Genomic DNA, 56,572 nt, shown 5'->3' with positions numbered 1-56,572 from the left:
GGCGCAGGTCGACGCCCAGCTCGGCGGCGCGGGCACCGAGCAGCCGCTCCAGGGCCTCCTGCGGCACGAGGCCGACCTCGGCGGCGGGGCCGAGGCCGTCGAAGTCCGGGTCGGACCCGTCCAGCAGATCGCCGCGCAGCATGATGCCCGCGAAATGCCCGGCGAACTTCGGCGGCTGCCGCACCGAGGAGGCCCCGGCGGCCTGCCGCTGCCGCAGGAACGCGCTGAACTTCTCCAGGGCCGCGCGCTGCGCCTCCACCAGGCCGGGCAGCATCCCGCGCCGGTAAAACGCCTCCGAGCTGGGGGAGTTGATGGCCCCCGCCTTGATCTTCGTGTCCACTTCGGTCAGCCGCTCCAGGACGACCACCGGGACCCCCGCCAGTGCGAGTTCGCAGGCGAGCATCAGCCCCACCGGGCCGCCCCCTGCCACCACTACGTCTGCGTCATGCGTCATGCACAGGAGTGTAGTGACTAAAAATTTGTTGCGAATAAAAGATGGCAAAATTCTGGCCATGGCGGATGAGGAACGGCCCGGTGGTGAGCGGGTGGCGGACGGTATGCGGCAAGGGGGCCGGCAGCCGGAGACCGGGTTCGGAGTGGAGGAGGGGCGGCTGACGCTCCGCGAGCGCAAGAAGCTGCGCACCCGGCAGCGGATCTCCGGAGAGGCCACGCTGCTGTTCATCCAGCGCGGCTTCGACAACGTCACCGTCGCCGAGGTGGCCCGCGCCGCCGAGGTGTCGACGATGACGGTCTTCAACTACTTCCCGCGCAAGGAGGACCTCTTCCTCGACCGGATTCCCGAGGCCCGGGAGCTGATCGCCCGCGCCGTACGGGAGCGCGGCGCCGATGAGCCGCCGCTCGCCGCGCTGCGCCGGCTCGTGCTCGGCCTGCTGGCGGAGCGGCATCCGCTGGGCGCGGTGGGGGAGGGGTTCGAGCACTTCTGGCGCACGGTGCTGGACTCGCCGGCCCTGCGCGCGCGGGGGCGGGAGGCGGTCGAGGAGATGGAGCACACGCTCGCCGCGACGCTCGCCGAGGCCACCGGCGGCGACGCCGAGCGCCCCGGCCATGACGCCCGGCTGGGCGCGGCGCTGATCGTCGCGGCGATCAGGGTGGCGTACGTCGAGGCCGCGGCCCGGCAGCTCGGGGGTGACCCGGTGGACGAGGTGGCCGTGGGGCAGTCGGAGGTGCTGCGGCGTACGTTCGATGCGCTGGAGCGGGCGCTGCCCGGCTTCGCTTGACGGGGGCGTTTCCGCAGCGTACGGGCGTGCGGCGGGGCGGGAAGATTGTGCGGCCGCCACACGTTCGGGTGAACAGGGCTTGCGAGTCCGCTAAATCGAATGTGCGTGCTATAAGCTCGTGAGTGGCATCCCACAGACAGTGCCGCGGCGGGCCCATACCCTGGGGCGGGGGCTCCGCTCCGCTTCGCCGCCTCTGCTCATTCACCGGGCGGCGGACGCAGAGCCGCGGCTCCCGCCCCCTTCCAAGAAAGGTGCCGACCGGCGTGGCCGACCGTCTCATCGTCCGTGGCGCTCGCGAGCACAACCTCAAGAACGTCTCGCTCGACCTCCCCCGCGACTCCCTCATCGTCTTCACGGGGCTCTCCGGGTCGGGCAAGTCCTCGCTCGCCTTCGACACGATCTTCGCCGAGGGGCAGCGGCGCTATGTCGAGTCGCTCTCCTCCTATGCCCGGCAGTTCCTCGGGCAGATGGACAAGCCCGATGTGGACTTCATCGAGGGCCTGTCCCCCGCGGTATCGATCGACCAGAAGTCGACCTCGCGCAACCCGCGCTCGACGGTCGGCACGATCACTGAGGTCTATGACTACCTCCGGCTGCTCTTCGCCCGGATCGGCAAGCCGCACTGTCCCGAGTGCGGACGGCCGATCGCCCGGCAGTCGCCGCAGGCCATCGTCGACAAGGTGCTCGAACTCCCCGAGGGCAGCCGCTTCCAGGTGCTCTCCCCGCTGGTGCGCGAGCGCAAGGGCGAGTTCGTCGATCTCTTCTCCGACCTCCAGACCAAGGGCTACAGCCGGGCGCGGGTGGACGGGGAGACGATCCATCTCGCCGAGCCGCCGAAGCTGAAGAAGCAGGAGAAGCACACCATCGAGGTGGTCGTCGACCGCCTCACCGTCAAGGACAGCGCCAAGCGGCGGCTGACCGACTCCGTCGAGACCGCCCTCGGGCTCTCCGGCGGCATGGTCATCCTCGACTTCGTCGACCTGGACCAGGACGACCCGCAGCGCGAGCGGATGTACTCGGAGCATCTGTACTGCGCCTACGACGACCTCTCCTTCGAGGAGCTGGAGCCCCGCTCCTTCTCCTTCAACTCGCCCTTCGGCGCCTGCCCGGACTGCACCGGCATCGGCACCCGCATGGAGGTCGACCCCGAGCTGATCGTCCCCGACGAGGACCGCTCCCTCGACGAGGGCGCGATCCACCCCTGGTCGCACGGCCACACCAAGGACTACTTCGGCCGCCTGGTCGGCGCCCTGGCCGACGCCCTCGGATTCCGTACGGACCTCCCCTGGGCCGGGCTGCCGGCCCGCGCCAAGAAGGCCCTGCTGCACGGCCACAAGACCCAGATCGAGGTGCGCTACCGCAACCGGTACGGTCGCGAGCGGGCCTACACCACCCCCTTCGAGGGCGCGGTGCCGTTCGTCAAGCGGCGGCACTCCGAAGCGGAGAGCGACAGCAGCCGGGAGCGCTTCGAGGGCTATATGCGCGAGGTGCCCTGCCCGACCTGTGAGGGGACGCGGCTCAAGCCGATCGTGCTCGCCGTCACGGTCCAGCAGAAGTCGATCGCCGAGGTCGCGGCCATGTCGATCAGCGACTGCGCCGAATTCCTGCGGGAGATGAAGCTCACCGCGCGCGAGAAGAAGATCGCCGAGCGGGTCCTCAAGGAGGTCAACGAGCGGCTGAAGTTCCTGGTCGACGTCGGCCTGGACTACCTCTCGCTGAACCGCGCGGCCGGCACCCTCTCCGGCGGCGAGGCCCAGCGCATCCGCCTCGCCACCCAGATCGGCTCCGGCCTGGTGGGCGTGCTCTACGTCCTGGACGAGCCGTCCATCGGTCTGCACCAGCGCGACAACCACCGGCTGATCGAAACCCTGGTCCGGCTGCGCGACATGGGCAACACCCTGATCGTCGTCGAGCACGACGAGGACACCATCAAGGTCGCCGACTGGGTGGTGGACATCGGTCCGGGCGCCGGTGAGCACGGCGGCAAGGTCGTGCACAGCGGCCCCATGAAGCAGCTGCTGACCAACAAGGATTCGATCACCGGCCACTACCTGTCCGGCAAGAAGGCCATCGCCACCCCGGATATCCGGCGGCCCGCCGACCCGGCGCGGCAGCTGACGGTGCACGGCGCGAAGGAGAACAACCTCCGCGACATCGACGTCTCCTTCCCGCTCGGGGTGTTCTCCGCCGTCACCGGAGTCTCCGGCTCCGGCAAGTCGACGCTGGTCAACGACATCCTCTACACCCACCTCGCGCGCGAGCTGAACGGCGCCAAGTCGGTGCCGGGCCGGCACACCCGGGTCGCCGGTGACGATCTGGTGGACAAGGTCGTGCATGTCGACCAGTCGCCGATCGGCCGCACCCCGCGCTCCAACCCGGCCACCTACACCGGCGTCTTCGACCACGTCCGCAAGCTTTTCGCGGAGACGATGGAGGCCAAGGTCCGCGGCTATCTGCCGGGCCGCTTCTCCTTCAACGTCAAGGGCGGCCGCTGCGAGAACTGCTCCGGCGACGGCACCATCAAGATCGAGATGAACTTCCTGCCGGACGTCTACGTGCCGTGCGAGGTCTGCCACGGGGCGCGCTACAACCGCGAGACGCTGGAGGTCCACTACAAGGGCAAGTCCATCGCCGAGGTGCTGGACATGCCCATCGAGGAGGCCCTGAGCTTCTTCGAGGCGGTGCCGACCATCGCCCGGCATCTCAAGACGCTCCACGAGGTCGGCCTCGGCTATGTCCGGCTCGGGCAGTCCGCGCCGACGCTCTCCGGTGGTGAGGCGCAGCGCGTCAAGCTGGCCAGCGAGCTCCAGAAGCGCTCGACGGGCAGCACGGTCTATGTCCTCGACGAGCCGACCACCGGTCTGCACTTCGACGACATCAGCAAGCTGATCAATGTGCTGTCCGGCCTGGTCGACAAGGGCAACACGGTGATCGTCATCGAGCACAACCTCGATGTGATCAAGACGGCGGACTGGGTCATCGACATGGGCCCCGAGGGCGGAAACGGCGGCGGCCTGGTCGTCGCCGAAGGCACCCCCGAGGACATCGCGTCCATCCCGGCCAGCCACACCGGCAAGTTCCTGCGGGAGATCCTCGGCGACCGCGTCAGCGATGCCGCGCCGGTGAAGGCCTCCGCCAGGAAGCCGGCGGCCAAGAAGACCGCAGCGAAGAAGACCGCGGCCAAGAAGACGACGGCAGGGACCCGCCGGACCTCCTGACGCCGATCGGGCCGTTGCCACCGGGCCGTCACCGCAGCTCCGTACGACGGTGCGGTGGCGGCCCGTGGTGTGAGACGGCGGGGCGTGGCGGGCCGCCGTCTGACCACCGGCCGTAGGCCTGCGCCGCAGACCACCGGCCCGTACTCCGCGAGCGGAGCGCGCCCGCCCGCACCCGCCGCCGACGGCCCTTCGCGTCTACGCCGCCAACTCCCCGGCGAACGGCGGCTCCGCGCCCGCCCGTGAGCAGGTGACGGCGGCCGCGCGGGCGGCGAAGCGCAGGATGTCGTGCCAGTCCTCGTCGCCGAGGGCGGCGACGGCGGTGCGTGAGAGGGCGTCATGGGCGTCCAGCCGGTGCAGCAGCGCGGCATTGACCGTGTCGCCGGCACCGATGGTGTCGACGACGGTGACCCGCTCGCCGGGCACCGTCAGCTCCCCGCCGCCCGCCGTCAGCACCGTCAGCCCGTCCCCGCCGTGGGTGAGGACGATCGCCGCGGGCCCCGCTGCCAGCCACTCCTTCGCCGCCGCCAGGACCGCGTCGCGGCCCACGGCGTCACCCGGCCCCCCGTCGGCGCCCGCCAGCCACAGGGCGTCCTCCTCGGAGAGCTTCAGCAGGGCGAGGTCGGGGAGCCAGGAACGGAAGCGGGCCCGGTAGGCGTCCGGATCGGGGATCAGACCGGGCCGGACGTTGGGGTCGAGCGCCGTGAACACACCCCGTCCGGCCTCCCGGCGCAGCAGGGCCTCGTACGCACTCGCGCCCGGTTCCAGGACGAGCGAGCAGGTGCCCAGGGAGAGCGCCCGCGCCGCGGCGGGCAGCGCCGCCGGCAGGGCGAAGAGCCGGTCGGCGGTGCCCTCGGCATAGAAGCCGTAGCCCGCCGACCCGTCCGGGCTGATGTCCGCCACGGCCAGCGTGGTCGGCTCCCCGCCGCGCTGCACCAGAGAGGTGTCCACCCCGCCGCCGCGCAGCCCGTCCAGCAGCGCTTCGCCGAAGGCATCGGTGGAGATCCGGGAGCAGAACGCGGCGGGCGAGCCCAGCCGCCCCAGCGCGACCGCGGTGTTGTACGGGCCGCCACCGCGCTGTGGCAACAACGCCGGCAACGGGGTGCCCGGGGCGGGGGCGCCGTCCCGGACGGGGGCGGGCGCAACGGGCTTCTGGCTGGGGACGAGGTCGATCAGCGCCTCGCCGGCGACGACGATCACGGGGTGCGGTTCCTTTCCTGAGCGGCCTGGGGTGCGGCCGGGCGCATGGCCTGGGCGGGTTCGGCGCAGCCGCACGACGTACGGTGCGCAAAGGCGCAGGGGAGGCGGAGGGTGCGCGGGGGCCGATCGGGCTCCTCCAGACGCTCCAGCAACAGCCGCACCGCCGCCGCCCCGATCTCCTTGCTGGGCTGGGCGATCGCGGTCAGCCGGGGCGTGAACAGGTCCGCCCACGAGAAGTCGTCGAAGCAGGCCAGCGCGGTGTCACGAGGCACCTCCCGGCCCAGTTCGCGCAGCGCCCGCAGCGCGCCGATGGTCATCGCGTTGTTCGCGGTGACGAGCGCGGTGGGCGGTTTCGCCGCGGCGAGCAGCTGCCGGGTGGCGGCCTGGGCGCCCGCCGCCTCGGAGTTGCCGCCGGCGAGAAGTCCGGGCTCGAAAGGCAGTCCGCGGGCGCGCAGCCCCTCGCGGTAGCCCGCGACCCGCTCGGTCGTGGTGCTCAGCCCGGGGAGACCGGCCACCAGGCCGATCCGGGTGTGCCCCAAGTCGGCCAGATGCCCGACGAGTTGATGCACCGGACCGGTGTTCTCGGCGCACACCTGATCATGGCCGTCGCCGGCCAGCCGGTCCAGGAAGACCGCCGGCACCTTGCGCCGGGTCAGATAGTCCACCATCTCCCCGGGCTCCGCGCTGGGCGCGACGATCACGCCGTCCACCCGTCGCTCGTGCAGCAGCTGGACGACCGTGCGCTCGTGCCGCGGGTCGTCGTGCGGGTCGGCGATCAGCAGGCTGTAACCGGCCTCCAGGGCACCGGCCTCGACGCCCTGCAGAATCTCGGTGAAATACGGGTTGCTGATCGCGGAGACCGCCAGGCCGATCGAGCGGGTGCGGGAAGTGACCAGGGAGCGGGCCAGGGTGTTGTGGGTGTAGCCGAGCTCGTCGATGGCGCCGAGCACCGCGGCGCGGGTGCCGGGGCGCACCGGCCGCGTCTCGTTCAGCACATGCGACACGGTGGCGACCGAGACCCCCGCCCGCCGCGCCACATCCACCATCGTCGTCATCCGGCCCTTCCTCCCATGCGTGCCGCCTCATGGCGCTGCCCCGGCACCGGGGCTCCGTCCCGCGGAAGCCACCACACTACGAGCACCCGACGGTACACGTAAACGCTTACGCAATCGTTTACGCCCTGAGCGCTCCGTGCTCCGTGGAGCCCGCAAAGCGGTCGCCCGGGTCCTCGGCCCCGGTGACAGGACGCGGCCATTGATCAAGCAGCGACGGATCGAACGGGGGCGGATCACGCGGGCAGGGATCGGGCGGGCACGGATCGAGCCGGTCAGGATCGGGCAGAGGTGCTGCTCGTCGGGGGGCGCCCCCGGCCCGGCCGGAAGCGGAGCGATCTGTGCCGGTATCGTCGGGAGCCGGTCAGCGCCCGCCGCCTCCATACCTCCCTCCCCCCGACCCCTGGAGCAGCCATGAGCCAGTCCCCCGACCGCCGAACCGTGCTGCGGGGGGCCGCGCTCGCCGGGGCCGCCGGCTTCGGGCTGGCGGCCTGCTCACCGGGGGACTCGGGCGCGAACGCCTCGGCGGTGCCCGAGAAGCCGGTGGAACTCGGGGCCGCGGCCGACGTGCCGGTCGGCGGCGCCAAGCTCTACCGCGAGGACCGGCTCGTCGTGTCGCAGCCCGCGAAGGGCACCTACAAGTGCTTCAGCGCCAAGTGCACCCACGCCGGCTGCATCCTGTCCGACGTCGAGAAGAAGGAGGGCAGCTGCCCCTGCCACGGCAGCCGCTTCGACGTCACCACCGGCAAGGTCCTCCAGGGCCCGGCGTCCGAGCCGCTGCCCGAGGTCCCGGTCAAGTCCAAGGACGGCAAGCTGATCGCGGGCTGAGGCGCCGGCCGGCCCGCACCGTACGGAATCTCCGGCCCGCCCGCACCGTACGGACTCACCCCCAGTCCCAGGCGATGCCCAGTATCCCGGGGCGTACCCCCTGCTCCACGAGGTGCACGGCGCGGTGCCGCCCGCTGAGCGTCAGCTCCTGCTGGCCGCTGCGCGGGGCGCCCGCGGAGGTCTGGGCGAAGCGGCGGCAGCGCACCGGCAGCGCCGCCTCGTCGAACCGCACCTGAAGGACGTACTGCCCGCCGGAGAAGGTGAAGCCGCGCAGATACTCGCTGCTCGGACCGCCGCTGCCGTCCTCGAAGGCGTAGCCGAAGACATGGGTGTCACCGGCCCGCAGCCGGGCGTCGAAGAGCAGCTCGGCGACCACCACCCCGGTCTCGGCGTGCCCGCGGACCCGGCCCAGCCGGCAGTTCTCCGCGGCCCGCACCCGCACCCGGGACGTCTCGCAGCCCGCCTCGCCCCGGTGGATGGCGACATAGCGGTCCACGCCGTCCCGGTGCGCCCGGACCACCTGGAGCGATTCGCGGGCGAGGAGCTGACGGCCGGACCCGATGGCGACCCGTTCGTGGTGGCCCACGGTGTGCAGCCCGCCGTCCATGGGGGACTCCAGCTCGGCGAACAGCTGCTGGAGCGCGGCGGACGGTGCTATCAGGGAGCGGTACGAGCGGGCGAGCGGCGGCCGCTCGGCCTCCGGGCGGGTGGCGCCCTCCGGCACCAGCAGCCGGTGCAGCGAGTGCGCGGGCAGGTCCAGGACCTCTTCCAGGGCCCGCACCGCGCGCAGCGACTCGGGGCGCTGCGGCCGCCGGGCGCCCTGCTGCCAGTAGCTCAGACTGGTCACGCCGATGGTGATGCCACGCTGGGCGAGCTTGTGCTGGACGCGGGTGAGGGCGAGCCCGCGCACGGTGAGCGCGGAGCGCAGCGCGAGATGGAACGGGCCGGTCTGCAGAAGCTGTGCCAGCTCGGCCGACTGTGGGGTCTTCTGTGCCATTGACTCATTCCTCCGGCGCGCGGGTGAACGTTCACAACCGGATCGCGCGCTGCACACGCTGCCTGTCTGTTCACTGCAGTACGCCGGGCACCGGCCGTTCACATCCGGGCCCGTCCGTCCACACCCCCATGTCCTCCGGCATTGAAGCGTGTTGACCTGCCTGCGACAACACCTGATGCTCCTCAGCAGCATCCGGATGCGCTCCTCTCCCTCCTCACCCCCCATGTCAGGGAGGAACGCCATGACCCGTGCACCCCACGCACGCCGTTCCCGCCGCAGAGAGCTGTCGGCCGCAGCGCTCGTCACCGCAGCACTGACCCTGTTCAGCGGCGCGGCCGTCGCCTCGGCCGCGCCCCGTACGCCCCCGGCGCACGCTGCTGCCGCCACGGAAGCGGCCGCCGTGCCCCGCCTCGCTGCCAACCGCCTCGACATCGCCATGCAGGCCCAGGAGAACACCAACTGGTGCTGGGCCGCCTCCGGCAACACCATCGCGACCTGGTACGGCAGGAACTACAGCCAGAACCAGTTCTGCAACGCCGCCTTCAACCGCCGGCAGGGCAGCACCTGCCCCAACGACCAGGCCACCCTCGGCAATGTGCAGACCGCCCTCAACTGGATGGGCATCAACGCGGGCTCCTATGTGTCCGGCGCGCTCCCATACGGCACCGTGCAGGGCGAGATCGACGCCAACCGGCCCGTCGAGACCCGCATCCAGTGGTCCTCCGGCGGTGGCCATATGCACGTGGTCTATGGCTATGACACAGATCGAAACTGGATTTACTGGGGTGATCCCTGGGCGACCAACTCCCGCTACAACTGGGGCGATTTCGATTACTACATGAACGGAAGCTCCTTCTCCTGGACGCACTCCCTCTACCGGATAGGAGCCTGAGGGCATGACGAAGCGCACCGCCGTCCGCACCACCCGCCGCGCCGTCGCCACCGGAGTGTTCGCGACCACCCTCCTCGGCCTCGCCCCGCATGCCGCACTGGCCGCACCCGCACCCGTGCCCGCACCGCAGGCCCCGGCCGCCGCGAGCGTCGCGGCCGCCCGCGCGGCGGCCACCGCCCCCGCGACACGGGACACCCTCGCCCGTTTCTTCGCCGCCGACCGCCGCCGCGCCGGTACACAGGCCATGGCCCCCGGCGCCGCGCACGGGGCCCCACGCATCGAGGGCAGCACCGTCCCGGTCTACGTCCTGTCGCCGGACTTCGTACGCGGCAGAAGTGCGGCCCCGGTCGCCCGGCTGGAGTTCCTCGCCAGCAAGGCGGTCGCCGCCGACGGCCGCACGGCCTCCGTATGGACCGTGCGGAAAGGCCCCGCCTGGAAGATCGTCAACATCGCCGACGGCGACGACGAGACCCGCTACACCGCGGCCGGGACCGCGCGGGCGAAGGGCGGCACCGTCTTCCACGAGCCGCAGATCGACGCCTGGTACGTGCAGCGCGGTGACCGGATCGAGCCGCTGGACGCCGATGCCCGCAAGGCCGTCGGGGCGGACGGCACCACCGTCGCCGCCTACCGGAAGCGGGTGGCGAAGGCCTACGGGGACAAGCTGCCGGGCTCCGCGTACGACCGGCGCGGCGAGGCCGGCGGCTACGGGCCGGCGGCGGCCGGCGCCGACGAACACCTGGCCCGGCCGGCGCCGCCCCAGCGGCCGGTCACGGCGGGCGCGTTCACGGACGACAGCCTGCCGGTGACCGCGGCCACGACCCTGGCGGGCGCCGCCTCCGTACTGGCCCTGGCGCTCTCCGCCGCGGTGGCGGTGCGCCGGCGCCGCAGCGGCTGAAGGGAGCACGGCAGGCCGTCCCCGCCCCGCCCCCTCCTCCCCCTTCGGGAGGAGGGGGCGGGGGTGGATTCGGGGTGGGGGAAGGAGGGCTGCCTCGCGAGCCCACCGCCGGGCCGCCCCGCCCACCGCCGCCCCCCTGCCGCCCGCCTCTGTCGCCCACTCGACCCACCCCGCCCGCCCGCCAGCCGGACCGGTCCGCGGGCCGTGCTTGTCAGTGGCGGTCAGTAGGGTGGTGGGCATGGCAGACCCCAGCAGCTATCGACCCAAGCCGGGACAGATCCCCGACTCGCCGGGGGTCTATAAGTTCCGCGACGAACACGGCCGGGTCATCTACGTCGGCAAGGCCAAGAGCCTGCGCCAGCGGCTGGCCAGCTACTTCCAGGACCTGGCCGGCCTCCATCCGCGTACCCGCACGATGGTCACCACCGCCGCCTCCGTGGAGTGGACCGTCGTCACCACCGAGGTCGAGGCGCTCCAGCTCGAATACACCTGGATCAAGGAGTTCGACCCCCGCTTCAACGTCAAGTACCGCGACGACAAGAGCTATCCGTACCTCGCGGTGACCCTCAACGAGGAGTTCCCGCGCGTCCAGGTCATGCGCGGCGCCAAGAAGAAGGGCGTGCGCTACTTCGGTCCGTACGGACACGCCTGGGCCATCCGCGAGACCGTCGACCTGATGCTCCGTGTCTTCCCCGTACGGACCTGCTCCGCCGGGGTGTTCAAGCGCTCCGCCCAGATCGGCCGCCCCTGCCTGCTCGGCTACATCGGCAAGTGCGCGGCCCCCTGCGTCGGCCGCATCTCCGCCGGGGAACACCACGAACTCGCCGAGGAATTCTGCGACTTCATGGCCGGCCGCACCGGCGCCTACATCCGCCGTCTGGAGCGTCAGATGCAGGACGCGGCGGAGGAGATGGAGTACGAGCGCGCCGCCCGGCTGCGGGACGACATAGGGGCGCTCAAGCGGGCCATGGAGAAGAGCGCCGTGGTGCTCGCCGACGCCACCGACGCCGATCTGATCGCCGTGGCCGAGGACGAGCTGGAAGCCGCCGTCCAGATCTTCCACGTCCGCGGCGGCCGGGTGCGCGGCCAGCGCGGCTGGGTCACCGACAAGGTCGAGGCCGTCACCACCGGCGATCTGGTCGAGCACGCCCTCCAGCAGCTGTACGGCGAGGAGCGGGGCGACGCCGTCCCCAAGGAGGTCCTGGTCCCGGCGCTCCCCGAGCCCGTCGAACCGATCGCCCAGTGGCTGTCCGGGCGCCGGGGCTCCCAGGTCTCGCTGCGCATCCCGCAGCGCGGCGACAAGAAGGACCTGATGGCCACGGTCGCCCGCAACGCCCAGCAGGCCCTGGCGCTGCACAAGACCAAGCGCGCCTCCGACCTGACCACCCGCTCCCGCGCCCTGGAGGAGATCGCCGAGGCGCTCGGCCTGGAGTCGGTGCCGCTGCGCATCGAGTGCTTCGACATCTCGCACCTCCAGGGCGATGACGTCGTCGCCTCGATGGTGGTGTTCGAGGACGGTCTCGCCCGGAAGAGCGAATACCGCCGCTTCCAGATCAAGACCTTCCAGGGCCAGGACGATGTCCGGTCCATGCACGAGGTCATCGGCCGCCGCTTCAAGCGCTACCTCCAGGAGAAGCAGAAGGCCGGCGAGTGGACGGAGGAGCCGGCCGCGGACGCCCGGGTCGACGACAACGGCGCCACGGCCTCAGCCGGCCCCGGCCCGGCGGTCCCGGACGACGAGCCGGACCCCATGGCCGGCCGCCCGACCGACGAGGACGGCCGCCCCAAGCGCTTCGCCTACCCGCCGCAGCTCGTGGTGGTCGACGGCGGCGCCCCGCAGGTCGCGGCCGCCCGCCGGGCCCTCGACGAGCTCGGCATCGACGATGTCGCGGTCTGCGGCCTGGCCAAACGCCTCGAAGAGGTCTGGCTGCCCGAGGACGACGACCCGGTGGTGCTGCCGCGCAGCAGCGAGGGGCTCTACCTCCTCCAGCGCGTCCGGGACGAAGCCCACCGCTTCGCGATCGCCTACCAGCGCAGCAAGCGCACCAAGCGGCTGAAGTCCTCACCGCTCGACGCCGTCGCAGGGCTGGGCGAGACCCGCCGCCGGGCGCTGCTCAAGCACTTCGGCTCGCTGAAGAAGCTGCGGGCCGCGACGATCGACGAGATCTGCGAGGTGCCGGGCGTCGGCCGCAAGACGGCCGAGACCGTCGCCGCCGCGCTGGCCGGGGCGGCACCGTCCGCCCCCGCGGTGAACACCGCCACAGGAGAGATCATTGAGGATGACGGGGCCCCGCCGGCCGCGTTGTCAGCAGAACGGGGGCAGGACCGATGAGCACACCGCAGGAACCGCAGGAAACCGAGAGAGACGGTGCACAGGTGAGTACGGGCACGACCGACCAGGGCGAGAGCGCCGCGATCCCCGAGTTGGTGATCATCTCCGGGATGTCCGGCGCCGGCCGCAGCACGGCCGCGAAGTGTCTGGAGGACCTCGGCTGGTTCGTGGTCGACAACATCCCGCCCGAGCTGATCGCGCCGATGGTCGAGCTGGGCGCCCGCTCGCAGGGCAACGTCGCGCGGATCGCGGTCGTCGTCGACGTCCGCGGCCGTCGCTTCTTCGCCAACCTCAAGGAGTCGCTGGCCACCCTTGACGCGCAGAACGTCAAGCGCCGCATCGTCTTCCTGGAGTCCTCTGACGAGGCCCTGGTGCGCCGGTTCGAATCGGTGCGCCGCCCGCACCCCCTCCAGGGCGACGGCCGGATCGTCGACGGCATCGCCGCCGAGCGGAATCTGCTGCGCGAGCTGCGCGGCGACGCCGACCTGGTCATCGACACCTCCAGCCTCAACGTCCATGAGCTGCGCGCCAAGATGGACGCGCAGTTCGCGGGCGAGGAGGTGCCCGAGCTGCGCGCCACGGTCATGTCCTTCGGCTTCAAGTACGGCCTCCCGGTCGACGCCGACATGGTCATCGACTGCCGCTTCATCCCCAACCCGCACTGGGTCCCCGAGCTGCGCCCCTTCACCGGCCTCAACGACGAGGTCTCCCACTACGTCTTCAGCCAGCCCGGTTCCAAGGAGTTCCTGGACGGCTACGCCGAGCTGCTGCGGATCGTCGCCGAGGGCTACCGCCGCGAGGGCAAGCGCTATGTGACCATCGCCGTGGGCTGCACGGGCGGCAAGCACCGCAGCGTCGCGATGTCCGAGAAGCTCGCCCGCCGCCTGGTCTCCGAAGGGGTGGAAACCGTCGTCGTCCACCGGGACATGGGGCGCGAGTGAGCGGGCGTACACCACGGCTGCGCCGGGTCCGCAGGTTCGTCCCCAGCGTCCGTACCACGAAGGGCGCCACCCCCAAGGTGGTGGCGCTGGGCGGCGGCATGGGCCTGTCCGCCTCGCTGACCGCGCTGCGCCGTATCACCGGTGATCTGACCGCCGTCGTCACGGTCGCCGACGACGGCGGCTCCAGCGGCCGGCTCCGCGACGAGCTGGGCGTGCTGCCGCCCGGCGATCTGCGCAAGGCGCTGGCCGCGCTGTGCGGTGACGACGACTGGGGCCAGACCTGGTCCCGGGTGATCCAGCACCGCTTCCAGAGCGAGGGCGAGCTGCACGACCACGCGGTCGGCAATCTGCTGATCGTCGCCCTGTGGGAGCAGCTGGGTGATCATGTCCAGGCGCTCGACCTGGTCGGCAAGCTGCTGGGCGCGCACGGCCGGGTGCTCCCCATGTCGGCGGTGCCACTGGAGCTCCAGGCCCAGGTCAGGGGCCATGATCCGGTCCGTCCGACCGAGGTCTCCACGGTCCGCGGCCAGGCCACCGTCGCGCTCACCCGCGGCGAGGTCCAGTCCGTCCATGTGGTCCCCGAGGACCCGCCGGCCGTCCCCGAGGCGGTCGCCGCGGTGCGGGACGCCGACTGGGTGGTGCTCGGTCCCGGCTCCTGGTTCTCCTCCGTGATCCCGCATCTGCTGGTGCCGGAGCTGCGCGAGGCGCTGGAGGAGACCAAGGCCCGGAAGGTCCTGTCGCTCAACCTTGCGCCCCAACCGGGCGAAACCGATGGCTTCTCCCCGCAGCGTCATTTGGAGGTTTTGGCCCGACACGCCCCTAAACTCGCCTTCGACGTGGTGCTGGCCGACAAGGCCGCCGTGCCCGACACCGAAGGTCTGACGGTTGCCGCGAAGCAGCTGGTCGGCAGCGAGGTCGAGCTGGCGGCGGTCGCCGCACAAGGAGACGACGCCCGGCCGAGCGCCGGGGGAGCCCCCGACCGGCACGACCCGGAGCTGCTGGCAGCCGCGTACGACCGTATTTTTCGGATGCATGGAAGGATCGGCCCATGGCGATGACGGCAGCGGTGAAGGATGAAATCTCCCGGCTCCCCGTCACCCGGACCTGCTGCCGGAAGTCGGAGGTCTCGTCGATCCTGCGGTTCGCGGGCGGTCTGCACCTGGTCAGCGGACGCATCGTGATCGAGGCGGAGCTGGACACCGGCATCGCCGCCCGGCGGCTGCGCAAGGACATCCTGGAGATCTTCGGGCACAGCTCCGACCTGGTGGTGATGGCCCCCGGCGGCCTGCGGCGCGGCAGCCGCTACGTCGTCCGGGTCGTGGCCGGCGGCGACCAGCTGGCGCGCCAGACCGGCCTGGTCGACGGTCGCGGCCGCCCCATCCGCGGACTGCCCCCGCAGGTGGTCTCCGGCGCGACCTGCGATGCCGAGGCGGCCTGGCGCGGCGCGTTCCTGGCGCACGGCTCGCTGACCGAACCGGGCCGCTCCTCGTCCCTGGAGGTCACCTGCCCCGGTCCCGAGGCGGCGCTCGCGCTGGTCGGTGCGGCCCGCCGGCTCGGCATCGGCGCCAAGGCCCGGGAGGTGCGCGGGGTGGACCGCGTGGTCGTCCGTGACGGTGACGCGATCGGCGCGCTGCTGACGCGGCTCGGCGCCCATGAGTCGGTGCTCGCATGGGAGGAGCGGCGGATGCGCCGTGAGGTCCGGGCCACGGCCAACCGCCTCGCCAACTTCGACGACGCCAACCTCCGCCGCTCGGCGCGCGCCGCGGTCGCCGCCGGTGCCCGGGTCCAGCGGGCCCTGGAGATCCTGGGCGAGGAGGTCCCCGAGCACCTCGCGGCGGCCGGCCGGCTGCGCATGGAGCACAAGCAGGCCTCGCTGGAGGAGCTGGGCGCCCTCGCCGACCCGCCGCTGACCAAGGACGCGGTCGCCGGCCGGATCCGCCGGCTGCTGGCGATGGCCGACAAGCGCGCCCAGGACCTCGGCATCCCCGGCACCGAGTCCAACCTCACCGAGGAACTCGCCGAGGGCATGGTCGGCTGACGACCGGCGCCCCGCACCCCGCCGGGCATCCCCTCGCGCCCCCGGCGTCACTTCCGAACGGTGTCGTCGGGGGAGGCGCGGGTGGGCGGGCACGAGGGCAGTTCAAACCGCTCGTTTGAGGCACCGGGAGCGCCTCTGGGCTCGCTCGTTTGAGGGGCCAGAAGCCCTTCTGTAGCTGCTCGTTTGAGGGGTCGAAGGCCCGTTTGTCAATGTCACGTACGTCTCTTTTTGGGGGTAGGGTCGGAGGCGGTCGGGGACAGCCCATACAGCTCGCCGGTGACCCATCGGCGTACCTAACGAGGAGATCGGTTCGTGACGATCCGCGTAGGCATCAACGGATTCGGCCGCATTGGTCGCAACTACTTCCGCGCGCTCCTGGAGCAGGGCGCGGACATCGAGATCGTCGGTGTCAACGACCTGACCGACAACGCCACCCTGGTCCACCTGCTGAAGTACGACACCATCCTGGGTCGTCTCAAGCAGGACGTCAGCCACACCGACGACACCATCACGGTCGGCAACCAGACGTTCAAGACGATGGCCGAGCGCGACCCGGCCAACCTCCCCTGGGGCGAGCTCGGCGCCGACATCGTCGTCGAGTCGACCGGCATCTTCACCAAGCGCGCGGACGCCGCCAAACACCTCGCCGCCGGCGCCAAGAAGGTCCTGATCTCCGCGCCCGCCAAGGACGAGGACATCACGATCGTGATGGGCGTCAACAACGACAAGTACGACGCGGCCAACCACCACGTCATCTCCAACGCCTCCTGCACCACCAACTGCGTGGCGCCGATGGCGAAGGTGCTCGACGAGAACTTCGGCATCGTCAAGGGCCTGATGACCACGGTCCACGCGTACACCAACGACCAGCGCATCCTGGACTTCCCGCACAGCGACCTGCGCCGCGCCCGCGCCGCCGCGGAGAACATCATTCCGACCTCGACCGGTGCCGCCAAGGCCACCGCCCTGGTCCTCCCGCAGCTCAAGGGCAAGCTGGACGGCATCGCCATGCGCGTCCCGGTACCCACCGGCTCGGTCACCGACCTGGTCCTGGAGCTCGACCGCGAGGTCAGCAGGGACGAGATCAACGCCGCCTTCCAGAAGGCCGCCGAGGGCCAGCTCAAGGGCATCCTGGAGTACACCGAGGACCCGATCGTCTCCTCGGACATCGTGAACTTCCCGGCCTCGTGTACCTTCGACTCCGCCCTGACCATGTCCCAGGGCAAGCAGGTCAAGGTCGTCGGCTGGTACGACAACGAGTGGGGCTACTCCAACCGCCTGGTGGACCTGACCACCTTCGTCGGCGGGCAGCTCTGATCGCTGGTTGACACCGAGGCACCGAGATGTGATGAGGACGGGGCTCGTATGACGCGATGAAGCGTCGTACGGGCCCCGTCCCATGGCCGAGCTACGCAAACACGGAGTCACTCCTCATGAAGACGATCGACGACCTCGAGGTCGCCGGGCAGCGCGTCTTTGTCCGCGCCGACCTGAATGTGCCGCTGGACGGCACCACCATCACCGACGACGGCAGGATCCGTGCCGTCGCCCCGACGATCGCCAAGCTCGCCGCCCGCGGCGCCAAGGTGATCGTCGCCTCGCACCTGGGCCGTCCCAAGGGCGCCCCGGACCCGGCCTTCTCGCTGGCCCCTGCGGCCGCGCGGCTGGGTGAGATCCTCGGGCAGGACGTGGCGTTCGCGACGGACACGGTCGGCGAGTCCGCCGGTTCCGTGGTCGCGGGCCTGGCCGACGGCCAGGTGGCCGTGCTGGAGAACCTCCGCTTCAACGCGGGCGAGACCAGCAAGGACGACGCCGAGCGCGGCGCCTTCGCCGACCGGCTCGCCGCCCTCGCGGACCTGTACGTCGGCGACGGCTTCGGCGCCGTGCACCGCAAGCACGCCTCCGTCTACGACCTGCCGCAGCGCCTTCCGCACGCCGCCGGCGACCTGATCGCCACCGAGGTCGGCGTCCTGAAGAAGCTCACCGAGGACGTCAAGCGCCCCTACGTGGTCGCGCTGGGCGGCGCCAAGGTCTCCGACAAGCTGGCCGTCATCGACCAGCTGATCGAGAAGGCCGACCGCATCCTGGTCGGCGGCGGGATGGCGTACACCTTCCTCAAGGCCAAGGGCCACGAGGTCGGTATCTCGCTGCTCCAGGAGGACCAGGTCCCGGCCTGCCTGGAATACCTGGCGCGGGCCGAGAAGCGCGGTGTGGAGTTCGTGCTCCCCGTCGACGTGCTGGTGTCGGCCGAGTTCCCGGATCTCAAGACCAAGGCCCCCGCGAACCCCGCGATCGTCGCTGCGGACGCCATCCCCGCCGACCAGGAGGGCCTGGACATCGGCCCGAAGACCCGCGAGCTCTACGCCGCGAAGCTCGCCGACGCGGGCACCGTCTTCTGGAACGGCCCGATGGGCGTCTTCGAGCACCCCGACTACGCCGGCGGCACCCGCGCCGTCGCCCAGGGGCTGCTGGACTCGCCCGCCTTCACCGTCGTGGGGGGCGGTGACTCGGCAGCCGCGGTGCGTCTGCTGGGATTCGACGAGACCGCTTTCGGCCACATCTCGACCGGCGGTGGCGCCAGCCTCGAATACCTCGAAGGCAAGACGCTCCCCGGCCTCGCCGCTCTGGAGGACTGAACAACGTGACTGACCGCACCCCGCTGATGGCGGGCAACTGGAAGATGAACCTCAACCACCTCGAGGCCATCGCCCACGTCCAGAAGCTCGCCTTCGCCCTCGCCGACAAGGACTTCGACGCCGTAGAGGTCGCGGTCCTGCCGCCCTTCACCGATCTGCGGTCGGTGCAGACGCTGGTCGACGGCGACAAGCTCAAGATCAAGTACGGCGCCCAGGACATCTCCGCGCACGACTCCGGTGCCTACACCGGTGAGATCTCCGGCCCGATGCTCGCCAAGCTCAAGTGCGCGTACGTGGCCATCGGCCACAGCGAGCGCCGCCAGTACCACGGCGAGAACGAGGAGATCTGCAACGCCAAGGTCAAGGCCGCGTTCAAGCACGGCCTCACCCCGATCCTGTGCGTCGGCGAGGGCCTGGACGTCCGCAAGGCCGGCCACCAGGTCGCGCACACCCTCGCCCAGGTCGACGGCGCGCTGGCGGACGTCCCGGCCGAGCAGGCCGAGACGATCGTGATCGCCTACGAGCCGGTGTGGGCCATCGGCACCGGCGAGGTCGCCACCCCCGAGGACGCGCAGGAGGTCTGCGGTGCGATCCGTGGCCGCCTCGCCGAGCTCTACAGCCAGGAGCTGGCCGACAAGGTCCGTATCCAGTACGGCGGCTCGGTCAAGTCCGGCAATGTCGCCGCGATCATGGCGCAGCCCGACGTCGACGGCGCGCTGATCGGCGGCGCGGCGCTGGACGCGGACGAGTTCGTCAAGATCGTCCGCTTCCGCGACCAGTAGCAGCTATGACGAGGGCGAGCCCTCGTCGTACCCTGTCGGGGCCGGGACCGGTGCAACCGCACCGCCCCCGGCCCCGCACCGTTTTCTCCGTATATCGTGATCCATACGTCCGTCCGTCAGTCCTAGAGAGTTGGTCCAGCCGTGGTCATCGGGTTCTCGATCGCCCTCATCGTCTTCAGCCTGCTGCTGATGATGCTGGTGCTCATGCACAAGGGGAAGGGCGGCGGTCTGTCCGACATGTTCGGTGGCGGCATGCAGTCCTCGGTCGGTGGCTCCTCGGTCGCCGAGCGCAACCTCGACCGCATCACCATCGTGGTGGGTCTGCTGTGGTTCGCCTGCATCGTGGTGCTCGGCATCCTGATGAAGCTCAGCAACTGACGCGGCGTCGGAGGTGCGGCCTATCATGAGGGTGGCGTCCTCGGACGGGTAACTCCAGCCACTGGACGCGCGTTGGGCCTTACGTAGACTGGGGCGTTCCGCAGCGCAGCTGCTGCGAGAGGCTGTGCAGCACCATTACGCAGGGAGTTACGACCGTGGCAAGTGGCAACGCGATCCGAGGAAGTCGGGTCGGGGCGGGGCCGATGGGGGAGGCCGAGCGCGGCGAGTCCGCGCCGCGCACCCGCATCTCCTTCTGGTGCTCCAACGGGCACGAGACGCAGCCCAGCTTCGCCGGCGATGCGCAGGTTCCGGACACCTGGGACTGCCCGCGCTGTGGTTTCCCCGCCGGCAAGGACCGGGACAGCCCGCCGGACCCGCCGCGCACCGAGCCGTACAAGACCCACCTCGCCTATGTCCGCGAGCGTCGCAGCGACGCCGACGGTGAGGCGATCCTCGCGGAGGCGCTCGCCAAGCTCCGCGGCGAGATCTGACGGACCAGCACCTGACGCGGCCGGCCCGGCCGGAGGGACACACCCCTTCCGGCCGGGCCGGCCGCGTCCGTGCACCCGCGCGAGCCGTCGCGCGCCACGGGCCGCATCTGAGGTAGCGGATGGGGAAGTCGCCCGAGGGCCATTGTCAGTGGCTGCCCCTACCGTTTTCCGTACGCGCACGATGCGGACGGGGGCGGCATGGCGGACAGCGGGACGGACACCGGAGCGGGGCACACGACAGGGGCGGGCGCGCTCGCCCCGCGCGGCGGCTTCGGCCGGCTGTGGTGTGCCGCCGCCGTCTCCCGCTTCGGTGACGCCCTGCGCGGCACGGCGCTGCCGCTGCTCGCCTACGCCCTGACCGATTCGCCGTTGCTGATCTCGCTCGTCACCGCCTGCGGCTTCGTCCCCTGGCTGCTCTTCGGGCTGCTGGGCGGCGCGGTCGCCGACCAGGTGGACCAGCGGCGGGCGATGTGGGCGGTGGATGTGCTGCGCGGGCTGCTGATGGCCGGCTTCGCCGTGGCCGTGGCGCTCGACCGGGCGGGCATCGGGCTGCTGCTCGCGCTGTCCTTCGCGCTCACCACCCTCCAGACCCTGTTCGACAACGCCGCCACGGCCCTGCTGCCCGCGGTGGTGCCCAAGGAGCGACTGGCCGCCGCCAACGCCCGGCTGATGACCGGTCAGGAGCTGGCCGGCCGGTTCGTCGGCGGACCGCTGGCCCCGGTGCTGATCGCCCTCGGTGCCGCGCTCCCGTTCCTGGCCGACGCGGCCACCTACTTCGTCGCGGCCGCGTTGGTCGCCTCCCTGCGCACCGGAACCCCGCCCCGACGGCCGGCCGCCGCCGGGCGCACCGTCCGGCGTGAAATGTCTGAAGGAATACGGCAGTTGTGGCGCGACCGGGTGCTGCGCGCGTTCTGTGTGTCGGTGGCGCTGGGCAATGTCGGCATCGGTGCGCTGATCGCGACCCTGGTGGTGGTCGTCAAGGACCGGCTGGGCGCCGGGGACTTCGGCTATGCCGTCGTGACCACCGGCTACGGCATCGGCATGGTGGCGGGCGGACTGCTCGCGAGCCGGACGATCGCCCTGGTCGGCGGCAAGGGCCGCACCCTGCTGCTCGCCGGAGTGCTCCAGGCCGTGACCCTGGTGGGCTTCGGGACGCTGCGCTCGGTCTGGCTCGCGGCGCTGCTCCTGGGCCTGTTCGGCTTCGCCGGGATGGTGTGGAACGTCCTGGAGATGACGGCCGTGCAGCAGCGCAGCCCGGCCGGGATGCTCGGCAGGATCAGCTCCGCCTTCCGCACGGTCTCCGTCGCCGGGACCCCGCTCGGCGCGCTGTGCGGCGGCGCGGCCGCCACCGCGTACGGCCCCGGCGCCCCGGTGCTGCTGGCCGCCGCGTTGCTGGCCCTGGGCACGGTCGCGCTGACACCCGTTCTTCAGACGGCCGACGGCGCCCCGTCCGACAGCGGACAGATACCTCCTACCGGGCGCTGATCAATTAGGTTGGGAGATGGCGGGGCCGGTACGAGATGAAGAAGGCTGATGTCCGAGATGAACGCAGAAGGCCGCAGCAGGCTCGATCAGCTGCCTGAGTGGACGGCGCTGGGCAAGCACCGTGAGCAGCTGGCGGAGGTGCATCTGCGCGAGCTGTTCGAGCGGGACCCGGCGCGCGCCGGGCGCTACACCCTCCAGGTCGGCGATCTGCACCTGGACTACTCCAAGCACCTGGTCACCGACGAGACGCTGGGGCTGCTGCGCGAGCTGGCCGCGGCGACCGGTGTGGCCGAGCTGCGGGACGCGATGTTCCGCGGCGAGAAGATCAACATCACCGAGCGGCGGTCCGTGCTGCACACCGCGCTGCGCGCGCCCGGCTCGGCGGTCATCATGAGCGACGGCGAGAGCGTCACCCCCGGCGTGCAGCACGTCCTGACGAAGATGGGCATCTTCTGCGACCGGGTCCGCTCCGGCGACTGGAAGGGCCACACCGGCAAGCGCATCAAAACCGTCGTCAACATCGGTATCGGCGGCTCGGACCTGGGCCCGGCGATGGCGTACGAGGCGCTGCGCGCCTACACCCACCGGGACATGCAGTTCCGCTTCGTCTCCAATGTGGACGGCGCAGATCTGCACGAGGCGGTCCGTGATCTGGACCCGGCCGAGACGCTGTTCATCATCGCCTCGAAGACCTTCACCACCATCGAGACGATCACCAATGCCACCTCGGCCCGTGAGTGGCTGCTGAGCGGCCTGGGCGCCGACGGGGGAGCGGCCGTCGCCAAGCACTTCGTGGCGCTGTCGACCAACGCCGAGAAGGTGACGGAGTTCGGCATCGACCCGGACAACATGTTCGAGTTCTGGGACTGGGTCGGCGGCCGGTACTCCTTCGACTCCGCGATCGGCCTGTCGCTGATGATCGCGATCGGTCCGGAGCGCTTCCGCGAGATGCTGGCCGGCTTCCACCTCGTCGACGAGCACTTCCGCACCGCCCCGCCGGAGGAGAACGCCCCGCTGCTGCTGGGCCTGCTCGGCATCTGGTACGGCAACTTCTGGGACGCCCAGGCGCATGCCGTGCTGCCCTACAGCCACTACCTCTCCCGGTTCACCGCCTACCTCCAGCAGCTGGACATGGAGTCCAACGGCAAGTCCGTGGACCGCCAGGGCAACCGCGTCAACTGGCAGACCGGACCGGTCGTCTGGGGCACGCCCGGCACGAACGGCCAGCACGCCTACTACCAGCTCCTGCACCAGGGCACGAAGATGATCCCGGCCGACCTCCTCGGCTTCGCCGAGCCGGTCGCCGATCTGCAGCCCGGTCTGGTCGCCCAGCACGACCTGCTGATGGCCAATCTCTTCGCCCAGGGCCAGGCGCTGGCCTTCGGCAAGACGCCGGACGAGGTGCGCGCCGAGGGCGTGGCCGAGGAACTGGTGCCGCACAAGACGTTCCCGGGCAACCGCCCGACCACCACCATCCTGGCCGGTGAGCTGACCCCGTCCGTGCTGGGTCAGTTGATCGCGCTGTACGAGCACAAGGTGTTCGTCCAGGGCGCGGTGTGGAACATCGACTCCTTCGACCAGTGGGGCGTGGAGCTGGGCAAGGTCCTCGCCAAGCGCGTCGAACCGGCGCTGACCGAGGGCGCCGAGGTGCCGGGTCTGGATGCCTCCACGGCCGGCCTGGTCGCCAAGTACCGGGAGTTGCGCGGACGGTGACCGCCCGGGTCGCCGGCCCGCAGTGACCGCCGCAGGACGGTCGTGCGGACGCCGCTGGGCCCACCGACGCGGCACCTCCCGCTGAACGCCGCAGGCCCCGCACCCTCCAGGGTGCGGGGCCTACGGCCTTGCTGCGCGGTGTTTCCTCAGGCCGAGGCCGGCGGGTAGAGGCCGCGCGGCAGCTGGGACGCCGCCGCCTCGTCCAGCAGCCACAGGGTCCGGCTGCGGCCCCGGGCGCCGGCCGCCGGGGCCTGCACCTCACCGGCGCCGGAGAGGGCGATGGCCGCGGCATTGGCCTTGTCCTCGCCGGCCGCCAGCAGCCAGACCTCCCGCGCCGCGCGGATCGCGGGCAGGGTCAGCGAGACCCGGGTGGGCGGCGGCTTCGGCGCGCCGTGCACCCCGACCACCGTCCGCTCCGTCTCGTAGACCGCGGGCAGCTCCGGGAAGAGCGAGGCGACGTGGGTGTCCGGGCCGACGCCGAGCAGCAGGACGTCGAAGGACGGCACCGGGCCGTGGTCCTCGGGGCCCGCGGCGGCGGCGAGTTCGGCCGCGTACGCCTCGGCGGCGGCGTCGGCGTCATGGCCGTACGGGCCGTCCGACGGGGGCATGGGGTGCACCCGGGCCGGGTCCAGCGGGACGCTGTCGAGCAGCATCTCCCGGGCCTGGGTGTGGTTGCGCTCCGGATCGCCGTCCGGCGCGAACCGCTCGTCGCCCCACCACAGTTCGAGCCGGGACCAGTCCACCGCGTCCCGGGCGGGAGCCTCGGCGAGGGCCGCGAGCAGCCCGTTGCCGTTGCGCCCGCCGGTCAGGACCACCGAGGCGGAACCACGGGCGGCCTGGGCGTCCACGATCTTCGTGATCAGCCGGGCCGCCGCGGCCTTGGCCATCAGCTCCTTGTCGCGGTGGACGACCACCTGCGGAGCACTCACTTGGCGGCCGCCTTCTTCGCGGCCTTCTTCGCCGCGGGCTTGGCCGCGTCGTTCTCGGTGGGCGCCTTCTCCCCGGCCGCCGCCTTCTCCTCGGCGGCCGGCCGGTCGCCGTTTCCGTGACCGAGCCGGTCCACGCCGAACTTCAGCGCGTTGGCGTAGATCTCGTCCGGATCGAGCCGGCGCAGCTCCTCGGCGAGCAGCTCGGAGGTCTCCCGCCGCTTGAGCGCCACCGCGCGGTCGGGCTGACCGTGCATGGAGAGCGTGGCCAGCGAGCCGTCCGGACGGTCCAGCACGATCGCGCCGCTGCTGGACTCCATCCGCACGGCCGTCAGACCGGGGCCGGCCGAGACCTTGCGGGTGACCGGGACGTTCAGCCGGTCGGCCAGCCACATGGCGAGCAGTTCGCAGCTGGGGTTGAACTCCTCGCCGGTCACCTCGGCCGAGGTGACCGTGCACGGAGCCTGGTCGAGCGCCGCCGCCAGCATCGAGCGCCACGGCGTGATCCGGGTCCAGGCCAGATCCGTGTCGCCGGGGGTGTAGGCGTCCGCGCGGGCGGTCAGCTCGTGGATGGGCTGCTCGTCGGCGTAGGCGTCGGTGACCCGGCGCTGGGCCAGCGCACCGAGCGGGTCCTTGGCGGGAGCCGCCGGGGCGTTCACCGCCCACCAGACCACGACCGGGGCGTCCGGCAGCAGCAGCGGCAGCACCACGGACTGGGCGTGGTCGATGACCTCGCCGTACAGCCGCAGCAGCACCGTCTCGCCGGTGCCGGCCTCGGTGCCGACCCGCACCTCGGCGTCCAGGCGGGCCTTGGCGCGGTCACGCGGCGACCGGCTGACCCGCTTGATGACGACGAGGGTGCGCGAGGGGTGCTCACGGGACGCCTCGTTGGCCGCCTTCAGGGCGTCATAGGCGTTCTCCTCGTCGGTGACGATGACGAGGGTGAGCACCATGCCGCTGGTCGGGGTGCCGACGGCGCGGCGGCCCTCCACCAGCGCTTTGTTGATCTTGCTGGAGGTGGTTTCCGTCAGATCGATCTTCATGGCCGACGCCAGCTCCGTCCGTCTCGTGCGAGCATTTCGTCCGCCTCGGCCGGGCCCCAGGTGCCCGCCGGGTACTGCGCGGGCTTGCCGTGCTTGTCCCAGTACTCCTCGATCGGGTCGAGGATCCGCCAGGAGCGCTCCACTTCCTCCACCCGCGGGAAGAGGTTGGCATCACCGAGCAGGACGTCCAGGATCAGGCGCTCGTACGCCTCGGGGCTGGACTCCGTGAAGGACTCGCCGTACGCGAAGTCCATCGACACGTCCCGCACCTCCATCGAGGTGCCCGGCACCTTGGAGCCGAACCGCACGGTCACGCCCTCGTCCGGCTGCACCCGGATGACCAGGGCGTTCTGCCCCAGCTCCTCGGTGGCGGTGTGGTCGAAGGGGGAGTGCGGAGCGCGCTGGAAGACCACCGCGATTTCGGTGACCCGGCGGCCCAGGCGCTTGCCGGTGCGCAGGTAGAAGGGGACGCCCGCCCAGCGGCGGTTGTCGATCGACAGCTTGATCGCGGCGTAGGTGTCGGTCTTCGACTTGGGGTCGATACCGTCTTCCTGGAGGTAGCCGACGGCCTGCTCGCCGCCCTGCCAGCCCGCCGCGTACTGCCCGCGGACGGTCTCCTTGCCGAGGTCCTTGGGCAGCCGGACCGCACCCAGCACCTTGGTCTTCTCCGCGACCAGCGCGTCCGCCTCGAAGGAGGCGGGCTCCTCCATCGCGGTCAGCGCGAGCAGCTGGAGCAGGTGGTTCTGGATGACGTCACGGGCGGCGCCGATGCCGTCGTAGTAGCCGGCCCGGCCGCCGATGCCGATGTCCTCGGCCATCGTGATCTGGACGTGGTCGACATAGCTGCGGTTCCACAGCGGCTCGAACATCGTGTTGGCGAACCGCAGCGCCAGGATGTTCTGGACCGTCTCCTTGCCCAGGTAGTGGTCGATCCGGAAGACCTCGTGCGGCGGGAAGACCTCGTGCACGATCCGGTTGAGCTCCTTGGCGCTCTCGAGGTTGTGCCCGAAGGGCTTCTCGATGACCGCGCGGCGCCAGGAGTCCTCCTTCTGCTCGGCCAGCCCGTGCTTCTTCAGCTGCTGGACGACCTTGGGGAAGAACTTCGGCGGTACGGACAGGTAGAAGGCGTAGTTGCCGCCGGTGCCCTGCGCCTTGTCGAGCTCGTTTATCGTCTCCTTGAGGGTCTCGAAGGCCTCGTCGTCGTCGAAGTTGCCCTGGACGAAGCGGCAGCCCTGCACCAGCTGCTGCCAGACCTCTTCGCGGAACGGCGTCCGCGAGTGCTCCTTGACCGCCGCGTACACCTCCTGCGCGAAGTCCTCGTGCTCCCACTCCCGGCGGGCGAAGCCGACGAGCGAGAAGCCCGGCGGGAGCAGCCCCCGGTTGGCGAGGTCGTAGACGGCGGGCATCAGCTTTTTACGGGACAAATCGCCCGTGACGCCAAAGATGACCAGGCCCGACGGCCCCGCGATACGCGGGAGCCGTCGGTCCAGGGCGTCACGGAGCGGGTTGGCTCCGTGGGAATCAGTCAAGGGAGATCAGCCCTCCGAGGGAGCGAGGCGCTTGAGCTCCGCCTCAGTGGACTTGAGCAGGTCGTTCCAGGACGCCTCGAACTTCTCCACGCCCTCGTCCTCCAGGAGCTGGACGACGTCGTCGTACGAGATCCCGAGCGCGGCGATGGCGTCCAGGTCGGCGCGGGCGGCAGGGTAGCCGCCGCGCACGGTGTCACCCGTGATCTGACCGTGGTCGCCGGTGGCCTCCAGGGTGGCCTCCGGCATGGTGTTGACCGTGCCCGGCGCGACCAGCTCGTCCACGTACAGGGTGTCCTTGTACGCGGGGTCCTTGACGCCGGTCGAGGCCCACAGCGGGCGCTGCTTGTTGGCGCCGGCCTTGTCGAGGGCGGCCCAGCGCTCCGAGGAGAAGACCTCCTCGTACGCCTGGTAGGCGAGCCGGGCGTTGGCCAGCGCGGCCTTGCCCTTGAGGGCCTTGGCCTCGTCCGTGCCGATCTTCTCCAGGCGCTTGTCGATCTCGGAGTCCACACGGGACACGAAGAACGACGCCACCGACCGGATCAGCGACAGGTCCAGGCCCGCGGCCTTGGCCTTCTCCAGGCCCGCCAGGTAGGCGTCCATGACCTCGCGGTAACGCTCCAGCGAGAAGATCAGCGTGACATTGACGCTGATGCCCATGCCGATGACCTCGGTGATCGCCGGCAGACCCGCCTTGGTGGCCGGGATCTTGATCAGCGTGTTCGGGCGGTCGACCAGCCATGCCAGCTGCTTGGCCTCGGCGATGGTCGGGGCGGTGTGGTGCGCCAGGCGCGGGTCGACCTCGATGGAGACCCGGCCGTCCTGGCCGCCGGTGGCGTCGAAGACCGGCCGCAGGATGTCGGCGGCGTCCCGGACGTCCGCCGTCGTGATCATGCGGATGGCTTCCTCGACGGTGACCTTGCGGGCGGCGAGGTCGGCGACCTGCTGGTCGTAGCCGTGGCCGTCCGAGATGGCCTTCTGGAAGATCGACGGGTTGGTCGTCACACCGACGACATGCTGCTGGTCGATCAGCTCGGCGAGGTTGCCGGACGTGATGCGCTGGCGCGACAGGTCGTCCAGCCAGATCGCGACGCCTTCGTCGGAGAGGCGCTTGAGTGCGTCTGTCATGGGTTCTGCATCTCCTACTTGTCGTATACGGGCGTCAGCGCGCGACGGCTTCGAGGGATTCCCGGGCGGCGGCGGCGACCGCGTCGGCGGTGAAGCCGAACTCGCGGAAGAGGACCTTGCCGTCGGCCGAGGCACCGAAGTGCTCCAGGGAGACGATGCGCCCGGCGTCACCGACGAAGCGGTGCCAGGTCAGCCCGATGCCGGCTTCCACGGCGACCCGGGCCCGGACGGACGGCGGCAGCACGCTGTCGCGGTAGGCCTGGTCCTGCTGGTCGAACCACTCGACGGACGGCATCGACACCACACGGGTGGGAATGCCCTCGGCCTGGAGCTGCTCGCGCGCACCGACGGCGAGCTGCACCTCGGAACCGGTGCCGATCAGCACGACCTGCGGCTCGGTGTCCCGGCCTTCGGAGTCGGTGGCGTCGAAGAGGACGTAACCACCCTTGGCGGTGGCCTCGTTGGCGGGGTACGTCGGCACGCCCTGGCGGGTCAGCGCGAGGCCGTGCGGGGCCCCCACGCCGTACTCCTTCGTGTAACGCCGGAGGATCTCGCGCCAGGCGATGGCGGTCTCGTTGGCGTCGGCCGGGCGCACGATGTTGAGGCCCGGGATGGCGCGCAGCGAGGCGAGGTGCTCGATGGGCTGGTGGGTCGGGCCGTCCTCGCCGAGACCGATGGAGTCGTGCGTCCACACGTACGTCACCGGCAGGTGCATCAGCGCGGACAGCCGGACGGCGTTGCGCATGTAGTCGGAGAACACCAGGAAGGTGCCGCCGTAGATGCGGGTGTTGCCGTGCAGCGCGATGCCGTTCATCTCCGCAGCCATGGAGTGCTCGCGGATACCGAAGTGGATCGTGCGGCCGTAGGGGTCGGCACCCGGCAGCGGGTTGCCCTCGGGCAGGAACGACGAGGTCTTGTCGATCGTGGTGTTGTTCGAGCCCGCCAGGTCGGCGGAGCCGCCCCACAGCTCGGGGATGACCGCACCGAGCGCCTGGAGCACCTTGCCGGACGCGGCGCGGGTGGCCACGGCCTTGCCGGTCTCGAACGCCGGAAGGTGGTCCTCCCAGCCCGCGGGCAGCTCGCCCGCCGCGATCCGGTCGAACTCCGCGGCACGCTGCGGGTTGGCGGCGCGCCAGTCGGCGAACGACTTCTCCCACTCCTTCTTGGCGTCGCGGCCGCGGTCGAGGGCGGCGCGGGTGTGCGCGAGCACCGCGTCGGCGACGTCGAAGGACTTCTCCGGGTCGAAGCCCAGGACCCGCTTGGTGGCGGCGACTTCCTCGTCACCCAGCGCCGAGCCGTGCGCGGCCTCGGTGTTCTGGGCGTTCGGGGCGGGCCAGGCGATGATCGAGCGCATCGCGATGAACGACGGGCGCCCGGTCTCGGCCTTGGCGGCGTCCAGCGCCTTGGCGAGACCGGCCGGGTCCAGGTCGCCGTTGGGCAGCTGGGCGACGCGCTGGACGTGCCAGCCGTAGGCCTCGTAGCGCTTGAGGGTGTCCTCGGAGACCGCGGTCTCGGTGTCACCCTCGATGGAGATGTGGTTGTCGTCCCACAGCAGGATGAGGTTGCCGAGCTTCTGGTGGCCGGCCAGGGAGGACGCCTCGGCGGAGATGCCCTCCTGGAGGCAGCCGTCACCGGCGATGCAGTAGATGGTGTGGTCGAACGGCGAGGTGCCCTGGGCCGCCTCGGGGTCGAACAGGCCGCGCTCGTAGCGGGCCGCCATCGCCATGCCGACCGCGTTGGCGACGCCCTGGCCCAGCGGGCCGGTGGTGGTCTCCACGCCGGTGGTGTGGCCGTACTCGGGGTGGCCCGGGGTCTTCGAGCCCCAGGTGCGGAACGCCTCCAGGTCGGCCAGCTCCAGGCCGTAACCGGCGAGGTAGAGCTGGATGTAGAGGGTCAGGCTGGAGTGGCCCGCGGAGAGGACGAACCGGTCGCGGCCGGTCCAGTTCGCGTCCGCCGGGTCGTGCCGCATCAGCTTCTGGAAGAGAAGATAGGCGGCCGGTGCCAGGCTCATGGCCGTACCGGGATGGCCGTTACCGACCTTCTGCACGGAATCCATGGCCAGGACGCGGACGGTGTCCACCGCCCGCTGATCCAGTTCGGTCCACTCGAGATCTGTGGTGGTCGGCTTGGTGCTCACCCTGAGTCAGGGCTCCTCTCCACATGTCGAATGCCGCGGACGGTATGTCCGCCAGGCGGTGTCGAGCCTACCCCCGCCGGTGCGTGCGTCTTTTCGACGCTCAGTCGGTGTTTTCGGCGCTCAGCCGGTGCGGTGCTCTCACCGACGCCCGTCGCTTTGGGCAACCAAATCGGGACTTCTGGCCTTCCGTCCCGGATGTGGGGGCCCTACGCACCAGACTGCCGGGAGGCGGTCCGGTTCGCCTCCTGAACGCCGGGCGAACACCCGGCGAAAGGCGCCGCCGCGACAGCCCCGCCCGGCGCCCAACACGACCCCACCCCCGCGAAGATCGCTGTATGGCCAACGTCTAAAGTGGCGTGGTACGCGCAAGCCCTTTACCGCGTCTTCACCGCCGGAAGGGCTTGCATGCCTTATCTCTTCCGCGGCAGAGGCCGCTGATGTTACTTCCAGGGGTGTGCGTGACGGCCGTCGAATCCCGTCCAGCGGGGGCGCTCTCTCAGGTCCCGGGGAGTCCCGGTGAGCGGCCGCCCGGGGCCCGCGTCAAGGCGTTCGTGGCACTGACCAAGCCACGGGTCATCGAGCTGCTGCTGATGACCACGGTGCCGGTGATGTTCCTGGCGGCCCGGGGCGTGCCCGATCTGTGGCTCGTCCTGGCGACCTGCATCGGCGGTTACCTCTCCGCCGGCGGCGCCGCCGCCTTCAACATGTACCTCGACCGTGACATCGACGCGCTGATGGACCGCACGTCCCAGCGGCCGCTGGTCACCGGCATGGTGAGCCCACGCGAATGCCTGGTCTTCGCGACCGCCCTCGCGGTGGGCTCCACGGCCTGGTTCTGGTTCCTCGTCAACCCGCTGTCGGCGATGCTGTCGCTCGGTGCGCTGCTTTTCTACGTCGTCGTTTACACGATGATTCTCAAGCGCCGCACCAGCCAGAACATCGTCTGGGGCGGTATCGCGGGCTGCATGCCCGTCTTCATCGGCTGGTCGTCGGTGACGAACTCGGTCTCCTGGGCCTCGTTCGTCCTCTTCCTGGTCATCTTCTTCTGGACGCCGCCCCACTACTGGCCGCTGTCGATGAAGGTCAAGGACGACTACGAGCGGGTCGGTGTGCCGATGCTGCCGGCCGTCGCGGGCAACAAGGTCGTCGCGCGGCAGATCGTTGCCTACAGCTGGGTCATGGTGGCGGTCTCGCTGCTGCTGCAGCCGCTGGGCTACACCGGCTGGTTCTACACCGTGGTCGCGCTCGTCTGCGGCGGCTTCTGGCTCAAGGAGGCGCACGGTCTCCAGGCGCGGGCGAAGGCCGGGATCACGGGCCCCAAGCTCAAGGAGATGCGGCTGTTCCACTGGTCCATCACCTATGTCTCGCTGCTGTTCGTCGCCGTCGCCGTGGACCCCTTCCTCCGCTGAGAGGTGGGGCGGATCACCCTCACAATCGGCCGTACTCGCGGGTAGCATGCTGTACATGGCAGACACCCAGCAGGCGGAAGAGCAGGTCGAGGCGGCGGCCGGCACGGCGGCCGACAAGCGGGCCGGGCGGCGCACGGCCAGGCTCGCCAAGCAGATCCGTGCCTTTGCCGACTCCCACGGCGGCAGCGCCGAGGGCCAGCTCGCGCACATCGGCCGCGGCCGCACCCGGATCGCCCTCGTCGGCGCCAACGGCGAGTGGGGAAATCTCGTCGCGGACTCCTTCGGCTCCGCCAAGGACGCCGCCACCGCGGCCGGCATCACCCTCCAGGACGACTTCGACGGCGACCTCGCCGCCAAGGTCCGCACCGGCCGCTACGAGTGGTCCCGGATGGCAGGCATCCAGGTCGGCGGCCCGTCCAACGGCTGACGGGCGGTAATCGGGCGCCGTGCGCCGGAGCGTACGCCGGAAGCGGAGCCCGATACCTCACCACCACCTCGTCCGTTAAGCCCACCAGGCGCGGCGCTTCGGCCACGCCCGGCGGGCTCTCGGCGAGGAGAAGCGGATGGACGGCCTTCCCTCCCTGGTGGATCAGCCACCGCTCATCGACCAGTACAGCTCCGGCGCGGTGCACGGCGAACTCGGCCTCGGCTCCTTCGAGACCCACCTCGCCGCCGCGGCCGGCGCCCACGGCCCGGCCCCTGTCGGCACCAGCTACTTCGACAGCTTCACCGGTCTCGCGATACGCCGCTGGTGCCCCCCGCTGCTCGGCCTGGAACCGCACTGCCCGCCCGCCCGCTATCTGGCGCGCAGACGCGAGGTCGGCGCCTACCGGGCCGGACGTTTGCTGCTGCGCGGCTCCGGCATCGGCACGTTCCTGCTGGAGGCCGGCGCCCCCGGGAATCTGACCTCGGCGCATGAACTCGCCACCGCCGCCGCGGCCCCCGCCCACGAGGTGGTACGGCTCGAACCGCTCGCCGAGCAGGTCGCCGACACCTCCGGCAGCGTCGACGCCTTCATCGGCTACACCGCCGAGGCCCTCTACGCCGCGGCCCAGCACGCCACCGCCTTCGCCTCCGGCGCCACCCACTGCGACGGGCAGGCCCCGGAGGCCGGTGAGGTGCGGCGGGCGGCGGACCGCTGGCTGCGCGGACGCCGGCCGGGGGAGCGGCTGGGGGAGCCCGTGCTCGTCCGGCATCTGTTGTGGAGCGCGGTGGCGACCGGGCTGCCGGTGCAGCTGCACTGCCCCGATCCGCAGCCGCTGGCGGGCTTTCTGCGCGCCACCACCGGCATCGGCGCGGATCTCGTCCTGCTGCCGGAGGCACCGCACCACCGGCGGGCGGCGCAGCTCGCCGCGGTGCATGCCCATGTGTACGCGGACGCCGGGCCCTGCCCCGAGGAGACGCTGGGCCAGGCGCCGTTCGGCAAGCTGCTGTTCTCCTCGGGCGCCCGCGGGCTGCCCGAGCTCTATGTGACCGGCGCCCGGTGCTTCGTACGCGCCATGGCGCGCCTGGTGCGGGAGTGGACCGAGGAGGGGCTGTGCGGGCCCGAGGACGGGCGGCGGATCACCGAGACGGTCGGGTTCGGGACCGCGCGCCGGGTCTACCGGCTGAGCGCGGAGGCCGACTGAGGCTCCGTTGCCTCGTGCTCGCCGGAGGGGGCGGACTTGCCGGGGTCCTCCTCCAGGAGCGGACCGCGGTCGCGCAGGGACAGGCTGACCCGCAGCACCCAGATCCACACCAGGGCCGAGCCCAGCAAGTGGAGCCCGATCACGATCTCGGGCAGACCCATGAAGTACTGGACGTAGCCGATGACGCCCTGCGCGGCGATACAGGCGAACAGCTCCAGGAGCACCCGGCGCGGGGCGGCCGGCGCCTTGACGGCGCGCAGCGTGAACCACAGGGCGACGGACAGGCCGACGACGATGTAGACGAAGTCGACGTGGAGCTGGGTGATCTCCCGCCAGTCCAGCGGGATGCGGTGGACCTTCTTCGCGTCGCCCGCGTGCGGGCCGGTGCCGGTGACGACCGTGCCGATGACGGTGAGCGCGCCGGTCGCGGCCACCAGCAGCCAGGCCAGCTGCCGCGCCGGACGGGCGACCAGGTCGCGCGGCTCCTCATCGCCCTCGGCCGCCCGCTTCCAGCTGAGCACGGCGACCGTGAGCAGCGCCGTGGCCGCAAGGAAGTGCGAGCTGACGATGTACGGGTTCAGGCCGGTCAGGACCGTGATACCGCCGATGACGGCATTGCTCATGACGAGCCAGAACTGCGCCCAGCCGAGCCGGGTGAGCGAGCGGCGCCGGGGGTGACGGGCGCGGGCAGCGATGATGAACAGCCCGACGACCGCGCACAGCACATACGTCAGCATGCGGTTGCCGAACTCGATGAGGCCGTTGACGCCCATCGCGGCGGTCGGAGTCAGGCTGTCAGGCGTGCACTTGGGCCAGGTCGAGCAGCCCAGTCCGGACTGGGAGAGCCGGACCGCGCCACCCGTGACGACGATGATCACGGCCATCACGACGGTGGCCAGCGCGGCCCGTCGCACAAAGGCCGCGGACGGCTGCCAGCGGCGGGCGATCAGCTCAAGGGGATTCAGCGTGTTCGGCACGGGAGCCATCGTAAGCGGCCCCTTGTGCAAACTTTCACGAGGGGTGCGTTCGCGACGGAAGCACCCGTCCGAGCCGTGCCCCGGCCGCTCACTCCCAGCGGAAGAACCGGGCCGCGGCGCCCAGGCCCAGCACCGCCCACACCGCCAGGACGCCGAGATCCGGCCAGGGGAGGGCGGCGCCGTGCTGGAGCACGTCGCGCAGCCCGTCGGACAGCGCAGTGATCGGCAGCAGTCCGAGCACGCTCTGGGCGGCCGCCGGGAACTTGTCCAGCGGGACGATCACGCCGCCGCCGACCAGCAGCAGGAGGAACACCAGGTTGGCCGCAGCCAGGGTGGCCTCCGCCTTGAGCGTGCCGGCCATCAGCAGGCCCAGACCGGAGAAGGCGGCGGTGCCCAGCAGGAGCAGCAGGCCCACCGCGAGCGGGTTGCCGTGCGGCGACCAGCCCAGCGCGAGCGCGACCGCCGTCAGCAGCGTGATCTGCAGGACCTCGGTGACCAGCACCGCGCAGGTCTTGGCGGTCATCAGCCCCCAGCGCGGCAGCGGCGAGACGGCCAGTCGCTTGAGCACGCCGTAGCGGCGCTCGAAGCCGGTCGCGATGGCCTGGCCGGTGAAGGCGGTCGAGAGCACGGCGAGCGCCAGGATGCCGGGCGCCAGGAAGTCGACGGACCGGCCCGCGCCGCCGGCGGTGTCGGTGGGCACCGCGATGATGTCGACGCCGGAGAACAGCACCAGCAGCAGCGTCGGGATGATCACGGTCAGCAGCAGCTGCTCGCCGTTGCGCAGCAGCATCCTGGTCTCCAGGGCCGCCTGCGCCCGGATCATCCGGGGCAGCGGAGCCGCACCGGGCCGCGGGCTGAAGGTACCGGTGACGCCACCGGCCTCGGTCGTGGTCATGCCCGCAGCTCCTTGCCGGTGAGTTCCAGACTGTGCCATCCCGGGGGACAACCCCCGGACCCCCGGCCGGTGACGGTGTGGCCCTGCCGTGTCATGCGCGCAGCTCCTTGCCCGTGAGCTCCAGGAAGACGTCCTCCAGGGTGTGGCGCTCGACGGCTATCGCGTCGGGCATCACGCCGTTCTGGGCGCACCAGGAGGCGACGGTGGCCAGCAGCTGCGGGTTGACCTTGCCGTGGACGCGGTAGACACCGGAGGCGGGCTCCGCGGCGGAGCTGTCCGCGGGCAGCGCCTTGAGGAGCGAGCCGAGGTCGAGCCCGGGGCGGCCGGTGAAGCGCAGGCTGTTCTCCGCGCCGCCGCGGCACAGCTCGTCCGGGCTGCCCTGGGCGATCACCCGGCCGCCGTCGATGATCGCGACATCGTCGGCGAGCTGCTCGGCCTCGTCCATGAAGTGCGTGGTCAGTACGGTGCTGACGCCGTCGGCGCGCAGTTCCCGTACGAGGTCCCAGGTGGCGTGCCGGGCCTGGGGGTCGAGACCGGCCGTCGGCTCGTCCAGGAAGACCAGTTCGGGGCGGCCGACCACAGCCATCGCCAGCGCCAGCCGTTGTTGCTGGCCGCCGGACAGCCGCCGGTAGGGGGTCCGTCCGCAGCTGCCCAGGCCGAGCCGGTCGATGAGCGTGCCGACGTCGAGGGGGTGGGCGTGCAGGGTGGCGGTGTGCCGCAGCATCTCCTCGGCCCGGGCGCCCGCGTAGACGCCGCCGGACTGCAGCATCACGCCGATCCGGGGCCGCAGCGCCGCGGCGTCGGCGACCGGGTCCAGGCCCAGGACCCGCACCCGGCCGGCGTCCGGACGGCGGTAGCCCTCGCAGGTCTCGACGGTGGTGGTCTTGCCGGCGCCGTTCGGACCGAGCACGGCGGTGACCGTGCCGCGGGCGACGGTCAGGTCGAGCCCGTCCACGGCGGTCTTGGTGCCGTAGCGCTTGACCAGGCCGGTGATCTCGACGGCGGGCTCTCGGCCGGGGGGCCGGGGGTCGCCCCCCGGGGAGGTGCTGGGCATGCCGGGCAGTCTACGGAGAGTGGCAGGCCTGCCTTCAATGGGGGCGTGGGCCCTGGAGGGCGCCGTTCCCCGATCCGGCGGTGTGGGACGGAACGGATTCCGACGGCCCGCGCGCCGCGTGCGCGCCGCCGGGCCGGAGCGGGCCCGGGGTGCGCCCGCGCAGGTCGGCGCGGCAATCGGTGATCCAGTAGGCACTTGAATTAGGTAACCCTAAGTGATAGAGGCCACCCGTCCGTGGTCCGGACGAGGCTTGAATCACTTTGACGAATTACGCAACAATGGCGTTGTGAAATACCCGAGCGAGGAACAGGAAGGGCCCGAGGTCGAGCAGACCTCCGGGCCGGATCCCTCCGCGCCCGAGAAGACCGAGCGGCGAGCCCCCGTCCCGCCCGCCGCGGCGCACGACGAACAGCAGGGCACCCGCAACCGGGTCGCCCGCTCCATTCTCGACCACGGTCCGTCCACCGCGGCCGAGCTCGCCCTCCGCCTGGAGCTGACCCAGGCGGCCGTCCGCCGTCATCTGGACGCGCTGGCCGCGGAGGGCGTCGTCGAGCCCCGCGAGAAGCGTGTCTACGGCACCCGTGGCCGCGGCCGTCCGGCCAAGGCATTCGCCCTCACCGACTGCGGACGGGACGCCTTCGACCAGGCCTACGACCAGCTCGCCTCGGACGCGCTGCGCTGGATCGCGCAGAGCGCGGGCGGCGGCGAGAAGGGCGAGGCGGCCGTCGCCGCCTTCGCCCGCGCGCGGCTCGCCGCGCAGGCCGAGGGCTACCGCGCGGCGGTCGAGGCCGCCGAGCCGGAGGACCGTACCGAGGCCCTTGCGAAGGCATTGACCGCGGACGGGTACGCTGCTACGGCGCGCAGCGCCCCCAATCCCCAGCTCGGTGAACAGCTCTGCCAGCACCACTGCCCGGTCGCCCATGTCGCCGAGCAGTACCCGCAGCTGTGCGAGGCGGAGACCGAGGTCTTCTCCCGATTGCTCGGGACCCATGTACAGCGCCTTGCCACCATCGCCCACGGCGACGGGGTGTGCACGACCTTCGTCCCGAAGGCCGGTGCCGGCAAGGCCGCTCACAGCACCGCACGCACCAGCAAGACCACCACAGCATCTGCAAGCACGGCCGGGAGGAACCCCGCATGACGCTCCCCACGGAGACTGCTCACCCCGAGCTCGAGGGCCTGGGCAACTACGAATACGGCTGGGCCGACTCCGACGTGGCCGGCGCCTCCGCCAAGCGCGGCCTCTCCGAGGCCGTCGTCCGTGACATCTCGGCGAAGAAGAACGAGCCGGAGTGGATGCTCAAGCTCCGCCTCAAGGGGCTGAAGCTCTTCGACAAGAAGCCCATGCCGCAGTGGGGCTCGGACCTGTCGGGCATCGACTTCGACAACATCAAGTACTTCGTCCGCTCCACTGAGCAGCAGGCCGCCTCCTGGGAGGACCTGCCCGAGGACATCAAGAACACCTACGACAAGCTCGGCATCCCGGAGGCGGAGAAGCAGCGCCTGGTCGCCGGCGTCGCTGCGCAGTACGAGTCCGAGGTCGTCTACCACCAGATCCGCGAGGACCTGGAGGAGCAGGGCGTCATCTTCCTGGACACCGACACCGCGCTGAAGGAGCACCCGGAGCTCTTCCAGGAGTACTTCGGCACGGTCATCCCCGTCGGTGACAACAAGTTCGCGTCGCTGAACAGCGCGGTGTGGTCCGGCGGCTCGTTCATCTACGTGCCCAAGGGTGTCCACGTCGACATCCCGCTGCAGGCCTACTTCCGGATCAACACCGAGAACATGGGCCAGTTCGAGCGGACGCTGATCATCGTCGATGAGGACGCCTACGTCCACTACGTCGAGGGCTGCACGGCGCCGATCTACAAGTCGGACTCGCTGCACTCCGCGGTGGTCGAGATCATCGTGAAGAAGGGCGGCCGCTGCCGCTACACGACCATCCAGAACTGGTCGAACAACGTCTACAACCTGGTCACCAAGCGTGCCGTCGCCTACGAGGGCGCGACCATGGAGTGGGTCGACGGCAACCTCGGCTCCAAGGTGACCATGAAGTACCCGGCGGTCTACCTCATGGGCGAGCACGCCAAGGGCGAGACCCTGTCCATCGCCTTCGCGGGCGAGGGCCAGCACCAGGACGCCGGCTCCAAGATGGTCCACATGGCGCCGAACACCTCCTCCAACATCGTCTCCAAGTCGGTGGCGCGGGGTGGCGGCCGGACCTCCTACCGCGGTCTGGTCGAGATCGGCGAGGGCGCCGCGGGCTCCAAGTCCAACGTGCTGTGTGACGCCCTGCTGGTGGACACCATCTCCCGTTCGGACACCTACCCCTACGTCGACGTCCGCGAGGACGACGTGTCGATGGGCCACGAGGCGACCGTCTCCAAGGTCAGCGAGGACCAGCTCTTCTACCTGATGGCGCGCGGTCTGTCCGAGGACGAGGCCATGGCGATGATCGTGCGCGGCTTCGTCGAGCCGATCGCCCGTGAACTGCCGATGGAGTACGCACTCGAGCTCAACCGCCTGATCGAGCTGCAGATGGAAGGCGCGGTCGGCTGACGGCCACGGCACACTCAACGACCGACGCGGCGGCCGTCCTGCGGGCAGGCCGAGCATCGCAACCAGAAAGCGAGCACTACGACAGCCATGGCTGAGGCTCAGAACTCCCCCAAGTCCTCGAATGCCCTCGGACAGGGGGGACCCCCACCGGCGGGTTCCACGACCACCGGCTCCATCGCGGTGGCCGCGGAGTCGACCGTCGCCACCCGGATGAGCGCCCCGCCGTCCTACGACGTGGCGGACTTCCCGGTGCCGCACGGCCGCGAGGAGGAGTGGCGCTTCACGCCCCTCGGGCGTCTGAAGGGGCTGCACGACGGCAGCGCCGAGGCCGGCGGCCCGGACCTGAAGATCGACATCACCGCGCCCGAGGGCGTCACGCATGAGCTGGTCGACCGCACCGACCCGCGGGTCGGCAAGGCCGGGACGCCCGTGGACCGGGTCGCCGCCCAGGCGTACAGCTCCTTCGAGAAGGCGTCGGTGATCTCGGTCCCCAAGGACGCCCAGCTCTCCGAGCCGATCCGGGTCACCGTCCACGGTGAGGGCGGCACGGCCTACGGCCACCAGGTCATCGAGCTCGGTGCGTTCGCCGAGGCCGTCGTCGTCATCGACCACACCGGTGACGCGGTGCTCGCCGCCAATGTCGACTACCTCCTCGGCGACGGCGCCAAGCTGACCGTCGTCTCCGTCCAGGACTGGGACGACCACGCGGTCCACGCCGGGCAGCACAACGCCCTGGTCGGCCGGGACGCGAGCTTCAAGTCCGTGGTCGTCACCTTCGGCGGCGACCTCGTCCGGCTGCACCCCCGGGTCACCTACGCGGCCCCCGGCGGCGAGGCCGAGTTCTACGGTCTGTACTTCACCGAGCAGGGCCAGCACCACGAGCACCGGCTCTTCGTCGACCACGACGCCGCCAACTGCCGCTCCAACGTCGTCTACAAGGGCGCGCTGCAGGGCGACGACGCGCACGCCGTGTGGATCGGTGACGTCCTGATCCAGGCCTCCGCGACCGGCACGGACACCTACGAGCTCAACCGCAACCTCGTCCTCACCGACGGCGCGCGGGTCGACTCGGTGCCCAACCTCGAGATCGAGACCGGTGAGATCGTCGGCGCCGGCCACGCCTCGGCGACCGGCCGGTTCGACGACGAGCAGCTGTTCTACCTGATGGCCCGCGGCATCCCGGCCGACGAGGCCCGCCGCCTGGTCGTCCGCGGCTTCTTCGCCGAGCTGGTCCAGCAGATCGGTCTCCCGGACGTGGAGGAGCGTCTGATGAGCAAGATCGAGGCCGAGCTGGAAGCGGCCGCGGCATGACGTACGTACGCGCAGCGGCGCTGAGCGAGCTGGAGGACGACACCCCCAAGCGGGTGGAGATCGACGGCACGCCCATCTCCCTGGTCCGCACCGAGGGCGAGGTGTTCGCGATCAACGACATCTGCTCGCACGCGAACGTCTCCCTCTCGGAGGGCGAGGTCGAGGACTGCTCGATCGAGTGCTGGCTGCACGGTTCGAGCTTCGACCTGCGCACCGGCAAGCCGAGCGGCCTTCCCGCGACGCGCCCCGTCCCCGTATACCCCGTCAAGATCGAAGGGGACGACGTGCTCGTCTCCGTCACCCAGGAGTCCTGAGTCACCCATGGCAACGCTTGAGATCCACGACCTGCACGTCTCCGTCGAGGCCGAGAACGGCCCGCGCGAGATCCTGAAGGGCGTCGACCTGACCGTGAAGCAGGGCGAGACGCACGCCATCATGGGCCCCAACGGCTCCGGCAAGTCGACCCTCGCCTACTCCCTCGCGGGTCACCCCAAGTACACGATCACCGGCGGCACCGTCACCCTCGACGGCGAGGACGTCCTGGAGATGTCCGTCGACGAGCGCGCGCGGGCCGGCGTCTTCCTCGCCATGCAGTACCCGGTCGAGGTGCCCGGCGTCTCGGTCTCCAACTTCCTGCGGACCTCCGCCACCGCGATCCGCGGTGAGGCCCCCAAGCTGCGGCTGTGGGTCAAGGAGGTCAAGGAGGCCATGGAGCGGCTCCAGATGGACCCCTCCTTCGCCGAGCGCAACGTCAACGAGGGCTTCTCCGGCGGTGAGAAGAAGCGCCACGAGATCCTCCAGCTGGAGCTGCTGAAGCCGGCCATCGCGATCCTCGACGAGACCGACTCCGGTCTGGACGTCGACGCGCTGCGCACCGTCTCCGAGGGCGTCAACCGCGTCCGTGAGACCGGCGAGGTCGGCACCCTGCTGATCACCCACTACACGCGCATCCTGCGCTACATCAAGCCCGACCACGTCCACGTCTTCGCCAACGGCCGGATCGCCGAGTCCGGTGGCGCCGAGCTCGCGGACAAGCTGGAGGCCGAGGGCTACGAGGCTTACACGAAGGGCGGCGCAACCGCGTGACACAGCTGCCGGGCCTCCTCGACACCGAGGCGATCCGTAAGGACTTCCCCCTTCTGGACCGCCAGGTCCATGACGGGAAGAAGGTCGTGTACCTGGACAACGCGGCGACCTCGCAGAAGCCGCGCCAGGTCCTCGACGCCCTGAACGCCTACTACGAACGCCACAACGCCAACGTCCACCGCGGCGTGCACGTGCTCGCCGAGGAGGCCACGGCGCTGTACGAAGGCGCCCGCGACAAGGTGGCCGCCTTCATCAACGCTCCGAGCCGCGACGAGGTCATCTTCACCAAGAACGCCTCCGAGTCGCTCAACCTCGTGGCCAACATGCTCGGTTGGGCCGAAGAGCCCTACCGGGTGGACCGCGAGACCGAGATCGTCATCACGGAGATGGAGCACCACTCCAACATCGTCCCGTGGCAGCTGCTCGCGCAGCGCACCGGCGCGAAGCTGAAGTGGTTCGGCATCACCGACGACGGCCGTCTCGACCTGTCCAACATCGAAGAGGTCATCACCGAGCAGACGAAGATCGTCTCCTTCACGCTGGTCTCCAACATCATGGGCACGGTCAACCCGGTCGAGACGATCATTCGTCGCGCCCAGGAGGTCGGCGCGCTGGTCTGCATCGACGCCTCGCAGGCCGCCCCGCACATGGTGCTGGACGTGCAGGCGCTGCAGGCCGACTTCGTGGCCTTCACCGGCCACAAGATGTGCGGCCCGACCGGTATCGGCGTCCTCTGGGGCCGCCAGGAACTGCTGGAGGACCTCCCGCCGTTCCTCGGTGGCGGCGAGATGATCGAGACCGTCTCGATGCACTCCTCGACCTATGCGCCCGCGCCGCACAAGTTCGAGGCCGGTACGCCCCCGATCGCCCAGGCCGTCGGCCTCGGCGCGGCCGTGGACTACCTCACCTCGATCGGCATGGACAACATCGCCGCGCATGAGCACGCGATCACCGAGTACGCCGTCAAGCGGCTGCTGGAGGTCCCCGACCTGCGCATCATCGGCCCGAGCACGGCCGAGGACCGCGGGGCGACGCTCTCCTTCACGCTCGGCGACATCCATCCGCACGACGTCGGCCAGGTGCTGGACGAGCAGGGCATCGCGGTCCGGGTGGGCCACCACTGCGCACGGCCGGTGTGCCTGCGCTACGGAATCCCCGCGACCACGCGAGCGTCGTTCTATCTGTATTCCACGCCCGCCGAGGTCGACGCCTTGGTCGAGGGCCTGGAACACGTCCGCAACTTCTTCGGTTAAGCAAGCACTGCCGGTAAACAAGCACAGCGGATGAGGACGAGGACTGACTGAGCCGTGAAGCTGGATTCCATGTACCAGGACGTCATCCTGGACCACTACAAGCACCCCCATGGGCGCGGTCTTCGGGACGGCGACGCCGAGGTGCACCATGTCAACCCCACGTGCGGTGACGAGATCACGCTGCGCGTGCGGCTCGACGGCGCGACGATTGAGGACGTGTCCTACGAGGGCCAGGGCTGCTCCATCAGCCAGGCCAGCGCGTCGGTGCTCAACGAGCTCCTGGTGGGCAAGCAGCTCGGTGACGCGCAGAAGATCCAGGAGACGTTCCTGGAGCTGATGCAGTCCAAGGGCCAGGTCGAGCCGGATGACGCGATGGAGGAGATCCTGGAGGACGCGGTGGCGTTCGCCGGTGTCTCCAAGTACCCGGCGCGCGTGAAGTGTGCCCTGCTCAGTTGGATGGCCTGGAAGGACGCCACGGCCAAGGCCCTCTCCGAGGAGGCGAAGACCGCATGACCGACACTCCGACCACCACGAAGCCTGCCTCCGAGGAGGAGGTCCGCGAGGCGCTGTACGACGTCGTGGACCCCGAACTGGGCATTGACGTCGTCAACCTGGGGCTGATCTACGGCATCCACGTCGACGACGCCAACATCGCCACCATCGACATGACGCTGACCTCCGCGGCCTGCCCGCTGACCGACGTCATCGAGGACCAGGCGAAGTCCGCCACGGACGGCATCGTCAATGAGCTGAAGATCAACTGGGTCTGGATGCCCCCGTGGGGCCCGGACAAGATCACCGACGACGGCCGCGAACAGCTCCGCGCCCTGGGCTTCAACGTCTGAGACGTCGGCCCCGCAAGACCAGCCGAACGGCCGTGCCCCCGGATTTTCCGGCGGGCACGGCCGTTTCGCCGTATCGGGGGCACCCCCGGCCGGCTGGAAAGGTGGCCCGACCGCACTGTGTACGCCCGTACGCAACGTTGTGTACGCTCGTACGCATGGCCTATCTGACTCTTGCCGGCGCGATCCTCTCCGAGGTCCTCGCGACCACCGCGATGAAGTACAGCGACGGCTTCAGCAGGCTGTGGCCGTCGGTGTGGACGGCGCTGGGGTATCTGCTCGCGTTCGGGCTGCTCGCGCAGACGCTCAAGTCGATGAGTGTCGGGACCGCGTATGCCATCTGGGCCGGTACGGGGACGGCGATGATCGCGGCGATCGGGATGGTGTTCCTGGGGGAGAGTGCCAGTGCGCTGAAGATCCTCGGGGTGCTGCTGGTGATCGTCGGTGTCGTGGTGCTGAATCTGGACGGGGCGCACTGATGGCCCGGCGCTACGATCCCGACCGGCGGCAGCGGATCATCGACGCGGCGATCGCGGTGGTCGGCGAGCGCGGGATCGCCGGGCTCAGCCACCGTGCGGTGGCCGCCGCGGCGGATGTGCCGCTCGGCTCGACCACGTACCACTTCGCCTCCCTGGACGAGCTGCTGATCGCCGCGTTGCGGCAGGTCAACGGCGTATGCCTGGCCGAGTTCGCACGCTGGGTCGACGGGATCGATCCGGCGGTGCCACTCGCCGAGGAGGTCGCCCGGCTGGTCGCGGACACCCTGGCCGGGGACCGCTCGCGGATGGAGCTGGAGTACGAGCTGTATCTGGCGGCGCTGCGGCACGAGGCGGTGCGGCCGATCGCCGCGGAGTGCCTGGACGAGATGGTGCGGCTGCTCGGGCGGCGGATCGGCGACGTCCGGACCGCGCGGGCCGTGGTGGCGTTCACCGACGGGCTGGTGCTGCAGCATCTGCTGACCGGGCAGCCCTTCGACCCCGCGTCCGTACGGGCCGGGCTGGCCGGCGTGCTGGGCTGAGCCGGCGGCCCGGCGCCCGGGGCCGCCCGTCGTCCGGCGGGCACCGGCGCCTCGTCGGCGCGCGCCCGGCGCCCGGCACGCCCGTGTGAACGGCGTGGTACGGCCCGCCGGCCCGGCCCGATCGCTGAGACCGGTTCGCCTCGGTGGGCACCCTGCGGTTAGGTTTCGAACATGACCGAAGCTGCTGCACCCCGTACGACCGGCGCCGTTGCCGCCGGGCTCGCCACCGTCACCTCCGACGGCACCGTTCTCGACACCTGGTTCCCGGCGCCCGAGCTGGTCGCCGCGTCCACCGCGGACCTCGGCCCGGCCGGCACCGAGCGCCTGGACGACGAGCGCGCCACCGAACTGCTCGGCGCCACCGTCCTCAAGGCGATCGGGCCCGACCCGGTCCGTGCGGTCGAGGTCGTCGCCGTCCGGACGGTCATCGCCTCGCTCGACGACAAGCCCCTGGACGCCCACGACGCCTACCTGCGCCTCCACCTCCTCAGCCACCGGCTGGTCAAGCCGCACGGGCAGAACCTGGAGGGCGTCTTCGGCCTGCTGTCCAACGTCGCCTGGACCTCGCTGGGCCCGGTGGCCGTCGACGACGTGGAGACGGTGCGGCTGAACGCCCGCGCCGAGGGGCTGCACCTGATGGTCACCGGCATCGACAAGTTCCCGCGGATGACGGACTATGTCGCGCCCGCCGGGGTCCGGATCGCGGACGCCGACCGGGTGCGCCTGGGCGCGCACCTCGCGGCCGGCACCACCGTCATGCACGAGGGCTTCGTCAACTTCAACGCCGGGACGCTGGGCACCTCCATGGTCGAGGGCCGGATCAGCGCGGGCGTCGTCGTCGGCGACGGCTCCGACATCGGCGGCGGCGCCTCCACCATGGGCACCCTCTCCGGCGGCGGCAAGCAGATCATCTCGATCGGTGAGCGCTGCCTGCTCGGCGCCGAGTCGGGCATCGGGATCGCGCTGGGCGACGAGTGCGTCGTCGAGGCCGGTCTGTACGTCACCGCGGGCACCCGGGTCACGCTGCCCGACGGCCAGATCGTCAAGGCCCTGGAGCTCTCCGGCGCGGACCACATCCTCTTCCGCCGCAACTCCACCACCGGGGCCGTCGAGGCCCGCCCGAACAAGGCGGAGTGGGGCGGCCTCAACGAGGTGCTGCACAGCCACAACTGAGCGGACCCGGTCACTGCGGCCCGGCGGGCATCCCCGCCGGGCCGTTGTCGTGCCCGCCCGGAGCCCCGCCCCCGCCGGGCCGATAGGCTTGCGCCATGCGTGATCTTGTAGCGGGGATGCGGTATCTGGGCAAGGGCCAGCGCTGGGTCGCCCAGCACGGCCGGTGGTGGGGATTCGGGCTGATTCCGGCGCTGATCGCGCTGGTCCTGTACGCCGGGGTGCTCATCGCGCTGGCCATCTGGTCCGGCGACATCGCGGCCTGGGCGACGCCGTTCGCCGACGGCTGGGACGAGCCCTGGCAGGGGCTGCTGCGCGGGGTGTTCGTGGCCCTGCTGTTCGCCGGCGGGCTGATGCTGTCGGTGCTGACCTTCACCGCGGTCACCCTGCTGATCGGTGACCCCTTCTACGAGTCGCTGTCGGAGAAGGTCGAGGAGTCCGAGGGGCACTGCCCGCCGTCCCCGGACCGTCCGATGTGGCAGGAGATCTGGATCGCGCTGCGGGACAGCGTGCATGTGCTGCTGCGGGCGGCCGGCTTCGGCATCCTGCTGTTCTTCCTCGGCTTCGTGCCGTTCATCGGGCAGACCGTGATCCCCGCGATCGGCTTCTGCGTCTCCGGCTTCTTCCTCGCCGTCGAGCTGACCTCGGTGGCCATGCAGCGCCGGGACATCCCGGTGCGCGAGCGGCTCCGGCTGCTGCGCGGCCGCAAGGCTCTCGCCGTCGGCTTCGGCACTCCGATCGTGCTGCTCTTCCTGATCCCGTTCATCGCGGTGGTGCTGATGCCGGGCGCGGTCGCCGGTGCGACGCTGCTGGTCCGGGACCTGGTACCGGACCCGGAGCAGCCGTCCGCGGCGGCCGCCGGGGCCCCGGGCCCGTACGGGCAGCCGGACGCACCGGCCGGCTTCGGACCGCCGCCCGCCTCCTACCCGCCTAACCAGGCACCCCCGCAGGCACCGCGGTACCCGCATCAGCAGTCCGGTCCAGGGTCGTCCGCAGCGCATCCGCCAGCCGGCTGGTGAGCCCGGCGTCCGCCGTCAGCAGCGGGCCGCGGACCGGCCCCGCGGGCAGCCCGAGGTGCTGGAGCAGCGCCTTCACGGTGACCGAGCCGGGGGCCTCCCCGCCGGTCACCGCCTCGATGAGCGGGATCAGGGCGAGCTGACGGCGGGTCGCTCCGGCCGTGTCCCCGGCGTCGAAGGCGTCCATCAGGGCGCGCACCGCCCGGGGAGCGGCATTGGCGGCGGTGCTGATGCAGCCGGAGCCGCCCAGGGCCCGCAGCGGCAGGATCTGTTCGTCGCAGCCCGCGTAGTAGGCCAGCTCCGTCGCGGCCAGCACCTTCGCGGACTTCAGCAGGTCGTAGCCGCAGTCCTTGACCGCCGCGATCCGCGGATGGGCGGCCAGCCGCAGCAGGGTCGCGGCGGTCAGCGCGGTACCGGTGCGGCCCGGGATGTCGTAGAGCATCACCGGCAGCCCGGTGGCGTCCGCGACCGTCCGCAGATGGTGGCCGACGGCCTCCTGGGTGGGCCGTGAGTAGTACGGGGTGACCACCAACAGGCCGTGTGCGCCCGCGCGTTCGGCGTCGCGGGCCAGCGCGACGGAGTGCCGGGTGTCGCTGGTGCCGACCCCCGCGGTGATCCGCGCCCGGTCGCCGACCGCCTCGACCACGGCCCGCAGCAGGCTCTCCTTCTCGGCGTCCGAGGTGGTCGGGGACTCCCCGGTGGTGCCGCTCAGCACCAGGGCGTCGCAGCCGCCGTCGTCGACGAGATGGGTGGCGAGCCGCTGCGCGCCGTCCGTGTCGAGCGTGCCGTCGGCGGTGAACGGGGTGATCATGGCCGCCGCGACACGTCCGAAGGGTGGCGCGGCGGTGCGGGGGAGGGGCATGGCGGGCAGGCCGGGAGTGTGAGGGCGCCTCATATTTCACGTCCACTGAGTTGTGCCGGGTGAGGTGTTGAGCAGCGCTACGGGAGTGGGTCCGGACATGCGAAGCGGCCGCCGCACCATCGGTGCAGCGGCCGCTCGGGCATCACAAGCCCATCACGCGTCAGTCAGGCCGTTCCGCGAACGCTTCAGGTCCTGGGTCCGCTCGGAAGCGGACTCCTCCGACGACTTCGGCTTCCGCTGGTCGGCGCGCCGCTCCGCGGCACGGTCCTTGTTGCCCGACTTACGGTTCTGGGACTTCGGCATGATGACTCCCTATGTCTCGCCGAATGGTGCTTACCAGCCCAGTACCGCACCCCCGGCGGCGGTTGGCCCCCGGACGTGGGCCGGACGGGTGACGAGGGGGTCACCGGCGGTGACCTTCCGTGGTGCTACGGGCGGACGCGCAGGACCTGCGGGTCGTGGTCGCTGGCCTGGTCCGCGTACTCGGCGTTGATGTGCACGATGTCGTAGTCGGCGCGGGTCAGGGGGCGGGTGGTGAGCATGTGGTCCAGCACCTGCGAGTTGCCGCTGTAGACATAGCCGTAGCGCTCGGCGGCGGGCAGCCGGTTGACCTGGTCGGTGAGCACGCCGCCGGAGGTGAGGGCCTTGAGGGCCGGCGAGAACTGGTAGTCGTTGAGGTCGCCGGCCACCACGACCGCGGCCTTGGAGTCCTTGGCCAGCAGGTCCTTGACGAATCCGTTGACCAGCTTGGCCTGTGCGGTGCGCTGGGTCTCCGAACTCCGGACCGGTGGCTGGAAACGGCTGTCCAGACCCTGGTCGCCGCCCTTGGAGTTGAAGTGGTTGGCGATCACGAACACCCGGCTCCCCGGGCGGCTTTTGAGCGAGAACTGGCCGACAAGGGGCTTGCGGCTGGTCTTCCACGCCGGGTCGGCCGGCGCGATCCGGCCCGGGGACGCGGACAGCGCGGCCTTGCCGTGGTCGTCGACCACCTTCACCGGGGTGGTGGCGTCACCGCCCTTGACGTCCGTGAACGAGGCCCGCTCGGGGTTGAACAGGAACGCCACCCGGATGTTGCCCCCGGGCTGGCCGCCGTCCTCGTCGTTGACCGGGTCGATCTGCCGCCACTCGTACGCCGGGCCACCGGCCGCCTTGATCGCCTCGGTGAGCTTCTTGAGGGTTTCCCCGGCGGTGACCACGCCGTTGTCCTTGGTGCCGCTGTCGTCCTGGACCTCCTCCAGCGCGACCACGTCGGGGGAGGCGAGGTGCTCCACCAGCCCCTTGGCCAGCCGGTCGAACTTGGCCTGCGGGGTGCTCGGGGAGAGGTTCTCGACGTTGTAGGTGGCCACCGCCAGCTCGTCGGACTTCTGCTTGCGGGTCTTCTCCGGCGCCGGGCCGTGGTCGGCCATCTTGCCCAGCTGGGTGGCCTGCAGCGTGTAGCCGCCGAAGTTGTCGTAGTCCAGCGGCCCGGCGGTGGTGCCGGTCAGCGCGTCGCCGACATCGGCCACCGGGAACGGCTCCTGGCTGAAGGGGATCAGCGACGCCACCTTGACCCGGCCGCCGTTGGGGTCCGCGTACGAGCCGTAGAGCGTGCCGCCGCGGGCCGTGCGGTGGTGCCGCGGCTCGGCGGTCACCCACAGCTCGTGATGGGTGTTGGTCGCGCCGACGACCGGGGCGTCGGACACCGCGACGCGCATGCCCTCCAGCGACTCGTAGCGGTCCAGGGCGTACGAGGTGGGGCGCAGCTTCAGGGACTCGATGCTCTTGCCGTCCCCGTCGGGGGCGTAACGGTTCGGCAGCGAGGCCGCGTTGAGCTTGAAGGCGGACGGCAGCGGGGCGTCGGCGGAGACCGTCTTCCAGGTCGCCTCGGTGATCTCGGTGACCGACTGCAGACCGGCGTCCTTGCCGCCGGGGTAGTACTCGCTGACCGTGCCGGAGACGGTGACCGAGTCGCCGACGGTGACCTTCGGCGTCTCCTTGCCGGTGTAGACGAAGACCGCCTCGCTGGTGGCCGCGTCGTGGTCCGGCTGCGGGTCCTGCACCCAGAAGCCACGGGCCGAGCCGAACGAGCGGATCGCGGTCACCGTGCCGGGAACATCGCTGACCTGCTGTCCGGCCAGCAGGGATATGCGGGTGCTGCCCTGGATGTCGTGTATCCGCGCACCGGCCGCGGAGGCGGACTGGGTGGCGGTCAGCAGTCCGCCGGCCAGGGCGGCGCAGACCACCGCACTGGCGACGGCCGTTCTGCGGAGCGAGCGACGGGACGGCATGGATGCCTCCGAGAGGTATGGGGGGTGGCTGTGGCAACGTGAGTACGGAGCGGTATCGGCGCGCGCTACGCGCGTCGATCTGCGTCAATCTCTTGCTCACACAAGGGAGTTGTCAAGCTTCTGCGGGTAACCGGCAGGGGGCGCGTGGGTGAACCGTCCGAGATGAGGAGAATTCCGTCTACGCTTGGGCGGCGCACTCCCCAGCTACCGCTGGGAGGTCCCCCAGCCGTAGTCCGTCCGAGGAGCTGAGCACCCGATGTCCGCAGACCGCCCCACCCTGCCGCCGGTGCGGCTGCACTCCGAAGCGGAGCTGGCCCGCGACGCGCTGAGCGCCCCCCTGATGGCGCGGGCCGCGAAGCTCGCCCGCTGGGCGGAGCGCGGTGTCCCGGTCGGCGTCGGCGGCCAGATCCTGGAGGAGCCGCTGGCCGCAGCCACCGAGCACCTCGGTCTGACCGGCGACGAGGACGGCCCCGCCTACACCGCCGAGGCCTGGCAGCTCGCGGTCGACACCGGACTGGTGGAGATCACGGAGGCCGAGGAGAGCGAGGACGGCGCCGACCTGCCCGACGACGCCGTGGCCGGCACCGCCACCCCCGGCGAGGAGCTGAGCCTGCTCACCTCAGGCAGCCCGCAGGACGTCCTCGACATCTGGCTCGGCGGTATGGAGACCGTGCTCGCCGACGCGGCCGCCCCCGACCTCGCCGACCTGGCCGACCAGCTCACCGAGGGCGGCGAACTGGACCTGGACGCGCTCGACTGGAACCCGGAGGAGGAGGCCGAGCTGCTGGACGGCATCCTCGGCAACCTCTATCTGCTCTCGGCCCTGAACGAGCGCCCCGACCAGGACGTTCCGCTGCCCGCGCTGGCCGCCTCCATGATCGTCCCGGAGGACATGGACGAGCCCACGGACGAGGTCCTCGAAGAGGTCTCCGAGGCGATGATGCGCCTGGACGACCAGTTCCGGGTGCTGGAGCCGATCGGTCTGGTCGCCTACCGGCCCGTCGACGAGGCCCTGATCGAGGAGCTGGACGAGGACGGTGAGACGGTCCTTCCCCAGGGGGCCGGGGCGTCCTCCGGTGACGGGCCGCTGACCGACGAGGACGTCTCCCGCTACGGCCTGGTCCGCCTCACCCCGCTCGGTGTCTACGCCGTCCGCGCCCGGATGCTGGACGCCGGGGTGCACGCCCCCGCGGTCGGCGACCTCACCGACAAGGGCGCCGATGTCCTCCTGGAGGCGCTGCCCGACTACCCCGAGGCGCTCGCCCAGGCCGAGTCCGAGCTCTGGCTCGCCGCCCGGACGCCGCTCGACGCCGCCCGGGACCTGCTCACGTCCGCCCGCGGGGACGACGAGCGCGCCCCGCGGCGCCGGCTCGCCGCCCAGCAGACCCTCTCGCTGGTTTCGCCGGACGCCGAGGCCGCGCTGCGTGAGGTGCTCGACGACCGGCAGCTCGGCGGCCTGGCCCGGGTCTGGCTCGCCGAGCGCGCGCTGCCCGGTATCCCCGAGCCGTCCCAGGAGATGATCTTCTGGCTGACCATCGACACCCTCGCGGCGCAGCTCGGGGACAGCGCCGACGAGGAGGCCACGACCGAGCTGCGCGACCTCGTACAGGGCCTGACCGAGCAGCACAGCGGGTTCTTCGACACCGCCTGGCGGGTGGACCACCCGGGCACCGCCGACGTCCTGGAGGCCATGGGCCGGCTGCACCCGGACAAGAAGGCCGCCAAGGAGGCCCGCAAGGCCGCGTTCAAGGCGCGCTCGCGCCAGTCCGGCTGATACGGCACGGCCGGACGGGCGGAATCGAGCCATGCCCCGGGGCGTGTGCGGCGGACCAGGACAGGTACCTGGTCCGCCGGACACGCCCCAATTGCTTCCCGGATGTCGTACCCCGTTCAACTGGAATTCGACGGCGCACGAAAGCGTGTGCCCGCAGGCACAGGGGAGAAGAAACCGGCCATCCAGGAGATGAGAATGCCGCTCACCCGCAGAGACTTCGCCAAGCGTTCCGCCCTCACCGGCGCGGGCGTCGCACTGGCCGGCAGCGTCGGCGTGCTGGCCTCCGCACCGGGAGCCATCGGCGCGGAGACACCGGACGCCGGCGCGGAGGGCGCGGCGGACGGCACCGGCCTCGGCTACGGCCCGCTGGTCCCGGACCCGGACGGCATCCTCGCGCTGCCCGCCGGATTCTCGTACCGGATCATCACCCGGACCGGCGTCACCCAGCTCGACAGTGGTGAGTCCACCCCCTCCAACCACGACGGCACCGGCACCTTCGAGGGCCCCCGCGGCACCACCCTCCTGGTCAACAACCACGAGCTGAAGGGCCCGCGCGCCGACTGGCCGCACCCGGTGCCGCTGGCCGAAGGCCTGGTCTACGACCCGGCGGCGTCCGGCGGCTGCACCGTGGTCGAGGTCGCCAAGGACGGCAGCCCGGTCGGCGAGTGGGTCGGCGTCGCCGGTACCTCCACCAACTGCGCGGGCGGCACCACCCCTTGGGGCACCTGGCTCACCGGCGAGGAGACCGAGGACAAGGCCGGCGAACACGGCATGACCAAGGACCACGGCTATGTCTTCGAGGTCGACCCGCACGACCCCAAGGCCGGCCGCGACCCCAAGCCGGTCAAGGCGCTGGGCCGCTACGCCCACGAGGCCGTCGTCGTCGACCCCAAGCGCGGCCACCTCTACCTGACCGAGGACGCCTCCGGCCCCAACGGCCTCTTCTACCGCTGGACCCCGCCGTACGGTTTCCGCCACGGCCGCGGTCAGCTGCGCTCGCTCGCCGATGACGCGGGTGTGCTGGAGGCCTTCAAGTGCTTCGACTCCGGCGGCCGGTTCGTCGACGACCTCTCGCGCGCCACCAAGGCCGGCACGGTCTACGGCGTCGACTGGGTCGAGGTCGCCGACCGGGACGCCCGTGAGGTCTCGGTGCGCAAGCAGTTCAAGGACGGCGAGGTCACCCGTGCCCGCAAGCTGGAGGGCCTGTGGTGGGCGGACGGCGGCGCGTACGTGGTGTCCTCCTACGCCCGTGACGAGAGCCCCGTCCAGCACGACGGACAGGTGTGGTTCTACGACCCGCGGCGGCGGACCCTGACCCTGAAGGTGCTGCTGGGCGTCAACCCCGACCCCTCCAAGGACGGCGCGCTCGACGGCCCCGACAACATCACCGTCTCGCCCTACGGCGGGCTGATCATCGCCGAGGACGGCGAGGGCGTCCAGCACCTCTTCGGGGCCACCGACGACGGCCGGACCTACCCCATCGCCCGCAACGAGCTCAACATCGGCACCGCGGCCGAGCCCGAGTTCAGCGAGTTCACCGGCCCGGTCTTCTCCCCGGACGGGCAGACGCTGTTCGCCAACATCCAGGAGCCCGGCATCATGCTGGCCATCACCGGGCCGTGGCAGCGGCAGAGCCGGTAGCGGCAGCGGTACGTCCGGCGGCGGCTCAGCCGGCCGCCGCCGTCAGGACGTAGTAGTCCAGCAGCCCGGTCTCATACGCCGTCAGATAGCGGCGCGGCCACTCGTCGTCGTGGAGTTCCGGCTGCTGGGCCATGTAGCGGTCGTACGACTCCCAGACGCCGTCGCCGATCGGCCGGACCCGTACCTCCCGCAGACCCGCCGCGGCCAGGGTCGCGGCGACCTCGTCGACCACATGCGGGACGTCCAGGCCGTCGGCGTACGGGGGCAGCAGCTCGGGCAGCGCGCGGGCGGCCGCCGGGGTGCGGGCGAAGAAGGTGGTCAGCGCCAGCCGGCCGGACGGGCGCAGCACCCGGGCGGTCTCCCGGGCGAAGCCGGGCAGATCACGGAAGTGCTGCGCCGCCTCGACGGAGAACAGACAGTCGACGGAGTCGTCGGGCAGCGGGATGCGCTGGGCCGCGCCCAGGACGAACTCCAGCCGGCCGGGTGCGTCCGCGGACGTGTCGAGCAGGTCCGCATGGGTCTCCCGGGCGCGGGCGATCTGGTCGGGGTGGGCGTCCAGCCCGATGACCGTCCCCAGCCCGAACTCCCGCAGCGCCAGCGCACAGCCCAGCCCACGGCCGCAGCCGACGTCCAGGGCGGTGCGGCCCCGCGGCGCGTCGAAGGTGCCGAGCACCAGGCGGTAGAGGTCCTCCTCGCTGCGCACCCGGTCGGCCCGGGTCAGCTCGCGGCCGGGGCCGGGCAGGCCCTTCCAGTAGCCGAAATTGATGAAGCCGCCGGCGAAGGCGGGGACGGTGCTGAGGTCGAATTCGCCGTAGATCCGCGCGACCCGGTCCGGAAGCTCCGTGGGCGCTGGGCCGTCCGGGGGGTCCGCGGGTGCGGCCGGCGGCGGCTGCTGCGTCATCGAACGCTCCTCGTGCGTGCCGTGGGGGACGGGCCCTGACGGGCGCCGCCGTGCCGGGCCGTGGCGGACGGGCCCGGTGGGAACGGGGCGGAGCCCCGGCGCGTGCGGACGGGGACGGAGGGGTGCCGCGGTCGTACCGGGTCCGACGGTGCGGACGACACAATTCTCGGTCCCGGACCGGTCCCGCACCAGGGAAGGCGGTCCGGGCGGCCGGTGGGTGAGCCGCCGCGGCCCTGACGGCACCGGGCCGTCAGGGACCGGGCGTCACCGGTTCACAGCGCCTGGCCGGCCGGCTTGGTCATGCCGCGGACCGTGCGGGCGTCGACGTACTCGCCCATCGCGGTCATCTCCCACTCGCCGGAGAACTGGCGGATCAGCTTGGCCATCATCACGCCGGTACGGGGCTCCGAGTGGGTGAGGTCGAAGCGGACCAGCTCCTCACCGCTCTGGGCGTCCAGCAGACGGCAGTACGCCTTGGCGACATCGGAGAACTTCTGGCCGGAGAAGGAGTTCACCACGAAGACCAGACCGGTCACCTCCGGCGGCAGCCCGCCGAGGTGGACGGTGATCGCCTCGTCGTCACCGGCGCCCTCACCGGTGAGGTTGTCGCCGGAGTGCTGGATCGCGCCGCCCAGGATCATCAGCTTGCCGAAGAAGCAGTTGTCGACCTTCTTGCGGTCCGGTCCGTAGGCGATGACGGAGGCGTCCAGGTCGATGCTCTTGCCCCGGAAGGCGGGCTCCCAGCCGAGGCCCATCCGGACCGAGCTGAGCAGCGGGCGGCCGCCCTTGACCAGGGAGACGGTCTGGTTCTTCTGGAGGCTGACACGGCCCTTGTCGAGGTTGATCTTGCCGGGCGCGGCGGCCGGGGCGGGCGCCGCGGGAGCCGGAGGCGCGGCCGGGGCCGGGGCGCCGGTGGGCGGGCCCCACTGACCGGCGGGCGGCGCGGGGGCCGCGGGGGCCGGGGGAGCGGGCGGTGCCTGCGGGGCGGCGGCGGGGGCGGCCGGTTCCTCGACGCTGACGCCGAAGTCGGTGGCGATCCCCGCCAGGCCGTTGGCGTAGCCCTGGCCGACGGCGCGGACCTTCCAGGCGCCGCCGCGGCGGTAGATCTCGACGATCACCAGCGCGGTCTCGGCGCCCAGCTGCGGCGGGGTGAAGGTGGCGAGGACGCTGCCGTCGTCGGCGTTGCGGACCGTGCCGGTCGGCTCGGTGCCGGCGAAGGTCGTGCCGGGGGCGTCCGGGCTCGCGGTGACCACGATCTTCTCGATGTCCCCGGGCACCGCGGCGGTGTCCACCGTGATGGTGTCGCCGCCGCCGGCCGCCGCGGAGTGCGTCACGCCCGGCCCGGCGGGCTGGTTGTAGAACACGAAGTCGTCGTCGGAGCGCACCTTGCCGTCGGCGGCCAGCAGCAGGCCCGATACGTCCAGCCGCACGGGGGCGGTGACATCCACCGCCACCCGCACGGCGCTGAGCGGGAGGTTCGAGCCAGGAGTCATAGCGGTCATGCCGGGCTCAACGATCGGCTCGCCTTTGCGGTTCCATTACCCGCGGTCCGATGGCCGTCCGGTCCGTTCACCGGCGTTCCCGGGAGTTGCCGAAGAGCAGCCGGTAGCCGATCAGCAGGACCAGCGCCCCGGCGATCGAGGAGACCCACATGGCCGGTTCGCCGAAGTCCTTCGGGATCGGGCGGTGCAGGAACTGGGTGGAGAGCCAGCCGCCGATGAAGGACCCCACGATGCCGATCAGGGTCGTGCCGATGAGCCCGCCCGGGTCCCGCCCCGGCAGCAGAACCTTGGCGATGACGCCCGCGATCAGCCCGAGTACGAGCCAGCTGACGATGCCCATGATGCGTTCCTCGTTCCTGCGCGGAGAATGCGGTACGTAGACGAGGACGCCGGCCGGACGGTACGGGTTCCGTGGCAGGTCTGGCCCGTGGTCCCCACGGGCGCGGGGCGCCGGTCAGTGCGGCCGGCGCGGCGGGTCGGTGCAGAAGGAACCGCCGAGATGCGCGTGAGCGGGGTCTTCGGGGTTCAGCTCGCCCTGGGCGGCGATCAGTTCCGCGGCGTACGGCTCGGAGTCGTCCTGCGGGGCGTACCCCAGGGCGCGGGCGGTCGACAGGTCCCACCACAGGCGGGTGTTGGCGGAGGAGCCGTGGACGACGGTGTGGCCGACGCCGGGTGCGGTGAGCGCGGCGTCCAGCAGCCGTGCGCAGTCGGCCGGGCTCAGCCAGATCGACAGCATCCGCACCGACGTCGGCACGGGGCAGCAGGAGCCGATCCGGACCGAGACGGTCTCTATGCCGTGCAGGTCCCAGTAGAGCGAGGCCAGGTCCTCGCCGAAGCCCTTGGACAGGCCGTAGTAGGTGTCCGGGCGCCGGGGCGTACCGACGGGGATGGCGCCGGAGCCGTCCGCGGGGCGCGGGGTGAAGCCGACGGCGTGGTTGGAGGAGGCGAAGACGACCCGGCGGACACCGGCCGCGCGCGCCGCCTCGTACAGGTGGTAGGTGCCCTCGATGTTGGCGCGCAGGATGTCCTCGAACGGGGCTTCCAGGGAGATACCGGCGAGATGGACGATCGCGTCGACCCCGCGCACCGCCCCGCGCAGCGCCGCCGTATCGGCCAACTCGGCTATGACCGCGTCCGGTTCGTCCTCGACGGGCCGCCGGTCGAAGAGCCGCAGCCGGTAGCCGTACGGCGGCAGCAGCGCGCGCATCATGGTGCCGACTCCGCCGGCGGCGCCGGTGAGCAGAACGGTGCGGGGTGCGGGCATGGGGCGCCTCCTCCGGCTGCGCGGCGAGGCCGCGGGTGCGGATGTCATCGAGCGGTGGGGGCACCGTAGGAATCCGGATTCCGGCCGGTCAAGACGCTTGACGGCCGCGGTGAATCGGCTTGCGGCAAGGTGGCTGGGGCCTTGACCGGCAGCGCGGCGGGGGGGGGGGGGGGGCCCCCCCCCCCCCCCCCCCCCCCCCCCCCCCCCCCCCACCCCCCCCCCCCCCCCCCCCCCCCCCCCCCCCCCCCCCCCCCCCCCCCCCCCCCC

General features: G+C 71.3%; 52 protein-coding genes (1 of these 52 cut by a window edge). 33 read left to right on the top strand and 19 right to left on the bottom strand.

Features of this window, described 5'->3' with window-relative positions:
- A protein-coding gene (locus ACFW5B_RS28545) for an FAD-dependent monooxygenase (RefSeq protein WP_386445548.1) crosses the window boundary here: on the bottom strand, positions 1-454 show its start. Its footprint begins 1,103 nt before the window's first position; the window shows 454 of its 1,557 coding nt (coding positions 1-454); the start codon lies at positions 452-454; its stop codon lies off the left edge, out of view.
- A 58-nt stretch (positions 455-512) separates the two neighbouring features.
- Here ACFW5B_RS28545 and ACFW5B_RS28540 point away from each other — a divergent pair, with 58 nt between their 5' ends.
- Positions 513-1,238, top strand: coding sequence for a TetR/AcrR family transcriptional regulator (locus ACFW5B_RS28540; protein ID WP_386445545.1), 726 nt, complete (start codon positions 513-515; stop codon positions 1,236-1,238).
- Between the two features lie 263 nt (positions 1,239-1,501).
- Positions 1,502-4,456 (top strand): excinuclease ABC subunit UvrA, encoded by a 2,955-nt coding sequence (uvrA, locus tag ACFW5B_RS28535; RefSeq protein WP_386445543.1) that lies wholly within the window; start codon positions 1,502-1,504, stop codon positions 4,454-4,456.
- 195 nt (positions 4,457-4,651) lie between these two features.
- On the opposite strand, the gene ACFW5B_RS28530 is transcribed toward uvrA, so the two are convergent.
- Both ACFW5B_RS28530 and ACFW5B_RS28525 read right to left on the bottom strand, forming a co-directional pair.
- Complete coding sequence (locus tag ACFW5B_RS28530) at positions 4,652-5,653, bottom strand: carbohydrate kinase (RefSeq protein WP_386445540.1); 1,002 nt, start codon at positions 5,651-5,653, stop codon at positions 4,652-4,654.
- On the bottom strand, positions 5,650-6,708 hold the full coding sequence (locus tag ACFW5B_RS28525) for a LacI family DNA-binding transcriptional regulator (RefSeq protein WP_386445538.1): 1,059 nt from the start codon (positions 6,706-6,708) through the stop codon (positions 5,650-5,652). Before ACFW5B_RS28525 ends, ACFW5B_RS28530 begins: the two co-directional genes overlap by 4 nt.
- 411 nt (positions 6,709-7,119) lie before the next feature.
- Here ACFW5B_RS28525 and ACFW5B_RS28520 point away from each other — a divergent pair, with 411 nt between their 5' ends.
- Positions 7,120-7,533, top strand: coding sequence for a Rieske (2Fe-2S) protein (locus ACFW5B_RS28520; protein ID WP_386445535.1), 414 nt, complete (start codon positions 7,120-7,122; stop codon positions 7,531-7,533).
- Between the two features lie 55 nt (positions 7,534-7,588).
- Here ACFW5B_RS28520 and ACFW5B_RS28515 read toward each other — a convergent pair whose 3' ends face one another.
- Positions 7,589-8,530 (bottom strand): hypothetical protein, encoded by a 942-nt coding sequence (locus tag ACFW5B_RS28515; RefSeq protein WP_386445532.1) that lies wholly within the window; start codon positions 8,528-8,530, stop codon positions 7,589-7,591.
- A gap of 241 nt (positions 8,531-8,771) precedes the next feature.
- On the opposite strand from ACFW5B_RS28515, the gene ACFW5B_RS28510 reads away from it, so the two are divergent.
- From ACFW5B_RS28510 to pgi, 13 genes are all read left to right on the top strand, one after another.
- A complete protein-coding gene (locus tag ACFW5B_RS28510) occupies positions 8,772-9,422 on the top strand; it encodes a papain-like cysteine protease family protein (RefSeq protein ID WP_386445529.1) in 651 nt (216 codons plus the stop codon).
- Positions 9,423-9,426: 4 nt separating this feature from the next.
- Positions 9,427-10,320, top strand: a complete 894-nt coding sequence (locus ACFW5B_RS28505; protein WP_386445526.1) for a hypothetical protein — start codon at positions 9,427-9,429, stop codon at positions 10,318-10,320.
- A gap of 238 nt (positions 10,321-10,558) precedes the next feature.
- The gene (gene uvrC, locus ACFW5B_RS28500; RefSeq protein WP_386445523.1) at positions 10,559-12,652 is read left to right on the top strand and encodes an excinuclease ABC subunit UvrC; all 2,094 of its coding nucleotides are present in this window, start codon (positions 10,559-10,561) and stop codon (positions 12,650-12,652) included.
- Positions 12,649-13,593, top strand: a complete 945-nt coding sequence (gene rapZ / locus ACFW5B_RS28495; RefSeq protein WP_386445520.1) for an RNase adapter RapZ — start codon at positions 12,649-12,651, stop codon at positions 13,591-13,593. The genes uvrC and rapZ overlap by 4 nt, the downstream gene beginning before the upstream one ends.
- The gene (yvcK, locus tag ACFW5B_RS28490) at positions 13,590-14,651 is read left to right on the top strand and encodes a uridine diphosphate-N-acetylglucosamine-binding protein YvcK (RefSeq protein WP_386445517.1); all 1,062 of its coding nucleotides are present in this window, start codon (positions 13,590-13,592) and stop codon (positions 14,649-14,651) included. Before rapZ ends, yvcK begins: the two co-directional genes overlap by 4 nt.
- Positions 14,642-15,631: a DNA-binding protein WhiA gene (gene whiA, locus ACFW5B_RS28485; RefSeq protein WP_018091880.1), complete on the top strand. Its 990-nt coding sequence runs from the start codon at positions 14,642-14,644 to the stop codon at positions 15,629-15,631. The genes yvcK and whiA overlap by 10 nt, the downstream gene beginning before the upstream one ends.
- A gap of 312 nt (positions 15,632-15,943) precedes the next feature.
- Positions 15,944-16,948: a type I glyceraldehyde-3-phosphate dehydrogenase gene (gene gap / locus ACFW5B_RS28480; protein ID WP_386445513.1), complete on the top strand. Its 1,005-nt coding sequence runs from the start codon at positions 15,944-15,946 to the stop codon at positions 16,946-16,948.
- A gap of 116 nt (positions 16,949-17,064) precedes the next feature.
- The gene (locus tag ACFW5B_RS28475) at positions 17,065-18,267 is read left to right on the top strand and encodes a phosphoglycerate kinase (RefSeq protein WP_386445511.1); all 1,203 of its coding nucleotides are present in this window, start codon (positions 17,065-17,067) and stop codon (positions 18,265-18,267) included.
- A gap of 5 nt (positions 18,268-18,272) precedes the next feature.
- On the top strand, positions 18,273-19,049 hold the full coding sequence (gene tpiA / locus ACFW5B_RS28470) for a triose-phosphate isomerase (protein ID WP_386445508.1): 777 nt from the start codon (positions 18,273-18,275) through the stop codon (positions 19,047-19,049).
- Positions 19,050-19,190: 141 nt separating this feature from the next.
- Entirely contained in the window at positions 19,191-19,427 is a 237-nt protein-coding gene (secG, locus tag ACFW5B_RS28465) for a preprotein translocase subunit SecG (RefSeq protein ID WP_086719581.1), read from the top strand.
- A gap of 155 nt (positions 19,428-19,582) precedes the next feature.
- Entirely contained in the window at positions 19,583-19,918 is a 336-nt protein-coding gene (locus tag ACFW5B_RS28460; protein ID WP_006606296.1) for an RNA polymerase-binding protein RbpA, read from the top strand.
- A gap of 198 nt (positions 19,919-20,116) precedes the next feature.
- A complete protein-coding gene (locus ACFW5B_RS28455) occupies positions 20,117-21,403 on the top strand; it encodes an MFS transporter (RefSeq protein ID WP_386445504.1) in 1,287 nt (428 codons plus the stop codon).
- A gap of 57 nt (positions 21,404-21,460) precedes the next feature.
- A complete protein-coding gene (pgi, locus tag ACFW5B_RS28450) occupies positions 21,461-23,116 on the top strand; it encodes a glucose-6-phosphate isomerase (protein ID WP_386445553.1) in 1,656 nt (551 codons plus the stop codon).
- 146 nt (positions 23,117-23,262) lie between these two features.
- Here pgi and pgl read toward each other — a convergent pair whose 3' ends face one another.
- Genes pgl through tkt form a run of 5 tightly spaced genes read right to left on the bottom strand, consistent with a single transcriptional unit; the run spans position 23,263 to position 29,876 of the window.
- Complete coding sequence (gene pgl, locus ACFW5B_RS28445) at positions 23,263-24,045, bottom strand: 6-phosphogluconolactonase (protein ID WP_386445501.1); 783 nt, start codon at positions 24,043-24,045, stop codon at positions 23,263-23,265.
- Positions 24,042-25,085: a glucose-6-phosphate dehydrogenase assembly protein OpcA gene (opcA, locus tag ACFW5B_RS28440; protein WP_386445498.1), complete on the bottom strand. Its 1,044-nt coding sequence runs from the start codon at positions 25,083-25,085 to the stop codon at positions 24,042-24,044. Before opcA ends, pgl begins: the two co-directional genes overlap by 4 nt.
- Positions 25,082-26,614, bottom strand: coding sequence for a glucose-6-phosphate dehydrogenase (zwf, locus tag ACFW5B_RS28435; RefSeq protein ID WP_386445495.1), 1,533 nt, complete (start codon positions 26,612-26,614; stop codon positions 25,082-25,084). Before zwf ends, opcA begins: the two co-directional genes overlap by 4 nt.
- A gap of 6 nt (positions 26,615-26,620) precedes the next feature.
- A complete protein-coding gene (gene tal, locus ACFW5B_RS28430) occupies positions 26,621-27,739 on the bottom strand; it encodes a transaldolase (RefSeq protein WP_386445492.1) in 1,119 nt (372 codons plus the stop codon).
- Positions 27,740-27,773: 34 nt separating this feature from the next.
- Entirely contained in the window at positions 27,774-29,876 is a 2,103-nt protein-coding gene (gene tkt / locus ACFW5B_RS28425) for a transketolase (protein WP_386445490.1), read from the bottom strand.
- Between the two features lie 458 nt (positions 29,877-30,334).
- On the opposite strand from tkt, the gene ACFW5B_RS28420 reads away from it, so the two are divergent.
- The 3 genes from ACFW5B_RS28420 (at position 30,335) to ACFW5B_RS28410 (ending at position 32,913) form a co-directional block, all read left to right on the top strand.
- Positions 30,335-31,285, top strand: a complete 951-nt coding sequence (locus tag ACFW5B_RS28420) for a heme o synthase (protein WP_386445488.1) — start codon at positions 30,335-30,337, stop codon at positions 31,283-31,285.
- Positions 31,286-31,331: 46 nt separating this feature from the next.
- Positions 31,332-31,712, top strand: a complete 381-nt coding sequence (locus tag ACFW5B_RS28415) for a hypothetical protein (protein ID WP_386445486.1) — start codon at positions 31,332-31,334, stop codon at positions 31,710-31,712.
- A 136-nt stretch (positions 31,713-31,848) separates the two neighbouring features.
- Positions 31,849-32,913 carry an amidohydrolase gene (locus ACFW5B_RS28410; protein ID WP_386445483.1) on the top strand — a complete coding sequence of 355 codons (1,065 nt, stop codon included), beginning with the start codon at positions 31,849-31,851 and terminating at the stop codon, positions 32,911-32,913.
- On the opposite strand, the gene ACFW5B_RS28405 is transcribed toward ACFW5B_RS28410, so the two are convergent.
- The 3 genes from ACFW5B_RS28405 to ACFW5B_RS28395 form a co-directional block, all read right to left on the bottom strand.
- On the bottom strand, positions 32,886-33,890 hold the full coding sequence (locus tag ACFW5B_RS28405; protein ID WP_386445480.1) for a heme A synthase: 1,005 nt from the start codon (positions 33,888-33,890) through the stop codon (positions 32,886-32,888). The genes ACFW5B_RS28410 and ACFW5B_RS28405 overlap by 28 nt on opposite strands.
- An 88-nt stretch (positions 33,891-33,978) precedes the next feature.
- Positions 33,979-34,785 (bottom strand): ABC transporter permease, encoded by an 807-nt coding sequence (locus tag ACFW5B_RS28400; protein WP_386445478.1) that lies wholly within the window; start codon positions 34,783-34,785, stop codon positions 33,979-33,981.
- A gap of 91 nt (positions 34,786-34,876) precedes the next feature.
- Positions 34,877-35,839, bottom strand: coding sequence for an ABC transporter ATP-binding protein (locus tag ACFW5B_RS28395; RefSeq protein WP_386445475.1), 963 nt, complete (start codon positions 35,837-35,839; stop codon positions 34,877-34,879).
- A gap of 286 nt (positions 35,840-36,125) precedes the next feature.
- On the opposite strand from ACFW5B_RS28395, the gene ACFW5B_RS28390 reads away from it, so the two are divergent.
- The 12 genes from ACFW5B_RS28390 (at position 36,126) to ACFW5B_RS28335 (ending at position 46,097) form a co-directional block, all read left to right on the top strand.
- On the top strand, positions 36,126-36,980 hold the full coding sequence (locus ACFW5B_RS28390) for a helix-turn-helix transcriptional regulator (protein WP_386445472.1): 855 nt from the start codon (positions 36,126-36,128) through the stop codon (positions 36,978-36,980).
- Positions 36,977-38,398: a Fe-S cluster assembly protein SufB gene (gene sufB / locus ACFW5B_RS28385; RefSeq protein ID WP_386445469.1), complete on the top strand. Its 1,422-nt coding sequence runs from the start codon at positions 36,977-36,979 to the stop codon at positions 38,396-38,398. Before ACFW5B_RS28390 ends, sufB begins: the two co-directional genes overlap by 4 nt.
- A gap of 87 nt (positions 38,399-38,485) precedes the next feature.
- On the top strand, positions 38,486-39,709 hold the full coding sequence (sufD, locus tag ACFW5B_RS28380; protein ID WP_386445467.1) for a Fe-S cluster assembly protein SufD: 1,224 nt from the start codon (positions 38,486-38,488) through the stop codon (positions 39,707-39,709).
- Positions 39,706-40,023 carry a non-heme iron oxygenase ferredoxin subunit gene (locus ACFW5B_RS28375; protein ID WP_386445464.1) on the top strand — a complete coding sequence of 106 codons (318 nt, stop codon included), beginning with the start codon at positions 39,706-39,708 and terminating at the stop codon, positions 40,021-40,023. Before sufD ends, ACFW5B_RS28375 begins: the two co-directional genes overlap by 4 nt.
- Before the next feature lie 7 nt (positions 40,024-40,030).
- Positions 40,031-40,795, top strand: coding sequence for a Fe-S cluster assembly ATPase SufC (gene sufC / locus ACFW5B_RS28370; protein ID WP_362612286.1), 765 nt, complete (start codon positions 40,031-40,033; stop codon positions 40,793-40,795).
- Positions 40,792-42,048, top strand: a complete 1,257-nt coding sequence (locus ACFW5B_RS28365) for a cysteine desulfurase (protein WP_386445461.1) — start codon at positions 40,792-40,794, stop codon at positions 42,046-42,048. Before sufC ends, ACFW5B_RS28365 begins: the two co-directional genes overlap by 4 nt.
- A gap of 54 nt (positions 42,049-42,102) precedes the next feature.
- On the top strand, positions 42,103-42,561 hold the full coding sequence (sufU, locus tag ACFW5B_RS28360; RefSeq protein WP_127150283.1) for a Fe-S cluster assembly sulfur transfer protein SufU: 459 nt from the start codon (positions 42,103-42,105) through the stop codon (positions 42,559-42,561).
- Entirely contained in the window at positions 42,558-42,893 is a 336-nt protein-coding gene (locus ACFW5B_RS28355) for a metal-sulfur cluster assembly factor (RefSeq protein ID WP_086718002.1), read from the top strand. The genes sufU and ACFW5B_RS28355 overlap by 4 nt, the downstream gene beginning before the upstream one ends.
- Positions 42,894-43,048: 155 nt before the next feature.
- The gene (locus ACFW5B_RS28350; protein WP_386445455.1) at positions 43,049-43,369 is read left to right on the top strand and encodes a DMT family transporter; all 321 of its coding nucleotides are present in this window, start codon (positions 43,049-43,051) and stop codon (positions 43,367-43,369) included.
- Entirely contained in the window at positions 43,369-43,908 is a 540-nt protein-coding gene (locus tag ACFW5B_RS28345) for a TetR/AcrR family transcriptional regulator (RefSeq protein ID WP_386445452.1), read from the top strand. The genes ACFW5B_RS28350 and ACFW5B_RS28345 overlap by 1 nt, the downstream gene beginning before the upstream one ends.
- A 171-nt stretch (positions 43,909-44,079) precedes the next feature.
- Positions 44,080-45,081: a 2,3,4,5-tetrahydropyridine-2,6-dicarboxylate N-succinyltransferase gene (dapD, locus tag ACFW5B_RS28340; RefSeq protein WP_386445449.1), complete on the top strand. Its 1,002-nt coding sequence runs from the start codon at positions 44,080-44,082 to the stop codon at positions 45,079-45,081.
- Positions 45,082-45,176: 95 nt separating this feature from the next.
- On the top strand, positions 45,177-46,097 hold the full coding sequence (locus ACFW5B_RS28335) for an EI24 domain-containing protein (RefSeq protein ID WP_386445447.1): 921 nt from the start codon (positions 45,177-45,179) through the stop codon (positions 46,095-46,097).
- Here the strand turns inward: ACFW5B_RS28335 and dapA are convergent.
- The 3 genes from dapA to ACFW5B_RS28320 form a co-directional block, all read right to left on the bottom strand.
- Complete coding sequence (dapA, locus tag ACFW5B_RS28330; RefSeq protein ID WP_386445444.1) at positions 46,009-46,956, bottom strand: 4-hydroxy-tetrahydrodipicolinate synthase; 948 nt, start codon at positions 46,954-46,956, stop codon at positions 46,009-46,011. The genes ACFW5B_RS28335 and dapA overlap by 89 nt on opposite strands.
- 153 nt (positions 46,957-47,109) lie before the next feature.
- A complete protein-coding gene (locus tag ACFW5B_RS28325; RefSeq protein ID WP_167511565.1) occupies positions 47,110-47,259 on the bottom strand; it encodes a hypothetical protein in 150 nt (49 codons plus the stop codon).
- A 125-nt stretch (positions 47,260-47,384) separates the two neighbouring features.
- On the bottom strand, positions 47,385-49,223 hold the full coding sequence (locus ACFW5B_RS28320) for an endonuclease/exonuclease/phosphatase family protein (RefSeq protein WP_386445441.1): 1,839 nt from the start codon (positions 49,221-49,223) through the stop codon (positions 47,385-47,387).
- Positions 49,224-49,479: 256 nt separating this feature from the next.
- On the opposite strand from ACFW5B_RS28320, the gene ACFW5B_RS28315 reads away from it, so the two are divergent.
- Both ACFW5B_RS28315 and ACFW5B_RS28310 read left to right on the top strand, forming a co-directional pair.
- Positions 49,480-50,997 (top strand): hypothetical protein, encoded by a 1,518-nt coding sequence (locus ACFW5B_RS28315; RefSeq protein WP_386445439.1) that lies wholly within the window; start codon positions 49,480-49,482, stop codon positions 50,995-50,997.
- 195 nt (positions 50,998-51,192) lie between these two features.
- On the top strand, positions 51,193-52,638 hold the full coding sequence (locus tag ACFW5B_RS28310) for an alkaline phosphatase PhoX (RefSeq protein ID WP_386445436.1): 1,446 nt from the start codon (positions 51,193-51,195) through the stop codon (positions 52,636-52,638).
- Between the two features lie 25 nt (positions 52,639-52,663).
- On the opposite strand, the gene ACFW5B_RS28305 is transcribed toward ACFW5B_RS28310, so the two are convergent.
- From ACFW5B_RS28305 to ACFW5B_RS28290, 4 genes are all read right to left on the bottom strand, one after another.
- The gene (locus tag ACFW5B_RS28305; protein ID WP_386445433.1) at positions 52,664-53,539 is read right to left on the bottom strand and encodes a class I SAM-dependent methyltransferase; all 876 of its coding nucleotides are present in this window, start codon (positions 53,537-53,539) and stop codon (positions 52,664-52,666) included.
- A gap of 272 nt (positions 53,540-53,811) precedes the next feature.
- Positions 53,812-55,032, bottom strand: a complete 1,221-nt coding sequence (locus ACFW5B_RS28300) for a TerD family protein (protein WP_386445550.1) — start codon at positions 55,030-55,032, stop codon at positions 53,812-53,814.
- Between the two features lie 76 nt (positions 55,033-55,108).
- Positions 55,109-55,381 (bottom strand): GlsB/YeaQ/YmgE family stress response membrane protein, encoded by a 273-nt coding sequence (locus ACFW5B_RS28295; protein ID WP_386445430.1) that lies wholly within the window; start codon positions 55,379-55,381, stop codon positions 55,109-55,111.
- 114 nt (positions 55,382-55,495) lie between these two features.
- Complete coding sequence (locus ACFW5B_RS28290; protein WP_386445427.1) at positions 55,496-56,305, bottom strand: NAD-dependent epimerase/dehydratase family protein; 810 nt, start codon at positions 56,303-56,305, stop codon at positions 55,496-55,498.
- Positions 56,306-56,572: the final 267 nt, after the last annotated feature.

This window comes from Streptomyces sp. NPDC058773 (genome assembly GCF_042746015.1).
Lineage (GTDB): Bacteria > Actinomycetota > Actinomycetes > Streptomycetales > Streptomycetaceae > Streptomyces.
This window is presented reverse-complemented; position numbering and strand designations above follow the sequence as displayed.

What these genes read in the sequence shown, in the direction of transcription:
- whiA (WP_018091880.1), top strand. Translation starts at nt 14,642, where the DNA reads ATGGCGATGACGGCAGCGGTGAAGGATGAAATCTCCCGGCTCCCCGTC.
- ACFW5B_RS28375 (WP_386445464.1), top strand. Translation starts at nt 39,706, where the DNA reads ATGACGTACGTACGCGCAGCGGCGCTGAGCGAGCTGGAGGACGACACC.
- ACFW5B_RS28310 (WP_386445436.1), top strand. Translation starts at nt 51,193, where the DNA reads ATGCCGCTCACCCGCAGAGACTTCGCCAAGCGTTCCGCCCTCACCGGC.
- dapD (WP_386445449.1), top strand. Translation starts at nt 44,080, where the DNA reads ATGACCGAAGCTGCTGCACCCCGTACGACCGGCGCCGTTGCCGCCGGG.
- ACFW5B_RS28475 (WP_386445511.1), top strand. Translation starts at nt 17,065, where the DNA reads ATGAAGACGATCGACGACCTCGAGGTCGCCGGGCAGCGCGTCTTTGTC.
- ACFW5B_RS28515 (WP_386445532.1), bottom strand. Translation starts at nt 8,530, where the DNA reads ATGGCACAGAAGACCCCACAGTCGGCCGAGCTGGCACAGCTTCTGCAG.
- ACFW5B_RS28315 (WP_386445439.1), top strand. Translation starts at nt 49,480, where the DNA reads ATGTCCGCAGACCGCCCCACCCTGCCGCCGGTGCGGCTGCACTCCGAA.
- opcA (WP_386445498.1), bottom strand. Translation starts at nt 25,085, where the DNA reads ATGAAGATCGATCTGACGGAAACCACCTCCAGCAAGATCAACAAAGCG.
- rapZ (WP_386445520.1), top strand. Translation starts at nt 12,649, where the DNA reads ATGAGCACACCGCAGGAACCGCAGGAAACCGAGAGAGACGGTGCACAG.
- ACFW5B_RS28400 (WP_386445478.1), bottom strand. Translation starts at nt 34,785, where the DNA reads ATGACCACGACCGAGGCCGGTGGCGTCACCGGTACCTTCAGCCCGCGG.
- ACFW5B_RS28300 (WP_386445550.1), bottom strand. Translation starts at nt 55,032, where the DNA reads ATGACTCCTGGCTCGAACCTCCCGCTCAGCGCCGTGCGGGTGGCGGTG.
- ACFW5B_RS28395 (WP_386445475.1), bottom strand. Translation starts at nt 35,839, where the DNA reads ATGCCCAGCACCTCCCCGGGGGGCGACCCCCGGCCCCCCGGCCGAGAG.
- ACFW5B_RS28325 (WP_167511565.1), bottom strand. Translation starts at nt 47,259, where the DNA reads ATGCCGAAGTCCCAGAACCGTAAGTCGGGCAACAAGGACCGTGCCGCG.
- ACFW5B_RS28305 (WP_386445433.1), bottom strand. Translation starts at nt 53,539, where the DNA reads ATGACGCAGCAGCCGCCGCCGGCCGCACCCGCGGACCCCCCGGACGGC.
- uvrC (WP_386445523.1), top strand. Translation starts at nt 10,559, where the DNA reads ATGGCAGACCCCAGCAGCTATCGACCCAAGCCGGGACAGATCCCCGAC.
- ACFW5B_RS28290 (WP_386445427.1), bottom strand. Translation starts at nt 56,305, where the DNA reads ATGCCCGCACCCCGCACCGTTCTGCTCACCGGCGCCGCCGGCGGAGTC.
- ACFW5B_RS28505 (WP_386445526.1), top strand. Translation starts at nt 9,427, where the DNA reads ATGACGAAGCGCACCGCCGTCCGCACCACCCGCCGCGCCGTCGCCACC.
- ACFW5B_RS28415 (WP_386445486.1), top strand. Translation starts at nt 31,332, where the DNA reads ATGCTGTACATGGCAGACACCCAGCAGGCGGAAGAGCAGGTCGAGGCG.
- ACFW5B_RS28455 (WP_386445504.1), top strand. Translation starts at nt 20,117, where the DNA reads ATGGCGGACAGCGGGACGGACACCGGAGCGGGGCACACGACAGGGGCG.
- ACFW5B_RS28525 (WP_386445538.1), bottom strand. Translation starts at nt 6,708, where the DNA reads ATGACGACGATGGTGGATGTGGCGCGGCGGGCGGGGGTCTCGGTCGCC.
- sufC (WP_362612286.1), top strand. Translation starts at nt 40,031, where the DNA reads ATGGCAACGCTTGAGATCCACGACCTGCACGTCTCCGTCGAGGCCGAG.
- sufD (WP_386445467.1), top strand. Translation starts at nt 38,486, where the DNA reads ATGGCTGAGGCTCAGAACTCCCCCAAGTCCTCGAATGCCCTCGGACAG.
- ACFW5B_RS28540 (WP_386445545.1), top strand. Translation starts at nt 513, where the DNA reads ATGGCGGATGAGGAACGGCCCGGTGGTGAGCGGGTGGCGGACGGTATG.
- ACFW5B_RS28345 (WP_386445452.1), top strand. Translation starts at nt 43,369, where the DNA reads ATGGCCCGGCGCTACGATCCCGACCGGCGGCAGCGGATCATCGACGCG.
- ACFW5B_RS28350 (WP_386445455.1), top strand. Translation starts at nt 43,049, where the DNA reads ATGGCCTATCTGACTCTTGCCGGCGCGATCCTCTCCGAGGTCCTCGCG.
- ACFW5B_RS28335 (WP_386445447.1), top strand. Translation starts at nt 45,177, where the DNA reads ATGCGTGATCTTGTAGCGGGGATGCGGTATCTGGGCAAGGGCCAGCGC.
- ACFW5B_RS28295 (WP_386445430.1), bottom strand. Translation starts at nt 55,381, where the DNA reads ATGGGCATCGTCAGCTGGCTCGTACTCGGGCTGATCGCGGGCGTCATC.
- ACFW5B_RS28410 (WP_386445483.1), top strand. Translation starts at nt 31,849, where the DNA reads ATGGACGGCCTTCCCTCCCTGGTGGATCAGCCACCGCTCATCGACCAG.
- pgi (WP_386445553.1), top strand. Translation starts at nt 21,461, where the DNA reads ATGAACGCAGAAGGCCGCAGCAGGCTCGATCAGCTGCCTGAGTGGACG.
- dapA (WP_386445444.1), bottom strand. Translation starts at nt 46,956, where the DNA reads ATGCCCCTCCCCCGCACCGCCGCGCCACCCTTCGGACGTGTCGCGGCG.
- ACFW5B_RS28510 (WP_386445529.1), top strand. Translation starts at nt 8,772, where the DNA reads ATGACCCGTGCACCCCACGCACGCCGTTCCCGCCGCAGAGAGCTGTCG.
- ACFW5B_RS28520 (WP_386445535.1), top strand. Translation starts at nt 7,120, where the DNA reads ATGAGCCAGTCCCCCGACCGCCGAACCGTGCTGCGGGGGGCCGCGCTC.
- ACFW5B_RS28320 (WP_386445441.1), bottom strand. Translation starts at nt 49,223, where the DNA reads ATGCCGTCCCGTCGCTCGCTCCGCAGAACGGCCGTCGCCAGTGCGGTG.
- sufB (WP_386445469.1), top strand. Translation starts at nt 36,977, where the DNA reads ATGACGCTCCCCACGGAGACTGCTCACCCCGAGCTCGAGGGCCTGGGC.
- tal (WP_386445492.1), bottom strand. Translation starts at nt 27,739, where the DNA reads ATGACAGACGCACTCAAGCGCCTCTCCGACGAAGGCGTCGCGATCTGG.
- ACFW5B_RS28355 (WP_086718002.1), top strand. Translation starts at nt 42,558, where the DNA reads ATGACCGACACTCCGACCACCACGAAGCCTGCCTCCGAGGAGGAGGTC.